The sequence below is a fragment of the Paracoccus homiensis genome (assembly GCF_900111675.1).
In the GTDB taxonomy this organism is placed as follows: domain Bacteria; phylum Pseudomonadota; class Alphaproteobacteria; order Rhodobacterales; family Rhodobacteraceae; genus Paracoccus; species Paracoccus homiensis.
In genome coordinates, this window is the sequence record NZ_FOHO01000003.1 from 224,343 (window position 1) to 279,865 (window position 55,523).

Genomic DNA, 55,523 nt, shown 5'->3' on the forward strand with positions numbered 1-55,523 from the left:
GAGGACCGTCAGGCCTCGGTCACGGTTCGGGGCGTTGACGGGGCGCAGTTCACGCTGAATTTCATGCGCGATGCCACGGATGACAGCTTCTATGTCAACGCGACATCTGGCCTGGCCGAGGGACGGTTGACCGACGATATCTGGCATGTGGTGATCGATGGTCGCGCGGCCTACGAGGTTCCCTTGGCACTGATCGAGGGCGGCTGAGCCTGTGGACGGGTTGCGCTGCGCTGCGGCAATGCCCATACCTGTCTTGTGCAGCCAGTCATGTGACAGGACCCGACCATGCAGGATAAAAGCATCAACCTTGCACTTCAGGGGGGCGGCGCGCATGGCGCCTTTGCATGGGGCGTGCTGCATCGGCTGCTGGATGAGAAATGGCTGCATATCGCGGCGATCAGCGGCACCTCGGCCGGGGCGCTGAATGGCGCGGCAGTCAAGGCCGGGCTGGCCCGCCATGCCGGGATGCGCGGACGCCGCGCGGCGCAGACCAATCTGGATTGCCTGTGGCGCGAGGTCGGGCAGGCATCCGACAACAGCGTGGTGCGCTGGATGCATTCGATGTTGCCCATGCCCCGCAGCCTGCACCGCGTCGCCGAGATGTTTTCGCCCGCTGCATGGCTGGACGGGCTGACGCGGGTCTTCAGCCCCTATGATTACGGGCCGTTCTACACCAACACGTTGGGGCCGGTTCTGCGCGGGCTGCCTTACCCGGATTTCAGCAACACGCAGGGGCCGCGTCTGTTCGTGTCGGCGACGAATGTGCGCACGGGCCGCATTCGCGTGTTCACCAATCATCAGGCAAGTGTCGAAGCGGTTCTGGCCTCGGCCTGCCTGCCCAACCTGTTCCGCTCGGTCGAGATACATGATCCGGATACCGGCCGCCGCGAGGCGTATTGGGATGGCGGATTTACCGGAAACCCGGCGCTGTTTCCCTTGTATGACAAGGCGTTGCCCCGCGACATCGTGATCGTGAACATCAACCCGCTGATGCGCGACGGCATCCCCAAGACGCCGGTCGAGATTTCGGACCGGGTGAACGAGATCAGCTTCAACAGCACCCTGATGTCGGAATTGCGGGCGATCAATTTCGTCAAGCGCCTGTTCGCCGAGGGTCGGATGCAGAACCGCCCGATGAAGAACCCGCTGATCCACATGATCCTGGATGATACGCTGATGAACGACCTTAGCGCGCGGTCGAAGGTCATGCCCGGTCCCGGTCTGCTGGAGCGCATGAAAGAGGCGGGGCAGGTGGCCGCCGACAGTTTCATCGAACAGCATGCCGATGCGTTGAACCGTCAGGATACGGTCGATCTGGCCGAATTGTTCGTGGGTTCGGGGATCGTCGGATAGACCAGCCCGGCCGAGATCACCAGCTTGGCCGCATCCTCGACGCTCATGTCCAGAAAAGTGACCTCGTCGCGCGGGGCGTAGATCAGAAAGCCCGAGGTCGGGTTGGGCGTCGTCGGCACGAAGACCGCGATCAGATCCTGCGCGCTGCGGGCCAGCACCTCGCCCTTGGCGGGGCCGGCGACGAACCCCACCGCCCACAGGCCGGGGCGCGGATACTGGATCATGCAGGCGCGGTCGAAACGGGCCTCGTCCTGCGACAGGATGGTTTCGGCGATCTGTTTCAACGCGCCATAGACCGACCGCACGATCGGCATCCGCGCCACGATGCGTTCGCCCGCCCGCAGCATGGCCCGCCCGAACCAGCCCTTGGCAAGCCAGCCGATCAGAACCGTGAACATCAGGAAAAAGACGACCCCGATGCCGCGAAAGTCGATGCCGATATATTGCTCGGGTCGCCAGCGGGCGGGAACGATGGGCAAGACCCAGCTGTCCATCCAGCCGGTCAGCGTCCAGATCAGCCAGACGGTGATGCCGATCGGCGCGATGACCACCAGCCCGGCCAGAAAGTTCGAGCGCAGCAGCCCCAATGCGCCGGGACGGCGGGGCGGCAGGATCGGGCTGGGGTCTGTGTCCGGGGCGCGCATGGTTCGGATTGGAACAGCGCGCGCCCCATGTTCGTCAAGCGGCTTTTGCCATCTTCGCGGCGATTTCCGCCGCCAGTCGCGCATTGTTCAACACCAGCGCGATATTGGATTGCAGCGACCGGCCTTCGGTCAGTTCGAAGATGCGCTGCAGCAGGAAAGGCGTCACCGATTTGGCGGCGATCTTCTGGTCCTCGGCCTCGGCCAGGGCCTGTTCGATCACCGGCATGATCTCGGACCGCGCGATTTCGGCCTCGACCGGGATCGGGTTCGCGATCAGCTGGCCACCTTTCAGGCCAAGTGCGGCACGCATATCGGCGGCGGCGGCGATCTGGTCGGGGCTGTCCATGCGCAGGGGCGCGCTGATGCCGCTGCTGCGCGACCAGAAGGCGGGCAATTCGTCCTGCCCATAGGCGATGACCGGAACCCCCAGCGTTTCCAGAACCTCCCAGGTTTTCGGCAGGTCCAGGATCGCCTTTGCGCCCGCCGCGACGACCGTCACCGGCGTCTGTGCCAGTTCCTGAAGATCGGCCGAGATGTCAAAGCTGTTTTCGGCACCGCGATGAACGCCGCCGATGCCGCCGGTCGCAAAGACGCGGATACCGGCCAGATGGGCGCAGATCATGGTCGCCGCCACGGTGGTCGCGCCGGTGCGGCCATTGGCGATACAGACGGCCAGATCGGCGCGGCTCAGCTTCATCGCCTGTTCGGGCGGCGTCTGCGCCAGCGCCTGCAGCGTGTCGGGCGTCAGGCCGACATGGATCTGGCCGCCCATGATGGCGATGGTCGCGGGCACTGCGCCGCCACGGCGGATCACGTCCTCGACCTCGCGGGCCATTTCAAGGTTCTGGGGATAGGGCATCCCGTGGGTGATGATCGTCGATTCCAGCGCGACGACGGGCTGACCATCCTTCAGTGCCTGTGCGACTTCGGGCGAATAGGTCAGGGGGGCGGTCATGGAACATCCTTTCCGGAAACATGCGCGGCCGAGGATTCCACGGCCTGACGCAACGCCGCATCGCGCGGCTGGTTCTGCAATTCAGCCGCCAGATGGGCGGCAAGGAAACAATCGCCCGCACCGGTCACCCGCGCGATGGTCACGGGGGGCGGGGCGAAGGTGATGGTGGGCTGGCCGACGCTGGCATCGGCGGCGGGGTGGGGCCCGTCCGTGACCAGAACGCGGGCAGCGCCGCGCGCCACAACGGCCTCGGCCGCGCTGGCGGCATCGGGGCAGGCGCGCCCGGCAAGGATCTCGGCCTCAAGGCGGTTCAGGTAGAAACAGCCGCGCCGCGCGGCGATCAGCGGCTCCAGCCGTTCGGCCTTGCCGGGGCTGGCGGGCACGACGCGCAGATCGGCGCGGGCAAGGCGGGGATCGCGGGCGATCACGCCCAGAAGTCCCTCGGTCAGGTTGCCGTCCAGAACGACCGGCGCCGTCCAGCCCGACAGATCGGCGGACAGGGGCGCAAGGATACGGTCGCCCGCGTCCTCCAGGCTGTGTGCATCGGCGATGGCCGCGATCAGCCCTTCGCTGTCCTCGATGCCCATGTAGCAATCGGTGGGCAGGCCGGTGTCGCGGGTCAGATGTTCGCAATCGACGCCCAGACGCTGAGCCTCGGCCACCAGCGCCTCGCCCTCTGAATCCTGACCGACGGCTGACAGCACCGCGGGCCGCAGGCCCCAGCGGGCCGCCGCGATCGCCACGTTCAGCGCCACGCCGCCCGGAATATGGCGGATGCGCCCCGGTACATCGGCACCCGGCGCCATCCGGCGCGGGGCGCGGCCGATCACGTCCCAAAGCATGGCGCCGATGCACAGAATGTCGGGGCGTTGGGTCATTCGTCAGTCCATTCTTTCATCTGCGCGTTCAGGAAACGCTCGAAATCGTCCAGGTCGACCGGGTCGAACTGTCCGAACCCCTGCATCCAGACCGAGGCCGCGCGCATCCCCTCGGGGTCCAGCATGCACCAGGTGATCCGGCCGCGCCGTTCCTGACGGATCAGGCCCGCCGCCGCAAGCACCGAAAGATGTTTCGAAATCGCGGCCAGGCTCATCTGGAAGGGCGCGGCGACATCGCTGACGGCCATGTCGTCTTCCAGCAGCATGGACAGCACCCGCCGCCGCGTCGGATCGGCAAGCGCGGCAAAGATCAGGTCAAGCCGGTCGGGCGGCAGCGCAGGCATCGGTCCTCTTTCACGCCGGAAGGTCGGGCAATGGTCAACTGGAAGGTTGAATAATGCCGATGGCGTCGGGGCAATGCAACCTGATAGCACGCGATGGGTGGATTTGAAAATTAAGCCTTTACAATGACTTGTGTTCGGTGTGGCAAAGCTTGACTTGCGGGGCGTTCCACCATAGACACCGCCCCGAGCGATAACGGGGGCGTGACAGATGGCCGAGGGGCCCCGGAACGGCAGTGACAGGCATCAAGACGATGCCCGCTTGCGCGATCTGGAGGACCGGCTGTCGAAAATGACCCCAAAGCCAGAGGTTCGCGGACCGATGGCGGGCTATGACAAGGCGCATGTCGCCTGGCGCATGGTCACCGAGATCGTGGCAGGCATTCTGCTGGGCTGCGGGATCGGATACGGCCTGGATTATCTGTTCGGCACGAAGCCGTTCCTGATGATCCTGTTTATTTTTGTGGGCTTCGCGGCCGGCATCAAGACGATGATGCGCACCGCGGCCGAACTGGGCAGCACCCCCGGCGACAAGCCGGAGACCGACGAGAGGGATTGACCGTGGCGACCGAAGCGGAACAAGCAACCGGCCTGACCTTCCACCCGATGGATCAGTTCATCGTCAAGCCGCTGTTCGGCGCGGGTGAGGTGCATTGGTACACCCCGACCAACGTGACACTTTGGATGGCTGTCGTGGCACTGGCCATCATCGCGCTGCTGGTCATGGGCACCCGTGGCCGCGCCATCGTTCCGAACCGCGCCCAGTCGGTTGCCGAGCTGTCCTATGGCATGGTCCACAAGATGATCGAGGACATCGCCGGCAAGGAAGGTCTGAAATACTTCCCCTATATCATGACGCTGTTCATGTTCATCGTCTTCTCGAACTTTGCGGGTCTGCTGCCCAAGGCGTTCACCGTCACCTCGCATATCGCGGTGACCGGCGTTCTGGCGCTGGCGGTCTTCATCAGCGTGACGGCGATCGGCTTCATCAAGAACGGCGCGCATTTCCTTGACCTGTTCTGGGTCCGCTCGGCCCCTCTGGCGATCCGCCCGGTTCTGGCCGTGATCGAGGTCATCTCGTATTTCGTGCGCCCGGTCAGCCATTCCATTCGTCTTGCAGGCAACATGATCGCCGGCCACGCCGTGATCAAGGTGTTCGCTGGCTTCGCCGCCATCGCCGCCGTTGCTCCTGTTTCGATCCTGGCTGTCGTCGGCATGTATGCCTTCGAGATCCTCGTGGCCTTCATCCAGGCCTATGTGTTTACCATCCTGACCTGCGTCTACCTGAAAGACGCGCTGCATCCCTCGCACTAAGCGGGCGCAGCGTCAGGATCATCTTCACCCGAATTCCAAACTTCCAACCGCAAGGAGTATCATCATGGAAGGCAATATCGGAGAACTGGGCCAGTACATCGGCGTCGGCCTGACCGCCATCGGCATGGGCGGGGCAGCTATCGGTGTGGGCAACGTTGCCGGCAACTTCCTGTCGGGCGCCCTGCGCAACCCGTCGGCCGCCGCTGGTCAGACCGCCACGCTGTTCATCGGCATGGCCTTCGCAGAAGCTCTGGGGATCTTCTCGTTCCTCGTCGCGCTTCTGCTGATGTTCGCAGTCTGATCCCACGCCATCCTTGCGGCGGGGTGGGGCATATCGCTCCGCCCCTTCGTATCCTGAGAGGCCAATGGGGTAGGACATGATCAGCCTGTTGCAAGAGGCCGCCCACAGCGTGGCCGAACATACCGAAGCGGCCGCCGCCCATGGTGCGGACGCGGCCGGTCACGCGGCGGAATCTGCGGGCTTGCCGCAGCTTGACGTCACCACCTTTGCGAACCAGATCTTCTGGCTCGTCGTCACCATGCTGGTGCTGTATTGGGTGTTGTCCAAGGTCGCGCTGCCCCGGATCGCCGCTGTCATCTCGGACCGTCAGGGTGCCATTTCCGGCGATCTGATGGCCGCAGAAGAATTCAAACAAAAAGCCCGCGAGGCCGAGGCCGCCTATGACAAGGCGCTGGCCGATGCCCGCAGCGAGGCGAACAAGATCGTGGCCGCGAACCGCGCCGAGATCCAGAAAGAACTGGATGCCGCCATCGCCAAGGCCGATGCCGAAATCGCTGCCCGCGCAGCGGAATCGGAAAAGCGCATCTCGGAAATCCGGGCATCCGCTGCATCGGACGCCCGCGAGGTCGCCCGCGACGTGACCGCCGAACTGGTCAGCAGCTTTGGCGGCAACGCCGACGCGGCCGCCGTGGATCAGGCTGTCGACAGCCGCATGAAGGGGGCTTTGCAATGAACCGGATCGCTGCCATCGCACTGACCCTGCTGGGCGCGGCCGGTCCTGCCGCCGCGGCCTCGGGTCCGTTCTTCTCGCTCGGCAACACCGATTTCATCGTGTTGATCGCGTTCATCGTCTTTATCGGCGTGCTGGTCTATTTCAAGGTTCCGGCCCTGATCGGCGGCATGCTGGACAAGCGCGCCGAAGGCATCCGCAGCGATCTGGACGAAGCCAAGCGCCTGCGCGAAGAAGCGCAGGAAATCTATGCCAGCTATGAACGTCGTCAGCGCGAGGTGAAAACCCAGGCTGATGAGATCGTGGCCAATGCCAAGCGTGACGCCGAAGCCCAGGCCGCCAAGGCACAGGACGATCTGAAAACCTCGATCGAGCGTCGCCTTCAGGCCGCCGAGGATCAGATCGCCAGCGCCGAAAAGGATGCCGTGCGCGCCGTTCGCGACCGCGCCGTGCAGACCGCGATTGCCGCTGCGACCGAACTTCTGGCCGCTCAGGTCAAGGGCGGTCAACGCTCGGCCGGCATCGACGAAGCCATTTCGGACGTGGAAACGCGGCTGAACTGATCACCGTGATCCGGCAAGGTTCTGAAACCCCCGTCCGCAAGGGCGGGGGTTTTTTCTGTCCGGTCCCAATGCCGCGCGTCAGTGGGTGCCGCGCCTGACCAGATGCGCGTCGATCTGGATCCGGCGCGACGGGGCGGATGGGGTGGCCAGTCGCGCCTCAAGCAACTCGATTACACCCGCCACGGTTTCCTCGACCGGATTGCAGGCCGTCGTCAGGTCGAAACAGGGCCATGACGCCATGTCCACATCGTCGAAACCCGTGATCGACAGATCGGCCGGGACGTTCAGGCCAAGATCGTGCCGCGCCACGCCAAGGGCGCCGATGGCCATTGCGTCATTGGCACAGACCAGCGCGTCCAGATCGTGATCTTGCAGAAGCCTGCGCGCCACCTTGGCGCCGCCTTGGTGACTGAAATCGGCGGATTCCGTCGCGATCAGTTGCAACCCCGCCTGTGCCAGCGCATCGCAAAGCCCTTGCAGCCGCTGCTGTTGCGAGGCCCATTGGGCGGGCCCACCCAGAAAGGCAAAGCGTCGGCGGCCCCGGTTCAGCAACAGATCGGCGATCCTGGCCATGCCTTCGGCGTTGCGACAGACGATGCTGTCGACCGCCGGGGCGTCGACGACGCAGCCCAGAAAAACCAATGGGATATGCAGTTTGGCGCAGGTGTCGACCATGACGGGATCGACACTGCCGCCCCGCACGATCATCGCATCCAGCGGATAGGCGAAGATGTCGGTCGCGACCAGCCGGTCCGCGCCCACCGATCCATCCAGAACCACCGGCCATTTCCCCGCCGCTGTCAGGCCGGACACCAGTCGGGACAGCAGTTGCGCATCGTACAGGTTGCCCACATCACCGGCGACGATCCCGACCAGGTTCGACCGTGTCCGGTTCAGCCCCGCCGCCAGCGCGTTCGGCCGATAGCCCATCTCGGCGGCGATGCGGCGGATATGGTCCCGCTTGTCGGTATCCAGATAGGCGGTCTGGGAAAAGGCGCGCGACACCGCCGATCTGGAAACGCCTGCCGCCCTTGCAACATCCATTGCCGTTGCGCGGCGCGGCGCGGCATCGGCAGGGGCGAATTTCATCGAACCGTCATCTTCCGTCATGGGCGCGTCACATTCCAACCCTATCTGCACACGTGTTCATAGTCACCCGATCCGTTCGGAATGAAAGCGAAATCGACAGCGGAACAGACCCGCGTCGCCAGAGGGAAGCTGAAATGAAACGCATGACGATCCTTGCCGCGGGCACGTTCCTGGGCCTGTCCGCCCCGGCCTTCGCCCAGACTGAAATCACCTGGTGGCACGGCATGGGCGGCCAGCTGGGCGACGTGGTCAACCAGATCGCCGCCGATTTCAACGACAGCCAGGAAGATTACCGCATCGTGCCGGTGTTCAAGGGCACCTACGAGGAAACGCTGACCGCGACCATCGCGGCCTTCCGCGCGGGCGAACAGCCCAATGTCGTGCAGGTCTTCGATGCGGGCGCGGCCACCGTCATCGGCGCGCCGGGTGCCGTCCTGCCGGTCGAGGATCTGATGAAGGACAACGGCATCCCCTTCGATATCGAGGATTACATCGCGGGCGTCCGCTATTTCTTTGCCGACAGCGATGGCAAGATGATCGGCATGCCGTTCAACTCGTCCACGCCGGTGCTGTATTTCAACACCGAGGCGATGGAAAAGGCCGGAGTCACCGCACCCAAGACCTGGGAAGAGTTCCAGGACGTCACCGCCCCCGCGCTGAAAGAGGCGGGCTACATTCCGCTGACCCAGTCGCATATGCCGTGGATCTTTACCGAGAACTTCTTCTCGCGTCACAATCTGCCCTTCGCGTCGGCCAATAACGGGTTCGACTCGAACGAGGTCACGATCAACATGGACAGCCCCGAGATCAAGTCGCATTTCGAGGCGTTCAAGGGGTGGATCGACGGCGGCCTTGCCGGATTCTACGGCGCGGCATGGGATGACAACGCCAAGCCCTTCGAGGCGGGCGAGGTCGCGATGTGGCTGGGTTCCTCGGGGTCGTTCGGCGGGCTGTCGGAAAAGGCCGGGTTCGATTTCTCGGCCACCTATCTGCCCTATTGGGAAGGGATCACGACGGATCCGAAGCAGACCTTCATCGGCGGGGCCGCGAACTTTGCCATGACCGGGCATTCGGATGAGGAAAACAAGGCCACGGCCGAGTTCTTCCGGTATCTCACCTCGCCCGAGGTGCAGTATATGTGGCACCGTGAGACTGGCTATGTGCCGATCACCACCGCCGCCTATGAGCTGGCCAAAGAGGACGGGCATTACGATCGCTTTCCGGCGGCTGAGATCGGTATCCAGCAGCTGACCCTGCCTGCGGGCGAGTTCACCAAGGGCTACCGGATGGGGTTCTACGTCCAGATCCGCGATGTGATGAACCGCGAATACACGCGCTATCTGACCGGCGAGACGTCGCTGGACGATGCTTTCGCGGCCATCAAATCCGAGGCTGACGAATTGTTGGCCCGCTTTGCCCAGACGCAGCAGTAATCCTGCCCGACCCGTGGCGGCCGCGATCCTTCGTGGCCGCCCGTTCCCGTCCCGAACCGGAGTCCGCCCGTGAAACGCGCCCGTTTCCATCACCGCCTGCTGCCCGTTCTGCTGCTGGTGCCACAGCTGACGATCATCGTCATCTTCTTCTACTGGCCCGCGTGGAATGCCGTGCAGTCGTCCTTCTTCTTGCAGGATCCCTTCGGGTTCGGTTCGCAATTCGTGGGGCTGGACAATTATTCCCGGCTGTTCAGATCCGCCGAATACATGAAGGTGGCGCGGTTCACGTTGATCTTCACCCTGCTTGTGACCGGGTTTTCCCTGGGGCTGGCGTTGCTTCTGGCGGTCAAGGCCGACAAGGTGATCCGCGGGGCGCGGACCTATCGCACGCTGCTGATGTGGGTCTATGCCGTCGCGCCGCCGGTGGCGGGGCTGATCGGTGTGGCGCTGTTCGATCAGAATATCGGCGCGATGACCCGGCTGTTTTCCGGGCTGGGCCATGATTTCCGGCTTGGCGTCAATTATCTGGACACGGCTGCGGCGATGGTGATCGTATCGGTCTGGATCCAGACGCCGGTGAATTTCATCTTCTTCCTGTCGGGCCTGCAATCCATTCCGCAGGGCGTCAAGGAGGCCGCGCTGATCGACAACCCGTCGGGCCTTCGCCGGTTCTGGGAGGTAACCTTTCCGCTGCTGGCGCCGACCGCGTTCTTCCTGCTGATCATCAACATCACCTACGCGCTGTTCGACACGTTCGGCATCATCGACACCCTGGTCAAGAACAACCCCGCATCGAACCCGATGACGCTGGTCTACAAGGTGTTCATCGACGGGTTTCGCGGCAATGACATCGGCGGTTCATCGGCCCAAAGCGTGGTGCTGATGGTTCTGGTCCTGATCCTGACGGTGGTGCAGTTCCGGCTGCTGGAACGCCGCATCCACTATACCTGAGGGGGCCAAGACGATGGCAGATCCCGTTTCCACGCCCCGTCGCCCGTTCCGCTGGTCCGCGATCCTGGATCATGGGGTGCTGATCGCCGGCGCGCTGTTCATGCTGATCCCGGTCTATCTGGCGCTGACCACCGCATCCCATGACAAGCTGCTGATTCAGCGCGAAGGGCTGCAATGGGGCTTTGGCGATCAGGCGGGCGCGAATTTCAGCGCCGCGCTGTTCCAGTCCGGCGGTTTCACCGGCGAGATCACCGGCGCCACGATGCTGATGAATTCCTTCATCCTTGGCATCGGCTTTGCCATCGGCAAGATCGTTCTGTCGATGATGGCGGCCTATGCGATCGTCTATTTCCGCCTGCGTTTCGCGACGCTGGCCTTCTGGGTGATCTTTACCACGCTGCTGCTGCCGCTGGAGGTCAGGATCGTGCCTTCATACGAGGTGATCCAGGGGCTGGGCCTGGCCAACAGCTATACCGGGCTGATCGTGCCGCTGCTGGCATCGGCCACGGGGACCTTCTTCTTTCGGCAGTTCTTCCTGTCGATCCCCGAGGAACTGGTGGATGCCGCGCGGATCGACGGGGCAGGGCCGGTCAAGTTCTTCATCGACATCCTCGTGCCGCTGTCACGCACCATGATCGCGGCGATCTTCATCATCATGTATGTCTATGGCTGGAACCAGTATCTGTGGCCGACGCTGATCACGACCGAAGAGGGTCTGTTCACGCTGGTCCGTGGTATCCGTCAGATCGTGCAGGCAATGGCCGAGGGGTCCGAGATCCCCGATTACGGTCGCGCCATGGCCCTTGCCATCGTCGCCATGATCCCCCCCGTCGTCATCGTCATCACCTGCCAGTCCTGGTTCGTGAAGGGGCTGACGGAATCGGACAAGTAGAAAGCTGAACCAATGGCGCAACTGAGTGTCGAACATCTGTCCAAGACTTATCCCAACGGGGTCACCGCGCTGCATCCATGCGATTTCGCGATCGAGCGGGGCGAATTCGTGGTGCTGGTCGGGCCTTCGGGCTGCGGTAAATCCACCTTGCTGCGCATGATCGCGGGGCTCGAGGACATTTCCAGCGGTCAGATGCGGATCGAGGATCGGGTCGTGAACCATGTCGAGCCCGCCGAGCGCGACATCGCGATGGTGTTTCAGAACTATGCGCTTTATCCGCACATGACGGTCTATCGCAACATGGCCTACGGGATCCGCAATCGCCGGGTTCCGGCAGCCGAGATCGACCGCAAGGTGCGTGACGCGGCGCAGATGCTGAACCTGACGGAATATCTGGACCGCCGCCCCGCGCAGTTGTCGGGCGGGCAGCGTCAGCGCGTGGCGATGGGGCGTGCCATCGTCCGTGACCCGGCGCTTTTCCTGTTCGATGAACCGCTGTCCAACCTTGATGCCAAGCTGCGCAACCAGATGCGGATCGAGATCCGCGCCCTGCAACAGCGCCTTGGTGTCACCTCGGTCTATGTCACGCATGACCAGATCGAGGCGATGACCATGGCCGACCGCATCTTCGTGATGAATGCAGGCCGGATCGAGCAGATCGGCACCCCGGCCGAGATCTACCACCGTCCGGCCTCGACCTTCGTGGCGTCCTTCATGGGGGCGCCGCCGATGAACCTGCTGCGGGGGCATGGCACGGGGACGGGGGCGGTCATGCTGTCGGGCGGGCTGCAACTGGATCTGCCGATGCCGACCGACGCGGGGCGCGATCTGGTGCTGGGTCTGCGGCCCGAGGATATGCGCCTGTCGCCCGATGGTCCGATCCGCTTCGACATCCAGATCGTCGAGGAGCTGGGTGCGACCCGTCTGCTGCACGGTCAGCTGTCGGAGCAGCCCTTTACCGTTGCCGTTTCCAAGGAAACCCAGGCCGGTCCCGGCATTGCCCGGCTGGCCTTTGCCCCAGATACCGCAAGCCTGTTCTGCGGCCAGAAAGGACACCGACTTTGACCGCCATTGTTGACCGTCTGCCCATCATCGGCGACGACATTCGCGACCGCATTCTGAACGGCCCCCGGACGCCCGAGGCGCATCGCGCGATGCTGGCCGATACCCCCGCGATGAACGCGCTGGAGATTGGCGGACAGGGCGGGGTCGACCGCCTGCCGGAGGAATTCACCATCGCCGCGTGGAATGTCGAGCGCTGCCTGTTTCCCGAAGGTTGTGCGCGGCATCTGGCCCCGCACGCCCCTGCCATCGTGCTGCTGAGCGAGGTCGATTACGGGATGTCGCGCACCGCGCAGCGCAACACCACCGCCGCGATGGCACAGGCGATGGGGATGCATTACGCTTATGGTGTCGAATTCCATGAACTGGGTCTTGGCGGTCCGACCGAGAGGAAGTTCTGCGCCGACGATTTCAACGCGCAGGGTTTTCACGGCAACGCGATCCTGTCCTCGGCCCCGTTTCTGAAGGCGATATTGATCCGGTTGGACGATCACGGTCACTGGTTCATGCCCGATCGGAACGCGACCGATCCCGAACAGCCAAGGCTTGGGGGGCGGATGGCGATCGCGGCGCAGGTTCAGACCGTCACGGGGCCGATCTGCGTGGTTTCGACCCATCTGGAAAGCAATGCCGACGCGGCGCATCGCGGGGCGCAGTTCGACCTGCTGATGGATGCGGTCGAGGCATTCGCGCCCGACATGCCCGTGGTGATCGGTGGCGATCTGAACACCGGCAACCACCTGCCGCCGGATTTCGACTGGCGACAGGAAACGCTGTTCGATGCCGCGCGCGCACGCGGCTATGACTGGGGATTGACCCCTGATGGCATCACGACCCGTGCCAGCCTGATCACGCCGCATCAAACGCGTCGGATGAAGCTGGACTGGTTCGCGGCGCGCGGGATGTCCGGTCAGGCGGGGCCGTTGCTGCCTGCGGTGGACGCGGAAGGCACGCCATTGTCCGATCATGACTGCGTGCTGTGCAGATTGCGCCGAGGCTGAATGTTCCGGCGACCGTGATTTCGGTGGCTGCGGGTGTCAGGGGGCTTTGCCCCCGGCGCCTTCGGCGCCTCCCCCAGGGTATTTGCCGCAAAGAAGAAGGCGGCGCGTGTCTGCGGTTGATCGGCGCCGTGCGGGTTGTCTTGTGACGGGTGCAAAAAAATGCCGGTCGCAGGGACCGGCATTTTCAGGTTTTGGGCCGAACCGGACTATTGGGTCGGGCGGATCAGGATTTCGACGCGACGGTTCTGGGCGCGGCCCTGATCGGTCGCATTGGACGCGGTGGGCTGATCCTCGCCGCGGCCGACGGCCACGATACGCGCGGAGGACACACCGCCCGCCGTCAGGATGCCAGCGACCGATTGGGCGCGGCGCTGCGACAGGTCCTGATTATAGGCGGCGCTGCCGGTGTTGTCGGTATGGCCGATGACCTCGATCCGGCTGTTCGGATACTGGTTGAGGTTGCGTGCGACGGCGTAGAGGTCGTTCTGCGCAACGCCCGAGACGGCCGCGCTGTCGGTGGCGAAGAGGATGCCTTCGGGCAGGATCACCTGCAGATACGAGCCGTGATTGACGATCTGGACATTCGGGTTCTGCACCGCCTGTTCCAGCGCCGCGGCCTGGCGGTCCAGGATGTTGCCCGCAACAGCGCCTGCGGCCGCGCCGAGGATGGCGCCGCGGGCGGCGTCGCGGCCCTGATTATTCTTGTCGTCATCGCGGGTTGCGCCATAGAGCGCGCCGATCGCGGCACCGGCCAGCGCGCCCTGCTGGGTGCGGCTGATATTGCCGGTCTGTCCGCCATTCAGCGAGGGGTCGGTGCAGGCGCCAAGCGCGATCAGCCCCGAGGCGGCGAAAACTGTGGTCATGCGGAGTTTCATCTGTCTCCCTTTCCTGTCCTTCGGTCCGCGACCTGCGTCGCGTTCCATCATTATCCGGTGTCGGCGTTGCGGGCCGCCAACGTATGCCAAGCTGTCGCAGTTCCCCGCCAAAGGGAAGTGAACTTTTCGCGTGTGGCAGGCGTGCCGTATCCCGGTGACGTCCGTTCCCTGCGCGGCACAAGACGTCTTGCAATGCTGCGCCGTCACGGTCACAACGCAGCCGTCATGGTCAAGTCACCCCGTCTGCCCAGCCCGTTGCCCTATTCCCGGCAGGTCGCGATCTTTTCGCGGTTGCAGGCGTCCGAGCCGCATCCGCAGACCGAGCTAAACTTTACCAATCCCTACACGCTGGTCGTGGCCGTCGCGTTGTCGGCGCAGGCGACCGATGTGGGGGTGAACAAGGCCACGAAGGATCTGTTCGCCAGGGCCGACACGCCGCAAAAGATGCTGGATCTGGGGCTTGAGGCGGTCACCGATCATATCAAGACCATCGGGCTGTTCCGGCAGAAGGCCAGGAACGTGATCGCCCTGTCCAGAATGCTGGTCGAGGAATTCGGCGGCGAGGTGCCCGACAGCCGCGCCGCGCTGATGCGGTTGCCTGGCGTCGGCCGCAAGACGGCGAATGTCGTGCTGAACTCGGCATTCGGTTATCCGGCGCAGGCTGTCGATACCCATATCTTTCGCGTCGGCAACCGCACCCGCGTCGCGCCGGGGCGCGATGTCGACGAGGTCGAGCGCGCGATCGAGGACAATGTGCCCGCGCGTTTTCAGCAGGACGCGCATCATTGGCTGATCCTGCATGGCCGCTATATCTGTCAGGCCCGCCGCCCGCGTTGCGGCGTGTGCCCGATCAATGAACTTTGCCCCTTCGAGGAGAAGACCGCATGACCACCCCCTATGTGATCGGTATCGGCAATGCCGTGATGGACGTGATCTCGCCCACGGATGACGCGCGGCTGGATGCGCTTGGGGTGCAGAAGGGCATCATGCAGCTGATCGAGCGTGAGCGGTCCGAATACCTGATGGCCGCGCAGGCCGACGATCACGGGCCGGGCCGGGCGCAGGCGCGCCTGGTGCCGGGTGGGTCGGTTGCCAATACGCTGGCGGGGATCGGGGCGATGGGGCTGAAGACCGCGTTCATCGGTCGGGTGGCCGATGATGCGCTGGGGCTGTCCTATGCCGAACAGACCGAGGCCGGCGGCACCGTCTTCGTGAACCCGCCGGTCGGGGGCGATCAACTGCCGACCTCGCGCAGCATCATCTTTGTCACGCCGGATGGCGAGCGGTCGATGAACACCTATCTGGGCATCTCGGCCGAACTGGGCCCCGAAGATGTGAGCCCTTCGGTGTTCCAGGGGGCCGGCTGGCTGTTTCTGGAAGGCTATCTGTTCGACAAGCCGAAGGGAAAGGACGCCTTTCTGAAAGCCGCGAAATGCTGTCACGAGGCGGGCGGTCAGGCCGGCATCGCGCTGAGCGATCCGTTCTGTGTCGACCGTCACCGCGCCGATTTCCGCAAGCTGGTGGCCGGGCCGATGGATTACGTCATCGGCAATGTCCATGAATGGACCTCGCTTTACCAGACCGAGGATCTGGAAGCCGCGCTTGCGCAGGCCAGCGCGGATTGCGGCACCGTGATCTGCACCCGTTCGGGCGATGATGCGATCCTGATCCGCGACGGCGCCCGGGTGACCGTGCCGGTAAACAAGGTCGTGCCGGTCGATGCGACGGGTGCGGGCGACCAGTTCGCCGCGGGCCTGATCTTCGGGCTGGCGCGGGGGGCATCGCTTGAGGCGGCGGGGCGCATGGGCTGCATCGCGGCGGCCGAGGTGATCGGGCATGTCGGCCCTCGCCCCCAGCGGGAAATCCGTCGCGAGTTTGAAGCGCAGGGGTTGATCTGACCGTTCCCGCGGCCTGTATAAAAGGTCAGGTTTTGCGAAAACTATCCTTTTATACAGGCACTTGCGCCTAGTCTGCATTGGAAAATCCTCTACTAACATCCCATTTTTCACACTGCCGTCGAGGCTGTTGTTATTGGTGGAGATGTTTTGATGCCGACGACTTGGGACGCAATCTATCTGGGTACGGTCGGATTTGACATCGACCCTACCGAAGGCAACCAGACCAGCGAGAACGCCGCGCTACTGGTGGGGCAGACCTTCGGATCGGTCAGTGACCCGTTGCTGCGCAATATCGTGTCGGTCGGCACCGAGGACAATCGCGGCTTTGCCGGGGTTCTGGATACGAACCGGGGCACGGGCAATTCTGACAAGCTGCTTTACGATATCGGAAACGGCCCCCAGGCGGTCACTTTCGAAGGCGGCGCAGTCTATCAGGCCACCATCAATTTCACTGACGGCACGTCGACATCCTCGATCGTGGTGCTGGTGCAGGACGAGAGCGGCAATCTGTTCTTTACCCCGGCCCGCACCGAAGGTCCGCTGTCGCAGGCCTATTCGCAAAAGCCGATCCAATCCCTGACGGTCGATTCGCTTGTGCAGGATTTTGGAAACCTGTCGACGGACCGTAGCGCAGGAAATTTTGTCACCTGCTTTCTGGCCGGCACCATGATCGCGACCCCGGACGGTCCGCGCCCGGTCGAAGAGATCGTCGCAGGGGATCTGGTGAATACCCAAGACAATGGCCCGCAGGTGGTGCGCTGGTCCGGGTCGCGCCGCATCGAGCGGATGGCCGACAACCTGAAACCCGTGCGCATCCATGCCGGGGCGTTGGGTGTCGGATTGCCTGCGCGGGATCTGCTGGTGTCGCAGCAGCATCGTGTTCTGGTCCGCTCGAAGATCGCGCGGCGCATGTTCGGGGCCGATGAGGTTCTGGTGGCCGCCAAGCATCTGCTGGCCTTGCCGGGGGTCGAAATCGCCGAGGATGTGGCCCACCCGGTCTATTGCCACCTGCTGTTCGACGATCATCAGCTGGTCCTGTCGAATGGCGCGGTGACCGAGTCGCTGTTTACCGGGCCCGAGGCACTGAAAGGCGTGTCCGAGGCTGCGCGGCGGGAAATCCTAACGATCTTTCCGCAGCTGGCCAAAACGGGCGCCGCGGTCGAGGCGCAGCGTCCGGCGCGTCCGCTGATTACCGGACGTCTGGGCCGCAAGCTGGCCGAGCGGCATCTGTCGAACGACCGTCCGCTGGTCTCGATCAACTGAACTTGCACCCGGCGGCCCTGCAACAGGCCGCCCAGTCACCCGCCTTTGCGTTGCGTGGCACTGGTCCCGCGTGTATCACGGCCTGAAACAATGCAGGCAAGGACGTGAAAATGCGTAGGGTTGTTGTTACCGGGCTTGGAATGGTCACCCCTTTGGCTTCGGGTGTCGAGGCGACGTGGGAACGGCTGTTGGCCGGGGAATCCGGGGCAGGGCCGATCACCCGCTTTGATCCCAAGGACGTCACCACCAAATATGCCTGCGAAATTCCGATGGGCGACGGCAGCGACGGCACCTTCAATCCCGATGACTGGATGGCCCCCAAGGATCGTCGCAAGGTCGATGATTTCATCCTGTATGGCATGGCCGCGGCCGAGCAGGCCGTCACGGATGCCGGCTGGAAACCCGAGGACGAGGAAGAGCGTCTGCGCACCGGCGTCATGATCGGGTCGGGCATCGGCGGTCTGACCAGCATTGCCGAGACCGCCGTTCTGATCAAGGAACGCGGCCCCAAGCGGGTGTCGCCCTTCTTCATTCCGGGGGCGCTGATCAACCTGATCTCGGGCCAGGTGTCGATCCGCTATGGGTTCAAGGGGCCGAACCACGCGCCTGTGACCGCCTGTTCGACCGGGGCGCATGCGATTGGTGATGCGGCGCGCCTGATCATGCTGGGCGATGCCGATGTGATGGTCGCGGGCGGGGCCGAAAGCCCGATCAGCGAAATCGGGATTGCCGGGTTCAACGCCTGCAAGGCGCTGTCGACCAAGCGCGAGGATGATCCCAAGGCTGCCAGCCGCCCCTATGACAACGACCGTGACGGCTTTGTCATGGGCGAGGGGGCCGGTGTCGTCGTGCTGGAGGAATACGAACACGCCAAGGCGCGCGGTGCCAAGATCTATGCCGAGGTGCTGGGCTATGGCCTGTCGGGCGACGCCTATCACATCACCGCGCCGTCCGAGGATGGCGATGGTGGCTTTCGCGCCATGCAGGCCGCGCTGCGTTCGGCCAAGCTTGACCCGTCGGCGATCGACTATATCAACGCGCATGGCACCTCGACCATGGCGGACACGATCGAACTGGGTGCCGTGGAGCGCCTGCTGGGCGATGCGGCGAAGGATGCGGTGATGTCCTCGACCAAATCCAGCATCGGGCATCTTCTTGGTGCGGCCGGTGCGGTCGAGGCGATCTTCTGCACGCTGGCGATCCGCGATCAGATCTGCCCGCCGACGATCAATCTGGATGACCCGGCGGTTCAGCCCAAGCTGGATCTGGCAGCCAAGGCCGCCGTGCGGCGCAAGGTGGATGTGGCCCTGTCCAACAGCTTTGGCTTTGGCGGAACGAATGCCTGTCTGATCCTTGGGAAGGTCGCGGGATGATCTGGCGCAATATCGCCTCGAACTTCCTGACGCTGCTGATCGTGATCCTGATCGCGGCCGCTGCGGCCGTGGCCTGGGCCAAGCATCAGTTTTCCGGGCCGGGGCCCAGTTCGGTTGCGCAATGCGTTCAGGTGGCCCCCGGCGCCAGTCTGAACGCCGTCAGCAAGCAGCTGGCGGAACAGGGCGCGATTTCCAGTTCCTACATCTTCCGCGCCGGGACCGATTATCTGGACAAGTCGCGCGATCTGAAATTCGGCAGCTATATGGTGTCGCCGAATGCCAGCATGGAAGATATCGTCGGCGTGATCACGGCGGGCGGACCTTCGACCTGCGGGACCGAGGTCACGCTGCGCATCGGTGTGCGTGAAAACACCATGCTGCTGCGCGATGTCGATCCGGGCACCGGCACCTACGAGGAACAGGCCCGCTATGTCCCCGGCGTCGAGGACAAGCCCCAGGAGATCGCGGCCGCCGAGGACCAAAGCGATGTGCGTCTGCGCATCACGATGGCGGAAGGCGTCACCAGCTGGCAGGTGGTCGAGGCGCTGAAGGCAGCCGATTTCCTTGCGGGCGAGATTTCGGACGTGCCGCCCGAGGGCAGCCTTGCCCCCGACACCTACGAGGTGGACAAGGGCGCGGATCGGTCCGCGATCCTGGCCGAGATGGCGCGTCGGCAAGAGGCGATCCTGACTGCGGCATGGGAGAGCCGTCCTTTCGGTCTGCCCTATGAGACGCCGCAAGAGGCGCTGATCATGGCCTCGATCGTGGAAAAGGAAACCGGCGTGGCCGAGGAACGTCCGCAGGTCGCCAGCGTCTTCGTGAACCGGCTGGAGCGTGGCATGCGTCTGCAGACCGACCCGACGGTGATCTATGGCATCACCAATGGCGAAGGGGTTCTGGATCGTGGCATCCGCCGGTCGGAACTGAACGCCCGCACCGCCTATAACACCTATCAGATCGACGGGTTGCCGCCGACGCCCATCGCCAATCCGGGCCGCGCGGCGATTCAGGCGGCGCTGAACCCCGATACCACGGAATATGTATTCTTCGTGGCTGACGGGACCGGCGGCCATGCCTTTGCCCGTACGCTGGAGGAACACAACGCCAATGTCGCCCGCTGGCGCGAGATCGAAGCGCAGCGTGGGCAGGAAACGGACAGCCCGGTGCAGACCGGCGAATAGTCCGGGCCAAAGCTGTCGATGGTTTGACAAATCCCGCCCCAGGTCACAGGCTGACCGCGAAGGGGCGGGATTTTTCATTGGCGCCTGTCGCGCCGGGCCTGCCTTTCAGATGCAGGAGATCGCATGATGAAACTGTCTGACATGTTTGCCCAGCTTGCCGAGAATGCCCGCAGCTTTGAAAAGCGCGCATCCGAATGGCAGGATGAAATGAATTCCCGCAATGACGAGATGATGGCCAGCGCGCGCAAGTGGCAGGAAACCGCGATGCAGCGGCAGGATGAGATGAACCAGCAGATGCGCAGCTATTTCGAGGGCGCGGGCGAGCAGGTTCGCACCCAGTGGCAGACGATGCAAAGCGCCTGGGAGGATCAGTTCGCGCAGATGCAGAAAAAGGGCGAGGACATGCGACAGTCGGCCATGAAAGGCGGGTACTTCCCCGATTGGGCCGAAGCCTATGCCGCGCAGATGGTCGCCTTTGCACAAAAGATGCAGGATGAGGCATCGAACGCGATGGCCGCGGCCACCGAAGCCCGTGCCAAGGATGCGAAGAGCAAGAAATCCTGATCCTCGTTGCAACGGGATTCGCCCGCGATGCATCGCGGGCGGATGCGTTTCTGTTGCGCCATTGATGAAAGTGTTGCGTGCGCGCGCATCTGGTGTTGCGTATTTAACTAATTGAAAATGAAGTAACTTCCTGAGATTTAATGCACGCTTAGGTTTAGCAATTGACTTGGCGAACGGCCTTTAGTAGAAAGTTTACATGCTGGGAGAAATGGGCAAGCGGCCGGGGTGACCCGAAGCCGCTTTTTTCATTTCTCGGCTCGTGCGGACAGGACACGAGGCGGGACAGTTTGCATGAACGATATGGAAATGAGCGGTTTCGGTAACCCCGAAGGCCCGTTCGCCACCGGACCCAAGGGCGGCGATGCCCGGACGGATTCGGTCAACGCTGCTGCCAGTGGCGTGAACCCCGAAGAGGCGCTTGCCGTCGCAGAGGGGCATTTCTGGTCCTGTATCAGGGATCTGAAACGGCATGAGGCCGCGTTGCAGGCCCGCGAAAGCGGGGGCGTCGACGCGGGCGAAATCAAGGAAGCTTTGCACAGCGCCAAGGCCGTTCGCGATGCGATCGGGCTGATGATGGCGGAAAGGAACAGGGTTGACAAACTTCGCAAGGATATCGCCGGCGGGGTCGGAGGAGGCTGTCTCGACCTTGACGAGGCAAGAGATGAGATCGGGCGCCGCCTGGCTTGCCTCCGCCGAGCCGCAGGAAGTTGACGCCTTTCTTGAAGGCCTGAGTGAAAACGCATTGATGGCATTGCCCTGGCTGTTCGAGTTCTGGGCCCTGCCGCACCAGTTGCCGCCCGAAGGGGATTGGAAAAGCTGGGTGATCATGGGCGGGCGCGGCGCGGGAAAGACCCGTGCCGGGTCCGAATGGGTGCGGCGGATGGTCGAGGGATCGACCGCCGCCGCGCCCGGGCGCTGTCATCGGATGGCGCTGATCGGAGAGACCTTCGATCAGGTCCGCGAGGTGATGGTGTTCGGCGAAAGCGGCATTCTGGCCTGTTCGCCCCCCGACCGCAGGCCGGTCTGGGAAGCCGGGCGCAAGCGTTTGGTCTGGGCCAATGGCGCGACGGCTCAGGTGTTTTCGGCGCATGAGCCCGAGGCGTTGCGCGGTCCGCAATTCGATGCGGCCTGGGTCGACGAGCTGGCCAAGTGGAAGAAGGCCGAGGACACCTGGGACATGCTGCAATTCGCGCTGCGACTGGGCGAGCATCCGCAGCAGGTGATCACGACGACGCCGCGCAATGTGGGTGTTCTGAAGCGGATCTTGGGCAATGCCTCGACCGTGGTGACCCATGCGCCCACCGATGCGAACCGGGCCTATCTGGCGGAAAGCTTTCTGGCCGAGGTTCAGGCGCGCTATGCGGGGACGCGGCTGGGACGGCAGGAACTGGACGGTGTTCTGCTGGATGATATCGAAGGCGCGCTATGGACGACGGCGATGCTGGAGGAGGCCCGTACAGACAAGGTACCGCGCATGAGCCGCGTGGTTGTGGCCGTCGATCCGGCGGTGACCGCGGGCAAGGCCAGTGACGAATGCGGGATCATCGTTGCGGGTGTCGTCACCGAGGGTGATCCGCGCGACTGGCGGGCCTATGTGCTGGAAGATGCGACCGTCCGAGGCGGGCCGACGGATTGGGCCCGCGCCGCGATTGCCGCGATGGATCGCCACGGTGCCGAAAAGCTGGTGGCCGAGGTGAACCAGGGCGGCGATCTGGTCGAAAGCGTCTTGCGCCAGGTCGATCCGCTGGTGCCGTTCAAGGCGTTGCGGGCCGGGCGTGGCAAGGGTCTGCGCGCCGAGCCGGTGGCCGCGCTGTATGAGCAGGGACGCATCAAGCATCTGCGCAGCGGCGAGTTGGGCGCGTTGGAGGACCAGATGTGCCAGATGACGGTTCACGGCTTCGAGGGGCGCGGCAGCCCCGACCGGGTGGATGCGATGGTCTGGGCGATTCATGAGTTGATGATCGAGCCCGCAGCGGGCTGGCGCCGACCGCAGATGCGGCGGTTGTGAACGGAAAGCCGGGGGCATTCTGCCCCCGGACCCCCTGAGGATATTTGAACCAAGGCAAAGAAGCCGCCCCGTCGAGGGCGGCTTTTTCATTGGGCGGACGATGGAGGCACGCATGGCATTTCGATTGTTTTCGCGGGAGGAGAAATCCGCCCCCGCGCCGGAGAGGAAGGCCAGCGCGACCGGTCGGGTCGTGGCCCTGGCCGCGGGAACGGGGCGACCGGTCTGGTCGGCGCGCGATACCGGATCGCTGACCCGCGGCGGTTTTCTGGGTAATCCGATCGGATTCCGGTCGGTCAAGCTGATTGCCGAGGCTGCGGCCGCGGTTCCGCTGGTCTGCGAGGATCGCGAGCGGCGCTATGACATGCATCCGGTGATCGATCTTTTGCGCCGGCCGAATCCGGGGCAGGGCCGGGCCGAGTTGTTCGAGGCATTGTTCGGGCAGCTGCTGTTGTCGGGCAACGGGTATGTCGAAGCGGTCGGCCTATCGGAAGGGGGCTTGCCGGAAGAGCTGCATGTTCTGCGTTCGGACCGGATGAGCATCGTGCCGGGGGCTGACGGCTGGCCCGTCGCCTTCGAATATGCGGTGGGGGGACGCAAGCACCGGTTCGGAATGACCGGCAGCCCCGATCCCATCTGCCACATCAAGAGCTTTCACCCGCAGGACGATCACTATGGTTTGTCGCCGATGCAGGCGGCGGCGGTGGCGATGGATGTCCATAACAGCGCCTCGGCCTGGTCGAAGGCATTGTTGGACAATGCCGCCCGCCCCAGCGGGGCGATCATCTACAAGGGGACCGACGGGCAGGGTGTTCTGAGCCCGGATCAATATGACCGCCTGGTCGGTGAGATCGAGATGAATCATCAGGGTGCGCGCAATGCCGGACGCCCGATGCTTCTGGAAGGTGGGCTTGACTGGAAGCCGATGGGGTTCAGCCCCAGCGACATGGAGTTTCACGAGACCAAGCTGTCGGCGGCCCGCGAAATCGCGCTGGCCTTTGGTGTGCCGCCGATGCTGTTGGGCATTCCGGGGGATGCAACCTATGCCAATTACGCCGAGGCGCATCGTGCCTTCTATCGGCTGACGGTGCTGCCCTTGGCGACGCGGGTGGCTGCCTCGATCGCGTGGTGGCTGTCGGAACATCTGGGCGCCGAGGTGGATCTGCGGCCCGACCCCGATCGTATTCCGGCCCTGGCCGAAGAGCGCGATCAGCAATGGGCCCGGATCGGGGCTGCCAGTTTCCTGAGTGATGCGGAAAAGCGTGCCCTGTTGGGGTTGCCGCCGCAGGCCGAGGCATAGCGCGATGGAAGGGTCACGTTTCGTGAAGGACGGCATCGGTTGGCACGATCAGCGCTTTGAGGCGCAGGAGCGGATCATGGCGCTGCAATTCGGCACCGTGGAACGCCGGTTGGAAAGCATCGAGCGCCTGATCGAGGGGTTGGAACGGCGCTTGTGGATGACGGTCTACGGCGTTGTCGCCGTGATCCTGACGCAGGCTGTTCAGGGCATTTTGGAATATGCGCCGAAAGGAGGCTGATGGATGGTTCCGGGACTTGAGGTGAAATTCGCGGGTGGGGCTCCGATCCTGTCCGACGGGCATGTGATCGAGGGATATGCAAGCCTGTTCGGACTGACGGATCAGGGGGGCGATGCGGTGATGCGCGGTGCCTTTGCCGCCAGCCTGGCCAAGCTGAGCGCCAAGGGCGACAAGGTTCGGATGCTGTGGCAGCACGATCCGGCCAAGCCCATCGGCGTCTGGGATGAGATCCGCGAGGATGAGAAGGGCCTTTGGGTCAAGGGGCGACTGTTGCCGGATGTGATCCAGGCCCGCGAAGCGGCGGCGCTGATCCAGGCTGGTGCGATCGACGGCCTGTCGATCGGCTATCGCACGATCCGCGCGGAGCGCGATCAGAAGGGGCGCCGCGCCCTGGCCGAGGTCGAGCTGTGGGAGGTGTCCTTGGTAACCTTTCCGATGCTGCCCGAGGCCAAGGTCGGCCGCAAGGAGGCAGAGGATCTGCGCGAGATGGCCGATCTGTTCGCCATTGCCGCGGATGCGTTGCGCAACGACTGAACCGTTTCAACAAGATTGCCGGAAGGCGCCGCAACGGCGCGTTCCGCAGGGTTCGGGTCACGTGTGGCGTGGCCTGAAAGCAGGGGCGTGCCGGCCCCGATTGTCGCGATGAGGAGAAGACCATGACCGAGGTGAAAGCCGCGGGCGCGAAAGATGTGCCTGCCGATTTCAGAGGCGTCGATCTGAAAGGGGCCATGATGGGGTTCGTCACCGAACTCAAGGGCTTCCGCGAAGACATCCAGAACAAACTTACTGCACAGGAAGAGCGTATGAACATGCTTGATCGCAAAACTGCACTGCGGGGCCGCGCGCCTCTGTCGACCGTGGCCGAGACCGAGGTTCCGCATCAGAAGGCGTTCAACGCCTATCTGCGCAGCGGCGACGATGACGGCCTGCGCGGTCTGGCCATCGAAGAAAAGGGCCTGAGCGTCGCAAGCGATGGTGGCTTCCTGGCCGCGCCGCAGGTCGCCGACACCGTGCAGAATGTGCTGCGCGCCGGGGCCTCGCTGCGCAAGCTGGCCAATGTCGTGGCGGTCGAATCCTCGTCCTACGAGGTGCTGGTCGACAAGGCCGATATGGGCGCGGGCTGGGCCGATGAAAGCGATGCGACTGAAACCGGTGCGGGCGGCGTCGAGCGTATCTCGATCCCGGTGCATGAGTTGTCGGCGATGCCGAAGGCCAGCCAGCGCCTTCTGGACGATGCGGCCTTCGATGTCGAAGGCTGGCTTGCCGAACGCATCGCCGACAAGTTCGCCCGCTCGGAAGCGGCGGCGTTCATCAACGGTGATGGTATCTCGAAGCCGCGCGGCATCATGTCCTATCCGACCGCCGCGGCAGGTGCCGAAGGCGATGGCCAGATCGGCGTTGTCGGTACCGGGGCGCTGGGCGATTTCAACACCGCCTCGCCGGCGGATTCGCTGATCGACCTGATCTACGCGCTGGGCGCCGAATACCGCGCCAATGCCTGTTTCGTGATGAACTCGAAGACGGCGGCGCGGGTGCGCAAGATGAAGGATGCCGATGGTCGCTTCCTGTGGAGCGATGCGCTGTCGGCTGGTCAGGCGGCGCAGCTGTTGGGCTATCCGGTCATGATCAGCGAGGATATGCCCGATATCGACATGGAAAGCTGTGCCATCGCCTTTGGTGATTTCCACGCCGCCTATACCATCGTCGAACGCCCCGACCTGCGCGTTCTGCGCGATCCGTTCAGCGCCAAGCCGCATGTCCTGTTCTATGCGACCAAGCGCGTCGGTGGCGGCGTCACCGACTTTAATGCGCTGAAGTTGCTGCAGTTCGTCTGATCCACCCGGATCGGACGAGAAGAGGGGCCGGGCGTGCGGCTGGCCAACCCGGCTTTGCAACTGTCCGCGCGCGCTGACGGCTGGCGCGCGGGCCCGGCCCCTTTTCGCAGCGGATACCGGCGAGGCCCTGGCGGGCCTTGCCCTTTTTGAACGGGTCGGCGGACGGCAGGACGGGAGGTTCGCAACGATGATGCTAAGAGATGAAACGGTGCCGGCAGCAGAGGCGTTGCCCGTTGCCGTATTGCGCGGACATTTGCGCCTGAGTTCGGGCTTTGACATTGCGGCCGACGCGGATGAGACGGCGGCTTTGGTCGGGTTCCTTCGGGCTGCGATTTCGGCGATCGAGGCGCGAACGGGCAAGGTTCTTCTGACGCGCCGCTTCCGGATGCAGCTGGAAGACTGGCGCGACAGGCTGGGTCAGCCATTGCCGTTGGCGCCGGTGATTTCGGTTGACGATATCCGGATCGACGACGGGGCGGGCACCGAGACGGTGCTGTCGCCCGACAATTGGCGGCTGGTGCCCGATGATCAGCGGCCGATGATCCTTCCGACCGGGGTGATCCTGCCCAATGTGCCGCGCCGCGGTCATGTGACGGTGACCTTCACTGCCGGGTTCGGGGAAACATGGGACCGGGTTCCTGCCGATCTTGCCCATGCGGCGATCATGCTGGCCAGCCAGTATTACGAGGACCGCAGCTTCGACGGCGGTCGGGGCGCGATGCCCTTCGGTGTCAGCGCATTGATCGAGCGATGGCGCGCGGTGCGGACGCTTGCCGGTCGTGGCAACCGGGAGATGCGCTGATGGGCGTGCCTCGGTTGTCGGTTCGCATGACGCTGGAAGCGCCCGAGCGTCAGGGTGACGGAATGGGTGGCTATGCGTTGATCTGGGTACCTCTGGGGACGCTGTGGGCCGAGATGAAGGCCGGTTCGGGCCGCGAGCGTCAGGCCGAAGTTGGCCCGGAAAGTGTCGTTTCCTGGCGCATTACGGTGCGCGGTGCGCGGTCCGGCGATCCGCGCCGACCCGGTGCGGGCCAGCGGCTGCGTCTGGGCGATCGGATTTTCGCGATTGAGGCCGTGGCCGAGCAGGACAGTGGCGGGCGCTGGCTGACCTGTTTTGCCCGCGAGGAGGATCAGGGATGAGCTATGCGGCAAGCACGGCGTTGCAGGGTGCCGTCTATCAATGCCTGCGCGGCGACGGGGCGCTGACCCAGTTGGTTGGCGATGCGATCTTCGACGCGATGCCGACCGAGGCGCCAAGCGGTGTCTATGTCTCGCTTGGCCCGGAAGAGACGCGGGATGCGGGCGACATGACGGCCGCCGGATCGCAGCACGATTTCGTGGTGTCGGTTCTGTCGGGCAGCGATGGTCCCGCGGGCTTTTCGGCCGTGAAGGCCGCGGCCGTTGCGGTGTCGGATGCGCTGGATGCCGCGGATTTCCAGATGGATCGCGGAGAGTTGGTCGGTTTGTGGTTCCTGCGCGCCAAGGCGCGGCGGGTTGAAAATGGTGCGGCGCGGCGGGTCGATCTGACATTCCGCGCGCGCGTTGATCTTGGCTGAGGAGACTGACCCATGGCGGTACAGAATGGACGTGATCTGCTGATCAAGATGGATATGAGCGGCAATGGCGCGTTTGAGACGGTGGCCGGGCTTCGTGCCACGCGCCTGTCGTTCAATGCGGAAACGGTCGATGTGACCAGCATGGAAAGCCAGGGTGGTTGGCGAGAATTGCTTGGCGGCGCGGGTATACGCAGCGCCTCGATCAGTGGGTCTGGCGTGTTTCGTGATGCCTCGACCGACGGGCGGGCGCGACAAATCTTTTTCGACGGAGAGGTGCCGCGCTTTCAGGTCGTAATCCCCGATTTCGGCACGGTCGAAGGGCCGTTCCAGATCACCGCGCTGGAATATTCGGGCAGCTACAATGGCGAGGCCACTTACGAACTGACGCTGGCCTCGGCAGGGGCGCTGACCTTTACGGCCCAATGATGGCGAACCAGTTCACGGGCGAGGTCCAGATCACGCTGGACGGTCAGCCGCATGTTGCCAAGCTGACCCTTGGTGCATTGGCTGAACTGGAAACCGAACTGGGCGCGGAAAGCCTGGTCGAGTTGATCGAACGGTTCGAGGCGGGCCGCTTTGGCAGCCGCGATGTCATTGCAATCCTGGTCGCGGGATTGCGGGGCGGGGGCTGGGCTGGCGGGCGCGATGATCTGCTGACCGTCGATATCGACGGTGGTCCTGCGGCGGGTGCCCGCAGTGCTGCGCAATTGTTGAGCCGGGCCTTTCAGGTGGTCGCATGACCGAGCTGACACCGCGTGGGCTGGACTGGCCCGGGCTGATGCGTGCGGGGATGCGTGGTTTACACCTGCATCCCCAGCAGTTCTGGGCGCTGACCCCGGCCGAGCTTGCCCTGATGCTGGGTGTCGAGGCCGGGCCTTCTGCCATGACCAGAAACCGTCTGGCCGAGTTGTCGGCCAGATTTCCCGATACACCGCCGGCAACGGATGGTGCGCACACATCATGAGGAGCCTTGGCCATGGCAAACAAGGACGGGTTCAGCGGCGGCCTTGATCAGCTGGACGAAAATATGGGGCAGGCTGGTCGCATGACCGCCGAGTTCGAGAAAGAGTTGGCGCGGCTGCGTCAGTCAATGGCGTTTACCAGCCGCGAAGTCAGTACGCTGAGCAGCGGTCTGGAAAGCGGCTTGCGGCGTGCAATCGACGGGCTGGCCTTTGACGGGGTGAAGCTGTCGGATGCGCTGAAGGGAATTGGCCAGTCAATTGCCGATACGGTGTTTTCGATTGCCATGAAGCCGGTCGAGCAGGCGTTGTCCTCGACCCTGGCGCAGGGTGTCAGCGGCATCATGGGTTCCGTCATGCCCTTCGCGGATGGTGGGGCATTCGTCCAGGGACGGGTGATGCCGTTCGCCAAGGGCGGTATCGTTTCAAGTCCGACCCATTTCCCCATGCGCGGTGCGACCGGCCTTATGGGTGAGGCCGGCCCCGAAGCGATCATGCCTTTGCAGCGCGGAGCCGATGGGCGCCTGGGCGTTGCAAGCGCAGGCGGGTCCCGACGCCCGGTCAATGTCACCTTCAATGTCACAACCCCGGATGTGGCGGGCTTCAAGCGCAGCAGATCGCAGATCGCGGCGCAGATGGCCCGTGCCCTGTCCCAGGGTGATCGAAACAGCTGAGAGGTTTGATCATGGCGTTTCATGAAATCCGGTTCCCGACAAACCTGTCCTTCGGGTCGGTGGGTGGCCCGGAACGCAAGACCGAGATCGTAACCCTTTCCAGCGGCTTTGAAGAGCGAAACACCCCATGGGCGCATGGGCGTCGTCGCTATGACGCGGGGATGGGGCTGCGGTCTTTGGATGATCTGGAGGATCTGGTCGCCTTTTTCGAGGCGCGTGCCGGGCAGTTGCATGGGTTCCGGTGGAAGGACTGGGCCGATTGCAAAAGCTGCGCGGCATCGAAGCAGCCGGCGTTTGCGGATCAGCGTATTGCCACCGGGGATGGGAATACCCGCAAGTTCCAGTTGATAAAGGCCTATACCTCTGGCCCCGCGCGTTATGAGCGCCCGCTGACCAAGATTGTCAACGGGACGGTTCGCGCGGGCGTCGGTGGCGATGAGCGGTTTTTCGGAAGCGATTACACGGTGGACAACAGGACCGGGGTAATAACGTTCACCGATCCGCCCGAACCGGGCGCCGATGTGACCGCAGGATTTGAGTTCGATGTTCCGGTCCGCTTTGACACGGATCGAATTGCCGTTTCGGTCGCGTCCTTTCAAGCAGGCGAGATGCCTGAGATTCCGGTCATTGAGGTGCGTGTATGACGACGACCACAACAGCGCGCGCCTGGGCGATTACCAGGGGCGATGGGCTGACGCTGGGCTTTACCGACCATGACGGAGAGTTGCAGTTTCAGGGGATCAGCTTTCGTCCCGATAGCGGAATGACCGCCAGCGCACTTGTGCAGGGGACGGGGCTGTCCGTCGATAACTCGGAAGCGGAAGGTGCGTTGACGGATGACGCCATCACCGAGCGCGACTTGCTGGCGGGTCGTTGGGACGGCGCCATGCTGGAGATGTGGGAAGTGGACTGGCGGAATGTCGCGAAACGCACGCTGAGATTCCGTGGCACACTGGGCGAGGTGTCGCGCGGCTCTGGTGCGTTCCGGGCCGAATTGCGCGGTCTGTCAGAGCCACTGAACGCCAGCATGGGCCGGGTCTATCATCCGCTATGCGCGGCGCGTCTTGGCGACGATAAATGCGGTGTTGGTCTGGGCGGCCCTGAATGGACCCATGAAACCCAGATCGAGGCGTTGGAACATGGGCGGATCTTTCGGTTCGCCAGCTTTCCTGCCTATGACACGACATGGTTCGAACGAGGGACGCTGCATGTTCTGAGCGGTGATGCCAAGGGACTGAGCGCCACGATCAAGAACGACATCGCCAGCCCCAATGGCGGCAGAGAGATCGAGCTTTGGCAAGAGCTTGGAATGACGCCTGCCATCGGTGATCGCCTTCGTCTGGTTGCGGGCTGTGACAAGCGCAGTCTTACCTGCAAGGCCAAGTTCCGAAACTATCAGAACTTCCGTGGCTTTCCGCATCTGCCAAGCGAAGACTGGTTGCTTGCCCCGCATGTCGGATCGGGCAATGACTGACAGGGTTGTCGCGATTGCGCGCATGTGGATCGGGACACCATATATGCACCAGGCCAGCGTGCAGGGGGTTGGCGCAGACTGTTTGGGCCTGATCCGGGGGATATGGCGTCAACTCTACGGCGCTGAACCCGAAACCGCGCCGGCCTATACCGCCGATTGGGGCGAGTGTTCGTCACATGAGCTGCTGTTGCAGGGCGCGTGTCGCAATCTGGTTCGATGCAAGCCCGACTGCGCTTTCGCGCCGGGCGATGTCTTGCTGTTCCGGATGCGGCCGATGGCCGTTGCCAAGCATCTTGGCGTGCTGTCCGAGATTGGTGCCACCAGAAGATTTGTTCATGCCTATTCGGGGCATGGCGTGGTTGAAAGCCCGCTAAGTGCGCCCTGGCAGGGACGCATCGCCGGGCGTTTCAGATTTCCATAAAAGTCTGACGGAAGGAGGCCAGGATGGCCACGATTGTGCTGTCTGCGGCAGGTGCTTCGATCGGGGGAAGTTTCGGCGGTGCCTTCTTGGGGCTGTCGGGCGCTGTCATCGGTCGTGCGGTCGGTGCGACGATCGGCCGTGCCATCGACCAGCGGTTGCTGGGATCGGGCGCAAGGGCGGTGGAAACAGGGCGGATAGACCGCCTGCGACTGCAGACGGCAGGGGAAGGCATGTCGATCCCGCGCATCTGGGGGCAGATGCGGGTGCCGGGGCATGTCATCTGGGCGTCCCCCCTTGAAGAGGTGAGCAGCACCGAAACGGTCGGTGGTGGCAAGGGTGCGCCAAAGCAAAGCGTCACCAATATCAGCTATCGTCTGTCTGTGGCGCTGGGCCTGTGCGAAGGTGAAATTCTGGGCGTTGGCCGCGTCTGGGCAGATGGTGAGGAGGTGGCGGCCGAGGATCTGAACCTGCGTGTCTACAAGGGCGATGAGGATCAGGGTCCCGATCCGGCGATTGCGGCCCATGAGGGCGATGACGCGCCCGCCTATCGCGGTCTGGCCTATGTCGTGCTGGAGGATCTGCTTCTGGAACGTTGGGGCAACCGCATGCCGCAACTGACATTCGAGGTCACCTGCGCGGCGCAGGACGGGACCGGACTTTGCCGCGACGTGCACGCTGTGGCGATGATTCCGGGCACGGGGGAATATTCGCTGGCGACCACGCCGGTCACGCAGGATCTGGGCCTGGGAGAGGTGCGCGCGGTCAACCAGAATACGCCGATGGGCGGAACGGATTTCAGCGCCTCGATGGATGTGATGGGGCGCGAATTGCCGAATGTTTCCTCGGTATCGCTGGTGGTTTCGTGGTTCGGCGACGATCTGCGGGTCGATCGCTGCACGCTGCGACCCAAGGTCGAGGACAAGTCGCTGGACGGCAGCGAGATGGCGTGGCGCGCCGGCGGGATCGGTCGTGGCGACGCGCAAGAGGTTTCGCGCCTTGATAACCGCCCCATCTATGGCGGGACGCCAGCGGATGCCTCGGTGATCGAGGCATTGCGTGCGATTGCGCAGACTGGTCGCAAGGCGGTCTTCTATCCCTTCATTCTGATGGAGCAGCTTGCGGGCAACGGCCTGACGAACCCCTATGGCGGTGGCGAACAGCCGGTCATGCCCTGGCGTGGGCGTATTACGACATCGGTCGCACCGGGGCGTGCGAATACGACCGATGGCACCGCCGCCGCGGAAAGCGAAGTGGCCGCTTTTTTCGGAACCGCGCACGCTTCGGATTTCAGCGTCAGCGATGGTGTCATTTCCTATCATGGCCCGGATGAATGGTCGTATCGCCGGTTTATCCTGCACTACGCCATGCTGTGCGCCGCTGCAGGCGGGGTGGATTCCTTTCTGATCGGTTCTGAAATGGTCGCGATGACCCAGATCCGCGGGCGCGAGAACAGCTATCCCGCAGTTGCTGGCCTGCGTCAGCTGGCGGCAGATTGCCGGGCAATTCTGGGGCCTTCGGTCAAGATCGGCTATGCGGCAGATTGGTCGGAATATTTCGGACACCACCCCGGCGACGGCGAGCTGTTCTTTCATCTGGATCCGCTATGGGCGGATGAGAACATCGATTTCATCGGCATCGACAATTACATGCCGTTGTCGGATTGGCGTGAAGGCGAAGATCATCTGGATGTCGGATGGGGCCGGATCGACAATATCGACTATCTCAAATCCAACGTGCAAGGCGGCGAGGGATACGACTGGTACTATGCCTCGGACGCGGACCGCGATGCACAGATCCGCACGCCGATCACCGACGGCCAATATGACGAGGCCTGGGTCTGGCGCTACAAAGACCTGACCAGTTGGTGGCAGAACCTGCATTTCAACCGGCCCGGAGGTGTCAGATCCCGCGAAGCGACGGCATGGGTGCCGGGGTCAAAGCCGATCTGGTTCACTGAACTTGGTTGCGCCGCGCTGGACAAGGCAACCAACCAGCCGAACAAGTTTCTGGATGCCTACAGCTCGGAAAGTGTGCTTCCGCATTTCTCGAACGCGCAGCGCGACGATGCCATCCAGGCCGCTTATGTCGAGGCGGTCATGGGCTATTGGTCGAAAGGTGCGAACAACCCCACCAATCAGGACGGGATGCGGATGCTGGATGTGGGGCGGTCCCATGTCTGGTGCTGGGATGCCCGCCCGTTCCCGGCGTTCCCTGCGCGCGAAGATCTGTGGAGCGATGGTCCCGCATGGGAGCGCGGCCATTGGTTGAACGGCCGCGCCGGCGCGGTTAAGTTGTCGGCTGTCGTCGGTGACATCTGCCGCATGTCGGGCGTCACGCATTTCGATGCGTCACAATTGTCCGGGGTCGTCCGGGGCTTTCAGATCGGAGGTGGCGAAAGTGGTCGGGCGGCGATGCAGCCCCTGATGCTGGCGCATGGGTTCGATGCGGTCGAGCGGGCCGGCAAGCTGTGTTTCATCACGCGCAATGGCCTTCCGGTGGCCGAAATCGGTCCGGACGACCTGGCATTGACCGACGAGGTTGCAGGGATGGAAACCGTCCGGTCCTCGGACGCCGCCATGACGGGGCGCGTGCGTCTGAACTTTGCAGAGGCAGGTGGCGATTACGCGATAGCGACAGCCGAAAGCATTCTGCCCGGAGACGATCAGGAGGCGGTGTCAGAGAGCGAGTTTCCGATGCTGCTGACCCGTTCCGAGGGGCGAGCGATCGTCGAGCGCTGGCTGACCGAGGCGCGGGTGGCTCGCGATACTGCACGATTTGCATTGCCGCCTTCCAAGGCGGATATCAGCGTCGGGGACGTGATCAGGGTCAATCGGCCCGATGCCCCGTCGCGGTGCTGGCGTGTCGATCGGGTCGAACGTGGCGGCGCGGTGACAGTCGATGCCGTGCGCGTCGAGGATGGCGTCTATACGCCCGCGCTGGCGGTCGATGAACGCAACCCGATCCGCAAATACGCGCCGCCGATGCCTGTCTGGCCCCTCTTCATGGACTTGCCATTGCTGCGCGGGGATGAGGCACCGCATCAGCCCTATCTTGCGGCGACGGCGCATCCCTGGCCAGGGACGGTCGCCGCCTATATGTCGATCGAGGAAGAAGGTGGGTTTGATCTGAACCTGACCCTGGATCGCAAGGCGGTAATGGGCCGCACGCTCGACGCACTGCCTGTCGCGCGCGCCGGCGTTCTGGATCGCGGACCCGCGTTACGGGTTCAGTTCAAGAATGCGCGGCTGCAATCGGTGACGCAAAAGGCTTTGCTGTCGGGCGCGAACTGCCTTGCGATCGGTGATGGATCGCTTGAGAACTGGGAGATCGTGCAGTTCGGCAAGGCCGAGCCTGTATCCAAGGATGTCTGGGCGCTTGGCGACCGATTGCGGGGCCAGGCCGGCACGGACGCGGTGTCTGCCGGCTGGCCCGCAGGCAGTGTCGTGGTGTTGCTGAACGGTGCGCCCAAGCAGGTCAAACTGTCCCCCAGCGCCCGCGGGCAAGAGCGGTTCTGGCGCGTCGGCCCGGCGTCTCGTACCGTCGATGATCGCAGTTTCAGGGCGCGCGTCACGAACGCTCGCGGGATTGGCCTGCGTCCCTATGCGCCATGTCATCTGCGGATTGACGGCACCCAGATCAGCTGGATCCGCAGGACTCGGCTGGATGGCGATTCCTGGGATGGCGCTGATGTGCCGCTGGGAGAAACCCGCGAGCGGTATTTGCTGCGACTGACCCGCGGCGGCAAGACGCTGCATGAAGTTCAACTTTCCGCGTCGGACTATACGGCTCCGGCAGATGTCTGGGCTTCGGCACGGGCGGGCGGAAGTTTCCAAGTCGAGGTCGCACAACTGTCCGATCAGTTTGGCGCGGGCCCCTTTGTCAGGAGGACGATCAATGTCTAACACGCAGCGTTTCGGAATGCCGCTGGTACAGTCGGCACAGGCGCAAAAGCATGTCACCGTGAACGAGTCGCTGATGCGGCTGGACGGGCTGGTCAACCTGGTCCTGCAAAGCGTCACCACCGCCCAGCCGCCCGCCGCCGTGATCGACGGTCAGTGTTGGGGGGTCCCCGGCAGTGCAAGCGGCACGTGGTCAGGCGAGGCAGGCCGGATCGCGATTGGTTCGAACGGCGGTTGGGTGTTCGTCACGCCAACTGCGGGCATGTCGGCTTTTGTCGCGGATCAGGGTACGCAGGCATTTCACAGCGGCACGCAATGGATTGTGGGTGCCGCCAGCATGGGCCGACAAGGATCGGGCATGATCATCGGCATGGCCGAAAAAGAGGTGCAGCTGAGCAGTGGCGCCAGCTTTGACACCGGCGTCACCATTCCGGCAAACGCAATGGTGATCGGTGCAGTCGCCAAGGTCTCGGTCGCGCTGACGGGCACGGTGACGACCTGGAAGCTGGGAACTGCGGGCGCCGAGAACCGTTTTGGCCAGGGGATCGGCAAAGCCAAGAATTCCTGGGCGCGCGGAATGCTTGGGTCGCCGATGACCTATTATCAGAACGCCAATCTGATGATGACTGCGGAAAGCGGGCAGTTCACGGGCGGAAAGGTGAAACTGGCCGTGCATTGGTGGGAACTGCGTTTGCCCGACTGATCTTGTTCCGCCTGCGCTTTCACATATCTCTGATTTGCGATAGTGATAAAGATCCCAACAAGGCGCAGGCGGGCTTCGATGAACATGCAGCATGGAATGAACAGGACCATGGAACTGGACCGCGACGCGGTTTGGGCGCAGGTTCGTGATGAGGCGCGCAAGGCGATCCAGGACGAGCCGCTGCTTGGCTCGGTGATCCATGCGGGGCTGCTGCATCACGAAAGCCTTGAGGCGGCCTTGGCCTATCGCTTTTCGCAGAAGCTGGCATCGGGCGAGATGAACGAGCAGATCCTGCGCGAGATCGTGGACGATGCCTATACCAGCAGCCCCGAACTTGCGGACGCCTCGCGCGCCGATCTTCTTGCGGTTTATGACCGTGATCCGGCGACACATCGTCTGATCCAGCCGATCCTGTTCTTCAAGGGGTTTCAAGCGCTGCAAGCCTATCGCATCGCGCATTGGCTGTGGCAGCGGGGGCGCGCCGACATGGCCTATTTCGTGCAGATGCGATGCTCGGAATGCTTTGGGGTCGATATCCATCCGGCGGCCAGGATTGGCGTCGGCGTCATGATCGACCATGCCCATTCCATCGTGATCGGTGAGACCGCGACCGTCGGCAATGATGTGTCGATGCTGCATTCGGTGACCTTGGGTGGCACCGGCAAGGAAGACGGCGACCGGCACCCGAAGATTGGCGATGGGGTCCTGATCGGGGCAGGGGCCAAGGTTCTGGGCAATATCCGCGTCGGGCATCATTCACGGATCGCGGCTGGTTCTGTCGTGCTGCACGAAGTGCCGGCCTGCAAGACCGTTGCCGGGGTTCCGGCAAGGGTCATCGGCGATGCAGGCTGTTCGGAACCCTCGCACAGCATGAACCAGCTGCTTGGCAACGACGGACTGTATTAAAGCCAGTCCTTGACTCCGCTGCCCGTTACTTCGGGCAGTTGGCGCCCTTCGACGGCCAAACGGTCGTCCAGCCCTTGTGCGATCCGCGTCGCCAGGCTGAAACCCTGATAGATCAGCGCCGAATATAGCTGTATTGCCGAGGCACCGGCACGCAGCTTTTCCCATGCCTGATCGACAGATCCGACGCCGCCCACGCCGATCAACGGGATTTTCCCGTTTGTGGCCTGGTAAAGTTTCGCAAGAACATGGGTCGATTTGTTGAAAAGCGGCTGCCCGGACAGGCCACCGGCCTCCTTCGCATTGGCCCCTTGCAGACCGTCGCGCGACAGGGTGGTGTTGGTCGCGATGATGCCGTCGATCCCGGCATTCAAGGCGACCGATGCGATTTGATCCAGCTCGGTATTGTCCAGGTCGGGCGCGATCTTGACAAAGACGGGAATAGCCGTGGGCAGCGATGCGCGGGCGTTCATGACCTGATCCAGAAGCGCCGCCAAGGCTGTCGGCCCTTGCAGGTCGCGCAGCTTTTCGGTGTTGGGTGAAGACACGTTAACTGTCACGAAATCAGCATGGGCACCGGCCATTTCGACCACCGCCGCGAAATCGGCGGCGCGATCGACGCTGTCCTTGTTCGCGCCCAGGTTCAGTCCGACCGGGATGCCCTTCGGGCGCGCGGCCAGGCGTTCCGCGATGGCGGTCGCGCCCTCGTTGTTGAAGCCAAAGCGGTTGATGACCGCCTGGTCCTTGGTCAGCCGGAACAGCCGTGGCTTGGGGTTTCCGGGTTGTGGCCGGGGTGTTGCGGCGCCCAGTTCCAGAAAGCCGAAACCGGCGCGCATCAGCGCGGTGACGGCCTTGGCGTTCTTGTCATATCCGGCAGCTAGCCCGACAGGGTTCGGCAGGTTCAGCCCCGCCACCGTCGTTGCCAGCCGCTCGGATGTCACGGGCCCGCCGGGCAGGGGGACAAGTCCCGCGCCCAAGGCCCTGATCGACAGGTCATGGGCGCGTTCCGGGTCCAGACGATGCAGGCCCGACAGACCCAGCCGTTCGATCATGTTCATTCCAGCGGTCCTGTCTGATGCCCGTCTTCGGTCAGCTCGACCACGCGGGACCATTGTATGTCGGCAAGCGTGAACCTGCGATAAAGATGCGGGAACAGATCGCCGCCGCGTGCGGGTTCCCAGATCAGCTTGTCTCCCAGAGTGTCCGGATCACAGGCCAGCATGTGCAGCGGCGTTTCGCCTGCGTAATGCTTGGCCAGCGTGCCGGGCAGCTGCGTCGCGGTCGAGAAATGGATGTAGCCGTCCGCGACATCTGCGGGCGAGCCGTCCGTTTCACCTTGGGCCTTCAGCGTGGCCCACTCATCTTCCCGAAGAATCTTGTATATCAGCATGGGGGCATTTGCCGCCGAAGGCTGCATCTGGTCAAGTATCGCGCCATACCGTCGCGTAGTATTTGACCGAGGCTGACCAGTTGATCAAACATGTCTGCATGATTGATCCCGGTCGAAAGGAATTTACATGTCCCGACGTTTTCTGATGGGGGCCTCGGTGCTTGGTCTATGTGCCAGCGGGGCTTATGCCGACACGGTGCTGCATGTCTTGCACACCAATGACCTGCACAGCAGGATCGAGGCCGTCAACAAGTATGACAGCACCTGCGATGCCGAGACCCTAGAGGCTGGCGAATGCTTTGGCGGGGTCGCGCGCGTCGCGGCAAAGATTGCCGAGTTGCGCGACCAGATCACGGCTGACGGTGGTGATGTCGTCGTGCTTGACGCTGGGGATCAGTATCAGGGCAGCCTGTTCTATACGACCTACAAGGGCAAGGACGTCGTCGAGTTCATGAACGCGATCGGCTATGACGCCATGGCTGTCGGCAACCATGAATTCGATGATGGCCCCGAAGGGCTGACGGTTCTGACCGATGGCGTTTCTTTTCCGGTCGTGTCGGGAAATCTGGACCTGTCCCAGTCCAATCTGTTGAAGGACAAGGTTCAGGATGTGGTCGTATTGGAGGTCGGGGACCAGAAGATCGGGATCGTCTCGGCGCTGGCCACGGATACGCCGGAAACCTCGTCCCCGGGTCCGAACGTCATTTTCCAGGACGATATCGACAGCCTGACCGCCGATGTGCAGGAACTGAGCGATCAGGGCATCGACAAGATCATCGCCCTGACCCATGTGGGCTATCGCCGCGATCAGCAGATCGCCGCCGAGGTTCCGGGGCTGGATGCGGTGATCGGCGGTCATTCGCATAGCTTGCTGGGCGACATGGATGGGGCCGAGGGGCCGTATCCGACGATGGTCGCGGGTCCCGATGGCGCCGAGGTGCCCGTCGTCACCGCCTATGCCTATTCCAAATATCTGGGCCATCTGGTGCTGACCTTCGATGACGCGGGCAATCTGACCAAGGCCGAGGGGCAGCCGATCCTGCTGGACAACAGCGTTCCCGAGGACGAAGCGATCGCCGCACGGGTCGCAGAGATGGCCGCCCCCATCGAAGAACTGCGCCAGAAGGTCGTTGCCTCAGCGGGCGCCGCGATCGATGGTGACAGAACCAGCTGTCGTCAGCGCGAATGCGAAATGGGCGTGTTGGTGACTGACGCGATGCTGGATCGGGTCAAGGATCAGGGCGTAAGCATCGCCATCACCAATGGCGGCGGGCTGCGGGCCTCGATCGACGCGGGCGAGGTCACCATGGGTGAGATCTACACCGTCCTGCCATTCCAGAATACATTGGCGACCTTTCAGCTGTCGGGGGCCGATATCGTCACCGCGCTGGAAAACGGCGCCAGCCAGTATGAGGATGCGGCAGGGCGCTTTGCCCAGGTTGCGGGCCTGACCTACACTGTCGATCCGGCGGCCGAAGTCGGCGCGCGCATCAGCGATGTGATGGTCCGGGATGGCGATGACTGGGCGCCCATCGACATGTCAGCGACCTATGGCGTCGTGTCGAACAATTACATGCGCGGCGGTGGCGACGGCTATGACATCTTCGAAACGAACGCCTTGAATGCCTATGATTTCGGTCCGGATCTGGCCGAGGTTCTGGCCGGGTACATGGCGGCGCAGGACGGTCCCTATCAGCCGGAACTGCAAAACCGGATCACCGTGAAATGATCGCGGTCGGGGGTGCGCAAGGCGCCCCCGTCAGCACTGTCCGATCAGGCGCTTGCCATTCTTGTGATGCCGTCTGGCAAGCTGTCGGCCTTCGCGCCCGGACAGCAACCGCCGCGCCGCGACCGGCTGAAATCCGGGATCGGCAAGCTGTGGAAACAGTTCGGTCACTTCGCGCCGCGCCTGTGCCCCCATCGTGCTGATCGCATAGGGGCCGACATACAGGCTTTCGGTCCATGCACCGTTCGAGCGCAGGATCTCGTGGTCGTCAAACAGCATGTGGTAATAGGTCACGCCCGTCTGCCCGTCGACGACCCCGACGCCCGGCATGTCCAGCAGGTGCTTGGCCGCGACAAGGATTTCATCTTCGCCGAACATGCGCTGCGCGATCACGGATTTTACCAGAATGCGATGCTGGGGCGAGACGGTCAGATCGGACGCAGGCATCCCCGGCCCCAATGCCCCGGCGCGAATGCGGATCGGGCGCAGATGCGGAGCCGCCGCCAGCCGTCGCGGTGACAGCACGGTCCGCCCGATCCAGCGCAGCCAGCGCATGCCGTTATCGCGGGTGCGGATCAGATCGCCCGGACGCAGGTTCTGGATCGCGCGGGCCCCCAGCAGGGTGTCGATGATCGTATCTTCCGCAAAGCACTGTACATCCTGCGGCGTCATCATCTGCCCGTCGTCATCCGCCCGCAGTTGGGCCTGGCTCAGAAAGCGGAAGGATAGGGTCGGGTCGAATTCCTGATGGGGGATCGGGTCATTGGCGGCATTCGTCGCGCTGTAGGGAAAAACCATGACGGTATAGCGCCCGCCAAGTTCAGTCCCCAATTCGCCGGGTTGATAGCTGCGCGGATAGACGACGGCATAGTCGAACCGGTTTCCATCCGCATCCACATGTCGGATGATCGAGCCGATGAAATTCGACAGCCGGGTGCCCGCCGTGAAGGTGACCTCGCCCGGGGTGCCCGCCGACAGCACGGTGTCGGAAACAAGGCTTTGATCGGTTTCGCTGGTGCCGCTGTAAAATCCGCTGTTCAGTTCGGGATCATCGTCGCTGACGGTCACCGTGCCAAGCTGCGCGCCCGTCAGGTTCAGCGTGCCGGAGGTGCGCACCCATGGCATATAGCGTTCGGTGCCGGATGTGCCCGCCGGGATCGGCTGGGACAAGGTCAGCATCGTGATCAGGTAGTTCATCCCGTGTCCCGCCCCGCAACCCCGTCGGCGACCGCGCGTGATCGGTCGCTCCGATCTCTTGAACGGATCGGTGCGGAAAGATTTAACGAATGCGAGTTAATGAATGGTTAATCCGCGTCGGGATCCGGGATCCGTTCGGATTTGGCGGCCGAGGGGGCACCCGTCCCGCGTTCGCGATAGGGGGTGCTGCCATATTGCGCACGGTAGCATTTCGAAAAATGCGACGGGCTGGAAAAGCCTGCCGCCAGCGCGATCTCGATGATTGACAGCTCCGTCTGCATCAACAGGTTGCGCGCGCGTGCCAGCCGCGTTTCCATGTAGTAACGCTTTGGGCTGCGGTTCAGATAGCGGCGGAACAACCGCTCCAGCTGCCGTGTGGACATGCCGGCATCGGCGGCCAGCTGTGCCGGGCTGATCGGCTCTTCCAGGTTGGCTTCCATCCGCGTGATGACAGCCGCAAGGCGCGGGTGACGCACGCCGATGCGGGTGGGAATCGACAGGCGCTGACGGTCCTGATCGGTGCGGATCACGGTATGCAGCATCTGGTCCGCGACCTCGGCGGCAAGCGCATCGCCATGGGCCGACGCCACAAGATGCAGGACCAGATCGATCGAGGATGTCCCCCCGGCCGCCGTCAGCCGATTGCCATCCTGCACAAATACCGTGCGGAACAGGTCGATATCGGGAAATGCCTCGGCAAAGCCGTCGTGGTTTTCCCAGTGGATCGTGGCCTTGCGGTTATCCAGCAATCCGGCTTCGGCCAGCACCCAGGCACCGGTGCAGACCGCGCCCATCGCCGCGCCGCTGCGGGCCTGCCGCCGCAGCCAGTTCAGCACCGGGCGGCGCGCCTCGCGGGCGACATCGGTGCCGCCGCAGATGATGATCACATCGTCGCGCCCGGCCTGAAAATCCGCTTCCAGACCATGATCGACAAGGATGCGCGACCCGTTGGAACAGGTCGCGGCCTCGCCCGCCGTGCCGACCAGGCGCCAGGAGTACAACTGTTCCCCTGACGCGCGATTCGCCAGCCGCAAGGGCTCGATCGCTGCGGTGAAGGGCAGCATGGTGAACCGCTCCAGCAGCAGGAAAATGAATTGGCGCGGCTTGTCTGATGGCATCGTGCTGTCTGTTCGCGGCAAGGTTTCATCCACACAACAGGGAATTCCGGCCGCCGCAAGGAAAAAACATGCCCCTCTGCGACGATTGGCGGGTCGAAACCGGACCTTGCCCTTTCCCTGAACACGGCTTCGCATTATATGGTCCGGACATTCTTTCAAGGAGCCGTCCCATGACGCAGGATACCCGCACCCCCGCCGCCACCCAAACCTGGGACAAGGCCGGCTGGCGCGCCTATCCGCGCGTCCAGATGCCGGACTATACAGACAAGGCGGCGCTTGGCGCCGTCGAGGCGCAACTGTCCAAGTTCCCGCCGCTTGTCTTTGCGGGCGAGGCCCGCCGCCTGAAGGCGCAGCTGGCCGATGTGGCCAGCGGTCAGGCCTTCCTGTTGCAGGGTGGCGACTGTGCCGAAAGCTTTGCCGAATTCAGCGCCGACAATATCCGCGACACCTTCAAGGTGATCCTGCAGATGGCGGTCGTGCTGACTTGGGGCGCGCAGCTGCCCGTGGTCAAGGTCGGGCGCATGGCCGGCCAGTTCGCCAAACCGCGCAGCGCGGCGACCGAAACCGTCGGGGGCGTCGAACTGCCCAGCTATCGCGGCGACATCATCAATGGCTTCGACTTCACCGCCGATGCCCGTATCCCCGATCCGCAGCGGATGCTGGCGGCCTATACGCAGGCGGCGGCCTCGCTGAACCTGCTGCGCGCCTTCTCGACCGGCGGTTTCGCGGACATGCACCGCGTCCAGAACTGGATCGCGGATTTCGTGGGCGGTCCCGAGGCGGCGAAATATCGCGACATCGCGGATCGGATCCGCGACGCGATGGCCTTCATGCAGGCGGCCGGTGTGAATTCGGACACGGCGCATCAGCTGTCCAAGGTCGATTTCTACACCAGCCACGAAGCGCTTCTTCTGGAATACGAAGAGGCGCTGGCCCGGATCGACACGACCACCGGCAAGCCGGTCGCGGGCTCGGGGCACATGATCTGGATCGGCGACCGCACCCGTCAGCCGGATGGCGCGCATGTCGAATTCGCCCGTGGCGTCCAGAACCCGATCGGCCTGAAAACCGGCCCGTCGACCACGGCCGATGATCTGAAGGTCCTGATGGCCAAGCTGAATCCGGAAAACGAGGCAGGCCGCCTGACCCTGATTGCGCGTTTCGGTGCCGGTTCGGTCGGCGATCACCTGCCGCGTCTGATCAAGGCCGTCCAGGAAGAGGGCGCGAATGTCGTCTGGTCCTGCGACCCGATGCACGGGAACACGATCAAGTCGGCGTCTGGCTACAAGACCCGTCCCTTCGATTCGGTGCTGCGTGAAGTGCGCGAATTCTTCCAGATCCACAAGGCCGAGGGCACCATTCCCGGCGGCGTCCATTTCGAGATGACCGGCAAGGACGTGACCGAATGCACCGGCGGCGTCCGCGCCGTCACCGACGAGGATCTGTCGGACCGCTATCACACCGCCTGCGATCCGCGCCTGAATGCCAGCCAATCGCTGGAACTGGCCTTCCTGGTCGCCGAGGAACTGCGCGATCGGCGCGAAGCTGCCGCGCCTGCGCGCGATGTCAAGGCCGGCTGAACCCGCGGGCCTTTTCCCAACGAAACAGCCGCCCGGATCGGGCGGCTGTTGTCGTTTCAGCCTCCTGTCGGCCTATTTCCAGCGGCGATGAACCCAGAACCACTGGTCCATATGCCGCCGGACCAGCATTTCCAGATCGTCGTTCAGCGCCTGCATCATCTCTTTCGGTTCGCCATGTGGAACAGGGTCGCCAACATGGACCTGAAAGCTGATTCCATCGCTTCTGCGGATGCCGTGAATCGGCAGCAGCAGCGCATCATAGCGGATGGCAAGCTCGGCCGGGGTCAGGACGGTTTTCGAGGGCAGGTCGAAAAAGCGCAGCTCGGGTGAATGGCGATCATGCTGATCGAACCCCAGCGCCAGCCATCCGCCGCCCCGCAGAAAGCGCAGCATCGCCGCCAGGCCCGCACGCCCGCGCGGGAACAGAGGTTCCGCAATCGCGGTGATCGCGGGGATGTAGTGGCGGTTGAACGCTTCGTTGTTCATCGGGCGATACAGGCCACCAACCGGATAGCCCCGGCCCGCAAGCGCCGCACGCATCGCGTCGTAATTGCCGAAATGCGCACAGGCGACAATGACCGGACGGCCGGATTCGAAGGCCTGTTCCAACGCGGGCAGACCCGGCCCCTCAAGCGGATCGGCCGCATGGATGCGCGACGAAAATTCCTGCCCGGAATAGATCTCGGCTACGGAACGTCCGGCGTTGTTGGGCACCGCGCGGGTCAGTCGTCGCACCTCGTCGGCGGGCAGGTCGGGCCGGGCCAGCGCAAGGTTGTCGCGAATCCGCCGCCGCCACCCGGCCAGCGGCGCCAGTACAGTCCCGAAAAGCCAGCCCACCATCGGGATCCGCCGGTCATAGGGTAGCATCCGCGCCAGACCCATAACCATCAGGAACGCGCCATTGGCCAGCCTGTCGGTCAGCGAGGGTTTGTCATCATTGCTCATGCGGTATCCTGTGCGGTTCTCGTCTCGCGCCACCAGACGTAAAGTCCTGCGCCGACGATAATTGCCGCGCCAAGAATGGTCCAGCGATCGGGCAATTGCCCGAAGAACAGCCAGCCCCACAGACCTGCCCAGATCAGGCCGCTATAGCCGAAGGGCGCCAGCACCCCGGCCTCGGCGCAGGCAAAGGCGCGGATCAGGAACCACTGGCTGATGGTGCCGAAGAAGGCCAGCGACAGGAACGCCCACAGATGTTGCGCCTGAATGGGCTGCCAGACGAAGGGCACGACCAGGCTGGTCAGGATGCCGCCGATGATGGCCGACCAAAGCACTGATGTCGCGGCGGAATCGCTGCGCACCATGCGTGTCAGCAATGCGCCGCTGGCATAAGTGAAGGCCCCGACAAGCGGCAGCAATGCGCCGGGTTCGAACACGCCCGCGCCGGGCCGGATAATGATCATCGCGCCGATCATCGCCGCCAGAATGCCAAGGATGCGGCGGATGCCGATCCGCTCGCCCAGAAACAGGGCCGCACCCAGCGTGATCAGGACCGGGTTCAGATCCATGATGGCCGTTGCCTCGGCCAGCCCGATGAATTGCAGCGACGTGAAGAACAACAGCACCGAAGCCAGCTGCGTCAGCGCGCGAAAGAACTGCAGCCGCGGCTGTCGGCTGCGCGCCATGCGGGGCAGGCCGCCGCGCAGGATCAGGGCCACGATGGCGATATTGCCGATGAACCGCGCCCAGACGACCTGCAAGGGCGAATAGGTCTGTGTCAGCTGCTTGGCCGAAGCGTCCATCAGCGTGAAGCACAGCACCGCCGCGCAAAGCAGCAGGATGCCGGTCGTCTGTTCGCTGCGCACGCGGCCGGCATCCGACCCGCGGCGTTTCATCAGCGCAAAGGCGCGGGGCAGGGCACGCATCGGACCTCTTTCATGACAAACGGCCGGGCTGATGCCCGGCCGGATGCGGTATGCGACAGGGCCCGGAAAGCTGGGCCCCGAAGATGATCACAGCATGTTCCGCACGCGTTCGACCACGGCATCGGCGGTGATGCCGAATGCCTTGTAAAGCGCCGGTGCCGGGGCCGAGGCACCAAAGCCTTCCATGCCGACGAAGGCCGATTTTTCCTCGCGGCCGCGTTCGCCCAGCAGCAGCCAGTCCCAGGGCTGGCGCACGGCGGCCTCGATCGCGATGCGGACGGTTCCGGCGGGAAGAACCTCTTCGCGATAGGCGGCGGGCTGGTCGCGGAACAGTTCCATCGACGGGACCGAGACCACGCGCGTCGGCGTGCCATCGGCTTCCAGCGCATCGCGGGCGGCCATGGCGATCTCGACCTCGGAACCGGTCGCCATCAGCACGGCGGCGGGCTTGCCGCCCGAGGCGTCGCGCAGGACATAGGCGCCCTTGGCCGACAGGTTTTCGTCCTTGTGGGTGGTGCGCAGCGTCGGCAGGTTCTGACGCGACAGCGCCATGATCGACGGCTTGGTCGTCTGCGACAGCGCGATTTCCCAGGCTTCGGCGGTTTCCACCTGATCGCAGGGACGCAGGGTCAGCGTGTTCGGCGTCGCCCGGCTGATTGCCAGATGTTCGACCGGCTGGTGGGTGGGGCCGTCTTCGCCCAGACCGATGCTGTCATGGGTCATGACATAAACGACCGGCAGACCCATCAGCGCCGACAGGCGGATCGCGCCACGGGCATAATCGGTGAAGGTCAGGAATGTTCCGCCATAGGGGTTGAAGCCGCCATGCAGCCAGATCCCGTTCATCGCCGCAGCCATGCCATGTTCGCGGATCCCGTAATGGACATAGCGGCCCAGACGGTTCTCGGCGTTGAACACCTGCATCTGGCCGGTCTTGGTGTTGTTCGACCCGGTCAGGTCAGCCGAGCCGCCGAAATTCTCGGGCATCACGGCGTTCAGGGCTTCCAGCACGTTTTCGCTGGCCTTGCGGGTGGCGACTTTGGGCTTGCCCTCGGCGGTTTCAGCCTTCAGCGCCACGATCTGCGAGACCATCTGCGGGTTCGGCTTGTTCTCGATCCGGCGGGTGAACTCGTCGCGGCTGTCGGTCGACAGCGCGTCGCGGCGGCCGGCCCAGGCCTTATGGTCCTCGGCGCCGCGCGACCCGATCTGGCGCCAGCTTGCCGCGATGTCGTCGGGGATCGCAAAGGCCTCGCCGTCCCAGCCATAGGCGGCGCGGGTGGCGGCGATTTCATCGGCACCCAAGGGCGAGCCATGTGCCTTGGCGCTGTCCGATTTGTTGGGCGAACCGAAGCCGATGATGGTCTTGCACGACACCAGAACCGGGCGGTCATCCTCGGCCTTGGCTTCGGTCAGGGCGCGGTCGATATCGGCGGCGTCGTGGCCGTCGCATTCCAGCACGCGCCAGCCCGAGGCCTTGAAACGCGCCAACTGGTCGGTGCGGTCCGACATGCTGACACGGCCATCGATGGTGATGTCGTTATTGTCCCACAGCACGATCAGGCGGCCCAGCTTCTGGGCGCCCGCCAGGCCGATGGCCTCTTGGCTGATGCCTTCCATCAGGCAGCCGTCACCGGCGATGACCCAGGTGCGGTGGTCGCACAGCTCGGCCCCGAATTCGGCGCGCAGGGCCTCTTCGGCCATGGCCATGCCAACGGCGGTGGCGATACCCTGACCCAGCGGACCGGTCGTCGTTTCGACACCTTCCACATGGCCGTATTCCGGGTGGCCTGCGGTGATCGCGCCAAGCTGACGGAAATTCTTCACCTGTTCCAGCGTCATCTGCTCATAGCCGGTCAGGTGCAGCAGCGCGTAGATCAGCATCGAACCGTGACCCGCCGACAGAACGAACCGGTCGCGGTCGAACCAATGCGGCGCCGAGGCGTCGAATTTCAGGTGGTTGCGGAACAGGACGGTCGCCACATCGGCCATGCCCATCGGCATGCCGGGGTGGCCGGAATTGGCGGATTCGACCGCGTCCATCGCCAGAACGCGGATCGCGCTGGCCAGCTTCCAATGTTCGGGGTCGGCCTTGCGGCGGGCATCGATGTCCATGGCGGTCCTTCGAGGCTGGTTTGTGTCAATGACCTGTTAGGGGCGATGCAACGCGGTTGCAAGCATCCTTGGCCGCCTTTAGCGTTCGCGGAATGCAGCTTTGGATATGCGTGTGACACAGCAGGCCCCTATTGTCGGCTTCCGCCGGGACCGGATCGGTGCAAGGTTGATCGGCTTGCTGAATGTGTTGCGTCTGGGCCAGATCTACGAGGCCGAGGCGGTCTATCTGTGGCTGGCCGATCCCACGGGGCATTACCCCGAACTGGCCGACCCGCATGATTTCCTGTGCGGCGATTTCATCGACCGCCACATCCGCATTGTCGGCGGGATGCCGGATCTGACGGGGCGCAGCAATCTGTCCGCGCTGGCGATGACGGTGGATGCTGCGAGTTTCCGGCAACGGCTGGCGCGGGGCGAGCTGTTTCACAGCGATGCCGCGTTCGAGATGACCTGCCTGTTGGGTGAATCCCGCGATGAGGCGCACAGGCAGGCTGTTCGCATCGCCGCCGATCTGCCGCTTGCGCCCCGTCTGGCCGAACGGCTGGCCGAGGGGCGTCGACGGCTGGCGGAATGGGCGGGCGATCGGGGTGCGATCCGCGCCCTGCATCTGCGGCGGGGCGACCTGCTGGACGGCGACCCTTGGTCGCTAAGTTCGTGGCCCGCGAAATATGTTCCTGATGAGTTCTGCCGCGTCTGGATCGATCAACAGCCGGGTCCGGTCGTCGTCTTTACCGACACGCCCGCCGCGACGGCGCATCTGGCGCAGGGGGATCCGCGGGTCGTTCCGGTCGATCAGGTGCTGGATCTTGACGGGCTGAACGCGGCCGAGCGTGACATGCTGGAGGTTCTGGTGATGGCGGGTGCCACCCGCATCGGGGCACCGGGCGGCAGCGCATTTTCGCGCGCGGCGCTGACCATCGGGCATGCGCAGCTGGATTCGCTGCCACGGTCCCTGCCACCGCAGGAAAATCAGGACGCGCATCAGGCGTTGCTGGATCGCGTTATCTCGCGGCCCGACAGCTTTCTATGCAGCGGCGATCTGGCGCAATCGGCGCAACATGCGCTGCATCACGCCATCACGACCGGGCAGGGCGCGGCGCTGGCCGATGCCTTGGCCGCCATGTCGGATGCGGCTGCGCGCCATCCGTTCCTGTATCGGATCGCCGCCGTCTCGGCGCTGCATGCGGGGCGGCATGACACGGCGCGGGACGTGGCCGCTCGGGCCTTGGCGGCACCGAATCTGGTGCCACGCGACACCCGCGAATGTCAGCAGGTGCAGGACACGGTCGGTGTGATCGGTGATCCGCAGTCGCCTGCCTCGCTGGACGCGTTTCTTCTGGCGTGCTTCGGCGAGAAGGCCCATCATCGGCCCGTGCGCGACATGATGGCCGCGGCGCTGTTCGGCCAGCCCGGTTCCACCGCGTTGCGTCTGCTGATGCTGCCTGGCTGGCAGGCGCAGGACCTGGCCGAGCGTGCCGAGGCGGCCGTGCCGCCGCTGTGGTCCTATCTGGGCGACTGGGAAGAGCTGCTGGACGATGTGACCGCCCGCCAACCCCTGCGCGAGATGCCCGATCTGCACCGCAAGATGCTGCAATCCGGGCGCGACGGCCTGATCGCGGACGAGGCGTTCGCGTCCGGGGCTGCGCCGGACACGCCCCGTGATGCCTATGGCACCGCCCGCATCGGGCTTGCGGCATCGGCCCTGTCGCTGCATGGGCGCTATGCCCGTGCGCTGCGGTTGCTGCATTGGCTGGATGAGGTGCAGCCCGGCGATGCGATGATCAACAAGCGGCTTGCCGATACCTGTTTCCGTCTGGGCAATGCCGATCTGGGGTTCGAGTTTCTGGGCGCGGCGCTGGACGCGATGCCCGACAACGTGCTGCTGCATCTGTCGATGGCACGCCGCGCGGCGGTCGCAGGCCGCGCGGCGCAGGCACTGGACCGGTTGGAACAGGCGGCAGGCCTGTTGCAGGCGCCCCGGCTGTTGCAGCGGCAGGGGCGCCGTGTCCGGCAGGCACTGGCGGCCTAGGCTTCGGGATCGGGGCTGGCGGCCAGGGGACGGATGCGCAGCTTGGTGATCCGGTTTTCGCGCCGGGCGACGACCTCGAAGCGGTAGCCGTGGAAGGAAAACACCTGCTTGGGTTCGGGGATCGACTGGGCCATGTGGATCACCAGACCGGCGACCGTGTTGGCCTCGTCATCGGGCAGGTTCCAGTCCAGTTGCCGGTTCAGGTCGCGGATGGTCATGCCGCCATCGACATTGTAATCGCCCTGCGCGTTCGGGGTCAGGGTCTGATCGGCCTCGGTGTCATGTTCATCGGCGATTTCGCCCACGATCTCTTCCAGAATGTCTTCCAGCGTGATCAGGCCGCGCAGGCTGCCATATTCATCGACGACCAGCGCGAAATGCGTCCGCCGCTTCAGGAATTCGCGCATCTGTTCGTCCAGCGCGGTGGTGTCGGGAACGAAATAGGGCTTCATCGCCACGGCCATCACGTCGAAATTGCGCAGCGCCTCGGCGCCCCCGCCATCGCGCACGGCCTTGTTCACGGCGCGCAGCAGATCCTTGGCATGGATCACGCCCACGACATTCTCGCGTTCTTCCTTGTAGACCGGCAGGCGGGTATGCGGGCTGGACAGCACCACATCCAGGATCTGATCGGGCGGCAGATCGGCGTCCAGCATCTCGATGCCGCTGCGATGGCGCATGATTTCTTCAACGGTGCGGTTGCCCAGATCCAGCGCACCCAGCAGACGGTCGCGATCCTCTTTCTGGACCGTTCCCGTGGCATGGCCGATCGACAGCGCCCCGGCGATTTCCTCGTGGACCGAGAACATATGCGAATCCGGGTCGGTCTGAAGGCCGAAGACCCGCAGGATCAGTCGCACGATCACCTGCACCACCGCCACGATGGGCGACAGCAACAGCGTCAGCGCCCGGATCGGGCGCGCGACCCGGCTGGCCACCGTTTCCGGGGCCGAGATGGCGTAGGTCTTGGGCATCACCTCGGCGAAGATCAGCACCAGCAGCGTCATCACCAGTGTCGCCATCGCGACACCGCTGGATCCCAGGATGCGCGTGAACAGCGCCGTCGCCAGACTGGCCGACAGGATGTTCACGACGTTGTTGCCCAGAAGGATCGCGCCGATCAGACGCTCGCTGTCCTCGGTGACCTTCAATGCGGCCTCGGCCCCCGCATCCCCCTTGTCCGAGCGAGAGCGCAGCTTGGCCCGGCTTGAGGCCGTCAGCGCCGTCTCGGAGCCAGAGAAGAAGCCTGACATCATCAGAAGAACAATAATGGCCGCGCTGGTCATCCAGAAGGCGGCGTCGAACATACTCGAAGGATCGTCCATGGGTCCTTATCGGTTGGTTTCGGGTGGCTGCACATCCTCGGGACGCGCAAGGGGGTGGTGGTTCAACACAAGCTCGCGCATGCGATGATCCAACACATGGGTATAGATCTCGGTGGTTCCCAGATCCGCATGGCCCAGAAGTGTCTGAATGGCACGCAGATCGGCGCCCCCCTCCAGCAGATGGGTGGCGAAGGCATGGCGCAGCACATGCGGCGTCACACGCGACGGATCGACGCCCGCCGCGATGGCGATGTCGTTCAGCAACCTGCCAAAGCTTTGGCGCGGCATATGTCCCGCCCGTCCCGGCGCCGGAAACAGCCAACGCCCGGCGCTGCCCGCGATCAGACGGCCAAGCGGGCTTTTGTCATGGGCATTGTCGCGGCAGATCAGCCAGTCCGACAGTGCCCGCCGCGCGGGATCGGTCAGCGGAACCATCCGTTCCTTGCCGCCCTTGCCGCGGATCAACAGCATCTGCGGATCGCCCCGGCAGCTTGCGACCGGCAGCGACACCAGCTCGCTGACCCGCATGCCGGTAGCGTAAAGCAGTTCGATCAGGCAGGCATTGCGCTTGCGGTCGGATTCGGTGCGCCCCAGATCGGGGGCGGCGGTCAGCATCGCCTCGACCTCGTCGCGCGACAGGGTCTTGGGCAGGCGCTTGGCGCGACCCGGACCGGCGATGCGGATGGCGGGATCATCCTCGCGCCAGCCCTCTTCCAGCGCAAAGCGGGTGAATTGCCGGACCGACGACAGGCGCCGGGCACGTGTCGCCCGCGACAATCCCAGCGCGTCGCAATGGGCCAGATAATCCTCGATGATCTCGCGGGTCAGATCGGGCAGTGTAAGCCCATGATCGGCCAGCCATTCCGATAGGTCGCGCAGGTCGCGGCCATACGCCAGCACGGTGTTCTGCGCCGCTCCGGATTCGGCGGCCTGGGCATCCAGAAAGGCCAGAATGGCGCGGTGATCGGCGTGGCTCATCCCGGAAACTCGGCCATGTCGGGCAGCAGTGTCAGCTGCGCGGCAGCCAGATCGGCGTCGTCGGTCAGACCCAGCGCCCGCAGGGTGGCCAAGCCGCGCCCGGCCCGCGCAAGGTCGCCATCGATCCCGGCATCCACATCGGCCATGGCGGCCAACAGCGCCTCGCCCTTCAGCGTGATGTCATCCGCGGCCCCGGCGATCAGCGCCGGATCGGTCTGGCCGATGGGTTCCAGGCCGCGCCATTGCCGCAGCCAGGACCGGATCTGCGCGGCATCCTGATCGGTGGTTTCGGGCAGATCGCCCGCCACCATCGCGGCCAGCAGATCGGCCATGTTCGCGCGTTTGAATTCGGCAAAGGCGCGGGGCAGGGCCTGCGCGATATCGCCCGCTTCGATGGCCGATTCCAGCATCCGCATCGCGCCCGCGCGTTCCCAGACCCCGCCCGAGGCCGCGGGTTTCTGTTCGCCATACACCTCGCGCAGGCGGGCCGGGTCAATCGCGCCCGCGCGGGCCAGCCGTTCGGCAGCCTCCAGCCGGGCCTTCCAGCCATTGTTGCTGCGCAGGTCGGAATTGGCAAAGGCGACGGGCAGGGGCTGCGTCGGCAAGGGCTGTCCGATCGCCTCGTGGATACGAAATTCCAGCGGGGTCAGGCGGTCGGCGGGTTCCAGAATGTCGCTGTGATCGACAAAGGCGTCGTCCAGAAAATGCGTCAGCAACAGCGCCTGATCCTGATCGATCAGCGCAAGCTGTTCGGCCCCGCGCAGGCTGATCGCGGCGGCGACCCAATCGCCCGATTTCGCAAGGCAGAAGATCCGCGCCGAAAAGCTGGGCGCGATACCGGGCGTGTTGTCCATGAATCCGCAGGCGCGGGATTCGTCGCCCTGCAACAGCGCGATGTCGAACAGTCGCCGAAAGACGGCCGGATTGCCTGGGCCCGCCGTGATCAGCAGCGCCTGCGCCTGTTCCAGTGCGCCCATGTCCAGCAGCCGGTCGGCACGGGCCAGAAACAGCTTGCCCTGATGGCTGCCTGCATCGGCGGGGGGCGACAATTGCGCCACCGCGACCCGGCGCAGCAGGGCGTTCATCGACGGCAGGCGCGCGGGCGTATCGGTCAGCAGCGCCGCCAGCGTCAGGGCATCGCTGCCGGCCCACAGATCGCGGGGCAGGCCTGCGCTGCGGGCGCTGATGGTGCCGGTTGCGTCCGGGTTGCCGCCGTCCAGACGGCTGACCTCGACCTCGCCGACATCGCCGCTTTTGGCGACGGGCAGGGAATTTCCGCCGCCCGGAAAGCGTGGCGGCGGACGATCCCCGGGCCGCCATGCCGAGCTTTCGCGCGCGGGCCCGACGCTGCCTGACAGCCAGTCGCTGGCCGACAGGGGCGGTTCGGCGCGGACCGGGATCGCGGCGCCGACGGCCAGTGCCGCGGCGAACAGAACCCCGGTTGCGCCTGTTCGGTGATCAGCCACCCGTGCCCTCCGCAGCGATGGGCTGGCGGACTTCCTGCCGTTTGGGGTCCATGTCCCCGAAATATGCATATCCGACCAGACCGATCACGGCTGCCAGAATCAGCACTACCAAAACCTTCAAAAGCCGCATCGATCTCTGCCCTTGCCTTGCCTTGTCTGCGTGTTTTCCCGGTCTTTTGCCGGTTCGGCCCGAATATATATGGCAATTCCGGAAAGATCACGCCATTCAGTGATCCCGCAACGCGTTTGTTGAAGCTGACAGAGGGGCCATGAGGCGGCATATCGTATTGATCGGCATGATGGGCGCGGGCAAGACCGCGCTGGGAACCGAACTGGCCCGTCGCCTGCGGGTTCCCTTTACCGATTCCGATGCCGAGATCGAGACCGCGGCCGCCATGTCGATCACCGAAATCTTCGCCCGCGATGGCGAAGGGTTTTTCCGGGACCGCGAAACCCAGATCCTGTCGCGGATCCTGTCGGGGCCGCCGGGCGTGCTGTCCACGGGGGGCGGGGCCTGGATCCAGCCCGCGAATCGCTCGTTGATTTCCACGCATGGCGTGTCGGTCTGGCTGAATTGCGATCTGGATACGCTGTGGCACCGTGTCCGTCAGCGCAATACCCGGCCCCTGCTGAAGACGCCCGATCCCAAAGGGACGCTGGCCCGGCTGATCGAGGAACGCTATCCGATCTATGGCATGGCCGATCTGGTGCTGGAGTCGCGCCCGGAAGATTCGGTCGATGCCGCGACAAGCCGCTTGCTTGATCTGATCCACACCCAAAGACCCGACCTTCTGGAGGCCTGATGACCGACGCCGTGACCGTTCATGTCCCGCTTGGGGCGCGCGCCTATGATGTCCGGATCGGGCCGGGTCTGATCGACGCCGCAAGCGGTGAGATCGCGCCGCTGCTGGCGCGCGGGCGGGTGACGATCGTCACCGACGACACCGTTGCCGGGTTGCATCTGCAACGGCTACAGGACGGGTTGCGGGCCGCCGGAATCGACAGCGCGGCGCTGCAACTGCCGGCGGGTGAGGCCACGAAAAGCTGGCCGCAGCTGACGCGGGTGGTCGAATGGCTTCTGGAACAGAAGGTCGAACGTCGCGACGTCGTTCTGGCCTTCGGGGGCGGGGTGATCGGCGATCTGGTCGGCTTTGCCGCCGCGATCCTGCGCCGGGGCGTGCGGTTCGTGCAGATCCCGACGACGCTGCTGGCGCAGGTCGACAGTAGCGTGGGCGGCAAGACGGGGATCAACTCGGTCCATGGCAAGAACCTGATCGGCGCGTTTCATCAGCCGTCGCTGGTCTTGGCCGATATCGGCGTGTTGGACAGCCTTGGCCCGCGCGATTTCCTTGCCGGATATGGCGAGGTGGCGAAATACGGGCTTCTGGGTGATGGCGCGTTCTTTGCCTGGCTTGAAGACAATGCCCCGAAACTGCGCGACGATCTGGCGCTGCGTCAGCAGGCAATCGCACATTCGGTTGCGATGAAGGCCGGGATCGTCACCCGAGATGAGACGGAACAGGGCGAGCGGGCGTTGCTGAATCTGGGCCATACCTTCGGCCACGCGCTGGAGGCGGCGACGGGCTATTCCGACCGGCTTCTGCATGGCGAGGGCGTGGCGATCGGCTGTGCGCTGGCCTTCGATCTGTCGGCGCGGATGGGGCTGTGTCCGCAAGAGACGCCCAGCCGTGTTCTGGCGCATCTGCGGGCGATGGGCATGCCCGCGCGGCTTGGCGACATACCGGGCGATCTGCCTGACGATCAGGCGCTGATCGCGCTGATGGGGCAGGACAAGAAGGTGGTGGACGGCCGCCTGCGCTTTGTTCTGGCGCGCGATATTGGCGAGGCCTTTGTCTGTGACGATGTGCCCGCGGATCTTCTGGCGGCCGTGTTGCGCGACGCCCGCGACTGACGGCCTGGATCTTCGGGGCGGGGTTTTCCGTCCCGGCGCGGGGAAGCCGCCCGTCCCCCATCGAGGGGGCCGGGCGGCTGGCTGGCGGTGCCAGCCGGTCCCGGCCCGTGCCGTCGGATTGCCGATCAGGCGGCGGCCTGTGCCAGCATCTGTTCGACCATCTCATCGGCGATCCGGGTCGTGTCGCGCAGCCTGGCCTGGGTCAGCATCTGCGCCACGCGTTCGGCGATCTGATCCAGCCGGGTGCGCCGCCATGC

Annotated in this window: 59 protein-coding genes (2 of these 59 cut by a window edge); 42 read left to right on the plus strand and 17 right to left on the minus strand. The window is 64.2% G+C overall.

Annotated features, from left to right (window positions below; all coding sequences use genetic code 11):
• Together BMX67_RS05725 and BMX67_RS05730 are read left to right on the plus strand one after the other, a co-directional pair.
• Nucleotides 1-207, plus strand: the end of a protein-coding gene (locus BMX67_RS05725) for a hypothetical protein (protein WP_090733201.1). The gene continues 450 nt to the left of window position 1, outside the view; the window shows 207 of its 657 coding nt (coding positions 451-657); its start codon lies beyond the left edge, outside the window; it ends in the stop codon at nt 205-207.
• Nucleotides 208-285: 78 nt separating this feature from the next.
• On the plus strand, nt 286-1,353 hold the full coding sequence (locus BMX67_RS05730; protein ID WP_090733203.1) for a patatin-like phospholipase family protein: 1,068 nt from the start codon (nt 286-288) through the stop codon (nt 1,351-1,353).
• Here the strand turns inward: BMX67_RS05730 and BMX67_RS05735 are convergent.
• From BMX67_RS05735 to BMX67_RS05750, 4 genes are read right to left on the minus strand one after another with little or no spacing between them, the layout of a single operon-like run.
• Nucleotides 1,299-1,997, minus strand: a complete 699-nt coding sequence (locus BMX67_RS05735; protein WP_090733204.1) for a DUF502 domain-containing protein — start codon at nt 1,995-1,997, stop codon at nt 1,299-1,301. The genes BMX67_RS05730 and BMX67_RS05735 overlap by 55 nt on opposite strands.
• Nucleotides 1,998-2,031: 34 nt before the next feature.
• Nucleotides 2,032-2,952: a pseudouridine-5'-phosphate glycosidase gene (locus BMX67_RS05740; protein ID WP_090733206.1), complete on the minus strand. Its 921-nt coding sequence runs from the start codon at nt 2,950-2,952 to the stop codon at nt 2,032-2,034.
• Nucleotides 2,949-3,830: a PfkB family carbohydrate kinase gene (locus tag BMX67_RS05745; RefSeq protein WP_090733207.1), complete on the minus strand. Its 882-nt coding sequence runs from the start codon at nt 3,828-3,830 to the stop codon at nt 2,949-2,951. Before BMX67_RS05745 ends, BMX67_RS05740 begins: the two co-directional genes overlap by 4 nt.
• A complete protein-coding gene (locus tag BMX67_RS05750) occupies nt 3,827-4,174 on the minus strand; it encodes an ArsR/SmtB family transcription factor (protein ID WP_090733208.1) in 348 nt (115 codons plus the stop codon). The genes BMX67_RS05745 and BMX67_RS05750 overlap by 4 nt, the downstream gene beginning before the upstream one ends.
• A 319-nt stretch (nt 4,175-4,493) precedes the next feature.
• Here BMX67_RS05750 and BMX67_RS05755 point away from each other — a divergent pair, with 319 nt between their 5' ends.
• The 5 genes from BMX67_RS05755 (at nt 4,494) to BMX67_RS05775 (ending at nt 7,019) form a co-directional block, all read left to right on the plus strand.
• Nucleotides 4,494-4,730 carry an AtpZ/AtpI family protein gene (locus BMX67_RS05755; RefSeq protein WP_342707903.1) on the plus strand — a complete coding sequence of 79 codons (237 nt, stop codon included), beginning with the start codon at nt 4,494-4,496 and terminating at the stop codon, nt 4,728-4,730.
• A gap of 2 nt (nt 4,731-4,732) precedes the next feature.
• Nucleotides 4,733-5,485, plus strand: coding sequence for a F0F1 ATP synthase subunit A (locus tag BMX67_RS05760; protein WP_281249143.1), 753 nt, complete (start codon nt 4,733-4,735; stop codon nt 5,483-5,485).
• Between the two features lie 64 nt (nt 5,486-5,549).
• A complete protein-coding gene (locus BMX67_RS05765) occupies nt 5,550-5,786 on the plus strand; it encodes a F0F1 ATP synthase subunit C (RefSeq protein ID WP_089343169.1) in 237 nt (78 codons plus the stop codon).
• A 76-nt stretch (nt 5,787-5,862) separates the two neighbouring features.
• A complete protein-coding gene (locus tag BMX67_RS05770; RefSeq protein WP_090733211.1) occupies nt 5,863-6,459 on the plus strand; it encodes a F0F1 ATP synthase subunit B' in 597 nt (198 codons plus the stop codon).
• On the plus strand, nt 6,456-7,019 hold the full coding sequence (locus tag BMX67_RS05775) for a F0F1 ATP synthase subunit B (protein ID WP_090733213.1): 564 nt from the start codon (nt 6,456-6,458) through the stop codon (nt 7,017-7,019). Before BMX67_RS05770 ends, BMX67_RS05775 begins: the two co-directional genes overlap by 4 nt.
• Nucleotides 7,020-7,097: 78 nt before the next feature.
• Here the strand turns inward: BMX67_RS05775 and BMX67_RS05780 are convergent, their stop codons facing one another.
• Nucleotides 7,098-8,129: a LacI family DNA-binding transcriptional regulator gene (locus BMX67_RS05780; protein ID WP_245739223.1), complete on the minus strand. Its 1,032-nt coding sequence runs from the start codon at nt 8,127-8,129 to the stop codon at nt 7,098-7,100.
• Nucleotides 8,130-8,242: 113 nt separating this feature from the next.
• Here BMX67_RS05780 and BMX67_RS05785 point away from each other — a divergent pair, with 113 nt between their 5' ends.
• The 5 genes from BMX67_RS05785 (at nt 8,243) to BMX67_RS05805 (ending at nt 13,447) form a co-directional block, all read left to right on the plus strand.
• Nucleotides 8,243-9,541: an extracellular solute-binding protein gene (locus tag BMX67_RS05785; protein ID WP_090733215.1), complete on the plus strand. Its 1,299-nt coding sequence runs from the start codon at nt 8,243-8,245 to the stop codon at nt 9,539-9,541.
• Between the two features lie 69 nt (nt 9,542-9,610).
• Nucleotides 9,611-10,492 (plus strand): ABC transporter permease subunit, encoded by an 882-nt coding sequence (locus tag BMX67_RS05790; RefSeq protein WP_090733217.1) that lies wholly within the window; start codon nt 9,611-9,613, stop codon nt 10,490-10,492.
• 13 nt (nt 10,493-10,505) lie between these two features.
• Entirely contained in the window at nt 10,506-11,384 is an 879-nt protein-coding gene (gene ugpE / locus BMX67_RS05795) for a sn-glycerol-3-phosphate ABC transporter permease UgpE (protein ID WP_090733219.1), read from the plus strand.
• A 12-nt stretch (nt 11,385-11,396) separates the two neighbouring features.
• Entirely contained in the window at nt 11,397-12,449 is a 1,053-nt protein-coding gene (ugpC, locus tag BMX67_RS05800) for a sn-glycerol-3-phosphate ABC transporter ATP-binding protein UgpC (RefSeq protein ID WP_090733220.1), read from the plus strand.
• Nucleotides 12,446-13,447, plus strand: coding sequence for an endonuclease/exonuclease/phosphatase family protein (locus BMX67_RS05805; RefSeq protein WP_090733222.1), 1,002 nt, complete (start codon nt 12,446-12,448; stop codon nt 13,445-13,447). The genes ugpC and BMX67_RS05805 overlap by 4 nt, the downstream gene beginning before the upstream one ends.
• Nucleotides 13,448-13,653: 206 nt before the next feature.
• Here the strand turns inward: BMX67_RS05805 and BMX67_RS05810 are convergent, their stop codons facing one another.
• Complete coding sequence (locus tag BMX67_RS05810; protein WP_090733223.1) at nt 13,654-14,322, minus strand: YiaD family glycine zipper/OmpA-like lipoprotein; 669 nt, start codon at nt 14,320-14,322, stop codon at nt 13,654-13,656.
• Nucleotides 14,323-14,547: 225 nt separating this feature from the next.
• On the opposite strand from BMX67_RS05810, the gene nth reads away from it, so the two are divergent.
• The 25 genes from nth (at nt 14,548) to cysE (ending at nt 36,571) form a co-directional block, all read left to right on the plus strand.
• Nucleotides 14,548-15,210: an endonuclease III gene (gene nth / locus BMX67_RS05815; RefSeq protein ID WP_090733533.1), complete on the plus strand. Its 663-nt coding sequence runs from the start codon at nt 14,548-14,550 to the stop codon at nt 15,208-15,210.
• Nucleotides 15,207-16,220 (plus strand): adenosine kinase, encoded by a 1,014-nt coding sequence (locus BMX67_RS05820; protein ID WP_090733224.1) that lies wholly within the window; start codon nt 15,207-15,209, stop codon nt 16,218-16,220. Before nth ends, BMX67_RS05820 begins: the two co-directional genes overlap by 4 nt.
• Before the next feature lie 150 nt (nt 16,221-16,370).
• Nucleotides 16,371-17,483 carry a Hint domain-containing protein gene (locus BMX67_RS05825; protein WP_090733225.1) on the plus strand — a complete coding sequence of 371 codons (1,113 nt, stop codon included), beginning with the start codon at nt 16,371-16,373 and terminating at the stop codon, nt 17,481-17,483.
• Nucleotides 17,484-17,593: 110 nt separating this feature from the next.
• Entirely contained in the window at nt 17,594-18,856 is a 1,263-nt protein-coding gene (gene fabF, locus BMX67_RS05830; RefSeq protein ID WP_090733226.1) for a beta-ketoacyl-ACP synthase II, read from the plus strand.
• The gene (gene mltG, locus BMX67_RS05835) at nt 18,853-20,037 is read left to right on the plus strand and encodes an endolytic transglycosylase MltG (RefSeq protein ID WP_090733228.1); all 1,185 of its coding nucleotides are present in this window, start codon (nt 18,853-18,855) and stop codon (nt 20,035-20,037) included. The genes fabF and mltG overlap by 4 nt, the downstream gene beginning before the upstream one ends.
• A gap of 123 nt (nt 20,038-20,160) precedes the next feature.
• Entirely contained in the window at nt 20,161-20,601 is a 441-nt protein-coding gene (locus BMX67_RS05840; RefSeq protein ID WP_090733229.1) for a hypothetical protein, read from the plus strand.
• Nucleotides 20,602-20,901: 300 nt separating this feature from the next.
• Entirely contained in the window at nt 20,902-21,312 is a 411-nt protein-coding gene (locus tag BMX67_RS05845; RefSeq protein ID WP_139206457.1) for a permease, read from the plus strand.
• Complete coding sequence (locus tag BMX67_RS05850; protein WP_090733233.1) at nt 21,263-22,609, plus strand: DNA-packaging protein; 1,347 nt, start codon at nt 21,263-21,265, stop codon at nt 22,607-22,609. The genes BMX67_RS05845 and BMX67_RS05850 overlap by 50 nt, the downstream gene beginning before the upstream one ends.
• A gap of 112 nt (nt 22,610-22,721) precedes the next feature.
• Nucleotides 22,722-23,906, plus strand: a complete 1,185-nt coding sequence (locus BMX67_RS05855) for a phage portal protein (protein ID WP_090733534.1) — start codon at nt 22,722-22,724, stop codon at nt 23,904-23,906.
• A gap of 4 nt (nt 23,907-23,910) precedes the next feature.
• A complete protein-coding gene (locus BMX67_RS05860) occupies nt 23,911-24,144 on the plus strand; it encodes a GTA head formation protein, RCAP_rcc01685 family (RefSeq protein WP_090733235.1) in 234 nt (77 codons plus the stop codon).
• A 3-nt stretch (nt 24,145-24,147) separates the two neighbouring features.
• Nucleotides 24,148-24,678, plus strand: coding sequence for an HK97 family phage prohead protease (locus tag BMX67_RS05865; RefSeq protein ID WP_090733236.1), 531 nt, complete (start codon nt 24,148-24,150; stop codon nt 24,676-24,678).
• 122 nt (nt 24,679-24,800) lie between these two features.
• Nucleotides 24,801-25,979: a phage major capsid protein gene (locus BMX67_RS05870; RefSeq protein WP_090733237.1), complete on the plus strand. Its 1,179-nt coding sequence runs from the start codon at nt 24,801-24,803 to the stop codon at nt 25,977-25,979.
• Between the two features lie 187 nt (nt 25,980-26,166).
• Nucleotides 26,167-26,781: a head-tail connector protein gene (locus BMX67_RS05875; protein ID WP_090733239.1), complete on the plus strand. Its 615-nt coding sequence runs from the start codon at nt 26,167-26,169 to the stop codon at nt 26,779-26,781.
• A complete protein-coding gene (locus BMX67_RS05880; protein ID WP_090733241.1) occupies nt 26,781-27,119 on the plus strand; it encodes a head-tail adaptor protein in 339 nt (112 codons plus the stop codon). Before BMX67_RS05875 ends, BMX67_RS05880 begins: the two co-directional genes overlap by 1 nt.
• Nucleotides 27,116-27,535 carry a DUF3168 domain-containing protein gene (locus tag BMX67_RS05885; protein WP_090733242.1) on the plus strand — a complete coding sequence of 140 codons (420 nt, stop codon included), beginning with the start codon at nt 27,116-27,118 and terminating at the stop codon, nt 27,533-27,535. Before BMX67_RS05880 ends, BMX67_RS05885 begins: the two co-directional genes overlap by 4 nt.
• Before the next feature lie 12 nt (nt 27,536-27,547).
• The gene (locus BMX67_RS05890; protein ID WP_090733244.1) at nt 27,548-27,961 is read left to right on the plus strand and encodes a phage major tail protein, TP901-1 family; all 414 of its coding nucleotides are present in this window, start codon (nt 27,548-27,550) and stop codon (nt 27,959-27,961) included.
• Complete coding sequence (locus tag BMX67_RS05895; RefSeq protein WP_090733536.1) at nt 27,961-28,275, plus strand: gene transfer agent family protein; 315 nt, start codon at nt 27,961-27,963, stop codon at nt 28,273-28,275. Before BMX67_RS05890 ends, BMX67_RS05895 begins: the two co-directional genes overlap by 1 nt.
• On the plus strand, nt 28,272-28,499 hold the full coding sequence (locus BMX67_RS05900) for a rcc01693 family protein (RefSeq protein ID WP_090733246.1): 228 nt from the start codon (nt 28,272-28,274) through the stop codon (nt 28,497-28,499). Before BMX67_RS05895 ends, BMX67_RS05900 begins: the two co-directional genes overlap by 4 nt.
• Before the next feature lie 12 nt (nt 28,500-28,511).
• Nucleotides 28,512-29,168, plus strand: a complete 657-nt coding sequence (locus tag BMX67_RS05905) for a phage tail tape measure protein (RefSeq protein ID WP_090733247.1) — start codon at nt 28,512-28,514, stop codon at nt 29,166-29,168.
• 11 nt (nt 29,169-29,179) lie between these two features.
• The gene (locus BMX67_RS05910) at nt 29,180-29,812 is read left to right on the plus strand and encodes a DUF2460 domain-containing protein (protein ID WP_090733249.1); all 633 of its coding nucleotides are present in this window, start codon (nt 29,180-29,182) and stop codon (nt 29,810-29,812) included.
• Complete coding sequence (locus BMX67_RS05915) at nt 29,809-30,642, plus strand: DUF2163 domain-containing protein (protein ID WP_090733250.1); 834 nt, start codon at nt 29,809-29,811, stop codon at nt 30,640-30,642. Before BMX67_RS05910 ends, BMX67_RS05915 begins: the two co-directional genes overlap by 4 nt.
• Nucleotides 30,635-31,063, plus strand: a complete 429-nt coding sequence (locus BMX67_RS05920; RefSeq protein ID WP_090733252.1) for a C40 family peptidase — start codon at nt 30,635-30,637, stop codon at nt 31,061-31,063. Before BMX67_RS05915 ends, BMX67_RS05920 begins: the two co-directional genes overlap by 8 nt.
• A gap of 23 nt (nt 31,064-31,086) precedes the next feature.
• Complete coding sequence (locus BMX67_RS05925; RefSeq protein ID WP_090733254.1) at nt 31,087-34,965, plus strand: baseplate multidomain protein megatron; 3,879 nt, start codon at nt 31,087-31,089, stop codon at nt 34,963-34,965.
• Nucleotides 34,958-35,665, plus strand: a complete 708-nt coding sequence (locus BMX67_RS05930) for a DUF2793 domain-containing protein (protein WP_090733255.1) — start codon at nt 34,958-34,960, stop codon at nt 35,663-35,665. The genes BMX67_RS05925 and BMX67_RS05930 overlap by 8 nt, the downstream gene beginning before the upstream one ends.
• A 78-nt stretch (nt 35,666-35,743) precedes the next feature.
• Nucleotides 35,744-36,571 carry a serine O-acetyltransferase gene (cysE, locus tag BMX67_RS05935; protein ID WP_090733256.1) on the plus strand — a complete coding sequence of 276 codons (828 nt, stop codon included), beginning with the start codon at nt 35,744-35,746 and terminating at the stop codon, nt 36,569-36,571.
• Here cysE and BMX67_RS05940 read toward each other — a convergent pair.
• Both BMX67_RS05940 and BMX67_RS05945 read right to left on the minus strand, forming a co-directional pair.
• Nucleotides 36,568-37,626, minus strand: a complete 1,059-nt coding sequence (locus BMX67_RS05940) for a quinone-dependent dihydroorotate dehydrogenase (protein WP_090733258.1) — start codon at nt 37,624-37,626, stop codon at nt 36,568-36,570. The genes cysE and BMX67_RS05940 overlap by 4 nt on opposite strands.
• Complete coding sequence (locus BMX67_RS05945) at nt 37,623-37,958, minus strand: DUF952 domain-containing protein (RefSeq protein ID WP_090733259.1); 336 nt, start codon at nt 37,956-37,958, stop codon at nt 37,623-37,625. Before BMX67_RS05945 ends, BMX67_RS05940 begins: the two co-directional genes overlap by 4 nt.
• 127 nt (nt 37,959-38,085) lie before the next feature.
• Between BMX67_RS05945 and BMX67_RS05950 the strand changes: the two genes are divergently transcribed.
• Complete coding sequence (locus BMX67_RS05950; protein WP_090733261.1) at nt 38,086-39,687, plus strand: bifunctional metallophosphatase/5'-nucleotidase; 1,602 nt, start codon at nt 38,086-38,088, stop codon at nt 39,685-39,687.
• A 30-nt stretch (nt 39,688-39,717) separates the two neighbouring features.
• Here the strand turns inward: BMX67_RS05950 and BMX67_RS05955 are convergent, their stop codons facing one another.
• Together BMX67_RS05955 and BMX67_RS05960 are read right to left on the minus strand one after the other, a co-directional pair.
• A complete protein-coding gene (locus BMX67_RS05955; RefSeq protein WP_090733262.1) occupies nt 39,718-40,881 on the minus strand; it encodes a Hint domain-containing protein in 1,164 nt (387 codons plus the stop codon).
• A 107-nt stretch (nt 40,882-40,988) separates the two neighbouring features.
• On the minus strand, nt 40,989-41,999 hold the full coding sequence (locus BMX67_RS05960) for a GlxA family transcriptional regulator (protein ID WP_090733263.1): 1,011 nt from the start codon (nt 41,997-41,999) through the stop codon (nt 40,989-40,991).
• 170 nt (nt 42,000-42,169) lie between these two features.
• On the opposite strand from BMX67_RS05960, the gene BMX67_RS05965 reads away from it, so the two are divergent.
• Nucleotides 42,170-43,579, plus strand: a complete 1,410-nt coding sequence (locus BMX67_RS05965; protein ID WP_090733265.1) for a class II 3-deoxy-7-phosphoheptulonate synthase — start codon at nt 42,170-42,172, stop codon at nt 43,577-43,579.
• A gap of 72 nt (nt 43,580-43,651) precedes the next feature.
• Here the strand turns inward: BMX67_RS05965 and BMX67_RS05970 are convergent, their stop codons facing one another.
• The 3 genes from BMX67_RS05970 to tkt all read right to left on the minus strand — a co-directional run bounded on the left by BMX67_RS05970 (nt 43,652) and on the right by tkt (nt 47,556).
• Nucleotides 43,652-44,524 carry a lysophospholipid acyltransferase family protein gene (locus tag BMX67_RS05970; protein WP_090733267.1) on the minus strand — a complete coding sequence of 291 codons (873 nt, stop codon included), beginning with the start codon at nt 44,522-44,524 and terminating at the stop codon, nt 43,652-43,654.
• Nucleotides 44,521-45,444: a DMT family transporter gene (locus BMX67_RS05975; RefSeq protein WP_090733268.1), complete on the minus strand. Its 924-nt coding sequence runs from the start codon at nt 45,442-45,444 to the stop codon at nt 44,521-44,523. The genes BMX67_RS05970 and BMX67_RS05975 overlap by 4 nt, the downstream gene beginning before the upstream one ends.
• Nucleotides 45,445-45,531: 87 nt before the next feature.
• Nucleotides 45,532-47,556, minus strand: coding sequence for a transketolase (tkt, locus tag BMX67_RS05980; protein ID WP_090733270.1), 2,025 nt, complete (start codon nt 47,554-47,556; stop codon nt 45,532-45,534).
• Nucleotides 47,557-47,662: 106 nt separating this feature from the next.
• Between tkt and BMX67_RS05985 the strand changes: the two genes are divergently transcribed.
• Entirely contained in the window at nt 47,663-49,585 is a 1,923-nt protein-coding gene (locus tag BMX67_RS05985; protein ID WP_090733271.1) for a hypothetical protein, read from the plus strand.
• Here the strand turns inward: BMX67_RS05985 and BMX67_RS05990 are convergent.
• Genes BMX67_RS05990 through BMX67_RS06000 form a run of 3 tightly spaced genes read right to left on the minus strand, consistent with a single transcriptional unit; the run spans nt 49,582 to nt 53,354 of the window.
• Complete coding sequence (locus tag BMX67_RS05990; RefSeq protein WP_090733273.1) at nt 49,582-50,910, minus strand: HlyC/CorC family transporter; 1,329 nt, start codon at nt 50,908-50,910, stop codon at nt 49,582-49,584. The two genes, BMX67_RS05985 and BMX67_RS05990, sit on opposite strands and share 4 nt — an antisense overlap.
• 6 nt (nt 50,911-50,916) lie before the next feature.
• Nucleotides 50,917-51,888: a site-specific tyrosine recombinase XerD gene (locus BMX67_RS05995; RefSeq protein WP_090733274.1), complete on the minus strand. Its 972-nt coding sequence runs from the start codon at nt 51,886-51,888 to the stop codon at nt 50,917-50,919.
• Nucleotides 51,885-53,354: a hypothetical protein gene (locus tag BMX67_RS06000; protein ID WP_090733276.1), complete on the minus strand. Its 1,470-nt coding sequence runs from the start codon at nt 53,352-53,354 to the stop codon at nt 51,885-51,887. Before BMX67_RS06000 ends, BMX67_RS05995 begins: the two co-directional genes overlap by 4 nt.
• A 269-nt stretch (nt 53,355-53,623) precedes the next feature.
• Here BMX67_RS06000 and BMX67_RS06005 point away from each other — a divergent pair, with 269 nt between their 5' ends.
• A complete protein-coding gene (locus tag BMX67_RS06005; RefSeq protein ID WP_090733277.1) occupies nt 53,624-54,157 on the plus strand; it encodes a shikimate kinase in 534 nt (177 codons plus the stop codon).
• Complete coding sequence (gene aroB, locus BMX67_RS06010) at nt 54,154-55,266, plus strand: 3-dehydroquinate synthase (RefSeq protein ID WP_175479833.1); 1,113 nt, start codon at nt 54,154-54,156, stop codon at nt 55,264-55,266. The genes BMX67_RS06005 and aroB overlap by 4 nt, the downstream gene beginning before the upstream one ends.
• A 125-nt stretch (nt 55,267-55,391) precedes the next feature.
• On the opposite strand, the gene BMX67_RS06015 is transcribed toward aroB, so the two are convergent.
• Nucleotides 55,392-55,523 carry the 3' portion of a Leu/Phe/Val dehydrogenase gene (locus BMX67_RS06015; protein WP_090733280.1) on the minus strand. Its footprint extends 906 nt past the window's final position, so 132 of the gene's 1,038 nt are visible here — the last part of the coding sequence; the start codon falls outside the window, past its right edge; its stop codon occupies nt 55,392-55,394.

Coding starts and splice junctions, on each gene's coding strand:
- BMX67_RS05730 (WP_090733203.1), top strand. CDS start 286: ATGCAGGATAAAAGCATCAACCTTGCACTTCAGGGGGGCGGCGCGCAT.
- BMX67_RS05735 (WP_090733204.1), bottom strand. CDS start 1,997: ATGCGCGCCCCGGACACAGACCCCAGCCCGATCCTGCCGCCCCGCCGT.
- BMX67_RS05740 (WP_090733206.1), bottom strand. CDS start 2,952: ATGACCGCCCCCCTGACCTATTCGCCCGAAGTCGCACAGGCACTGAAG.
- BMX67_RS05745 (WP_090733207.1), bottom strand. CDS start 3,830: ATGACCCAACGCCCCGACATTCTGTGCATCGGCGCCATGCTTTGGGAC.
- BMX67_RS05750 (WP_090733208.1), bottom strand. CDS start 4,174: ATGCCTGCGCTGCCGCCCGACCGGCTTGACCTGATCTTTGCCGCGCTT.
- BMX67_RS05755 (WP_342707903.1), top strand. CDS start 4,494: ATGGCGGGCTATGACAAGGCGCATGTCGCCTGGCGCATGGTCACCGAG.
- BMX67_RS05765 (WP_089343169.1), top strand. CDS start 5,550: ATGGAAGGCAATATCGGAGAACTGGGCCAGTACATCGGCGTCGGCCTG.
- BMX67_RS05770 (WP_090733211.1), top strand. CDS start 5,863: ATGATCAGCCTGTTGCAAGAGGCCGCCCACAGCGTGGCCGAACATACC.
- BMX67_RS05775 (WP_090733213.1), top strand. CDS start 6,456: ATGAACCGGATCGCTGCCATCGCACTGACCCTGCTGGGCGCGGCCGGT.
- BMX67_RS05780 (WP_245739223.1), bottom strand. CDS start 8,129: ATGACGGAAGATGACGGTTCGATGAAATTCGCCCCTGCCGATGCCGCG.
- BMX67_RS05785 (WP_090733215.1), top strand. CDS start 8,243: ATGAAACGCATGACGATCCTTGCCGCGGGCACGTTCCTGGGCCTGTCC.
- ugpE (WP_090733219.1), top strand. CDS start 10,506: ATGGCAGATCCCGTTTCCACGCCCCGTCGCCCGTTCCGCTGGTCCGCG.
- ugpC (WP_090733220.1), top strand. CDS start 11,397: ATGGCGCAACTGAGTGTCGAACATCTGTCCAAGACTTATCCCAACGGG.
- BMX67_RS05810 (WP_090733223.1), bottom strand. CDS start 14,322: ATGAAACTCCGCATGACCACAGTTTTCGCCGCCTCGGGGCTGATCGCG.
- nth (WP_090733533.1), top strand. CDS start 14,548: ATGGTCAAGTCACCCCGTCTGCCCAGCCCGTTGCCCTATTCCCGGCAG.
- BMX67_RS05820 (WP_090733224.1), top strand. CDS start 15,207: ATGACCACCCCCTATGTGATCGGTATCGGCAATGCCGTGATGGACGTG.
- BMX67_RS05825 (WP_090733225.1), top strand. CDS start 16,371: ATGCCGACGACTTGGGACGCAATCTATCTGGGTACGGTCGGATTTGAC.
- fabF (WP_090733226.1), top strand. CDS start 17,594: ATGCGTAGGGTTGTTGTTACCGGGCTTGGAATGGTCACCCCTTTGGCT.
- mltG (WP_090733228.1), top strand. CDS start 18,853: ATGATCTGGCGCAATATCGCCTCGAACTTCCTGACGCTGCTGATCGTG.
- BMX67_RS05840 (WP_090733229.1), top strand. CDS start 20,161: ATGATGAAACTGTCTGACATGTTTGCCCAGCTTGCCGAGAATGCCCGC.
- BMX67_RS05845 (WP_139206457.1), top strand. CDS start 20,902: ATGGAAATGAGCGGTTTCGGTAACCCCGAAGGCCCGTTCGCCACCGGA.
- BMX67_RS05850 (WP_090733233.1), top strand. CDS start 21,263: ATGAGATCGGGCGCCGCCTGGCTTGCCTCCGCCGAGCCGCAGGAAGTT.
- BMX67_RS05855 (WP_090733534.1), top strand. CDS start 22,722: ATGGCATTTCGATTGTTTTCGCGGGAGGAGAAATCCGCCCCCGCGCCG.
- BMX67_RS05860 (WP_090733235.1), top strand. CDS start 23,911: ATGGAAGGGTCACGTTTCGTGAAGGACGGCATCGGTTGGCACGATCAG.
- BMX67_RS05865 (WP_090733236.1), top strand. CDS start 24,148: ATGGTTCCGGGACTTGAGGTGAAATTCGCGGGTGGGGCTCCGATCCTG.
- BMX67_RS05870 (WP_090733237.1), top strand. CDS start 24,801: ATGACCGAGGTGAAAGCCGCGGGCGCGAAAGATGTGCCTGCCGATTTC.
- BMX67_RS05875 (WP_090733239.1), top strand. CDS start 26,167: ATGATGCTAAGAGATGAAACGGTGCCGGCAGCAGAGGCGTTGCCCGTT.
- BMX67_RS05880 (WP_090733241.1), top strand. CDS start 26,781: ATGGGCGTGCCTCGGTTGTCGGTTCGCATGACGCTGGAAGCGCCCGAG.
- BMX67_RS05885 (WP_090733242.1), top strand. CDS start 27,116: ATGAGCTATGCGGCAAGCACGGCGTTGCAGGGTGCCGTCTATCAATGC.
- BMX67_RS05890 (WP_090733244.1), top strand. CDS start 27,548: ATGGCGGTACAGAATGGACGTGATCTGCTGATCAAGATGGATATGAGC.
- BMX67_RS05895 (WP_090733536.1), top strand. CDS start 27,961: ATGGCGAACCAGTTCACGGGCGAGGTCCAGATCACGCTGGACGGTCAG.
- BMX67_RS05900 (WP_090733246.1), top strand. CDS start 28,272: ATGACCGAGCTGACACCGCGTGGGCTGGACTGGCCCGGGCTGATGCGT.
- BMX67_RS05905 (WP_090733247.1), top strand. CDS start 28,512: ATGGCAAACAAGGACGGGTTCAGCGGCGGCCTTGATCAGCTGGACGAA.
- BMX67_RS05910 (WP_090733249.1), top strand. CDS start 29,180: ATGGCGTTTCATGAAATCCGGTTCCCGACAAACCTGTCCTTCGGGTCG.
- BMX67_RS05915 (WP_090733250.1), top strand. CDS start 29,809: ATGACGACGACCACAACAGCGCGCGCCTGGGCGATTACCAGGGGCGAT.
- BMX67_RS05920 (WP_090733252.1), top strand. CDS start 30,635: ATGACTGACAGGGTTGTCGCGATTGCGCGCATGTGGATCGGGACACCA.
- BMX67_RS05925 (WP_090733254.1), top strand. CDS start 31,087: ATGGCCACGATTGTGCTGTCTGCGGCAGGTGCTTCGATCGGGGGAAGT.
- BMX67_RS05930 (WP_090733255.1), top strand. CDS start 34,958: ATGTCTAACACGCAGCGTTTCGGAATGCCGCTGGTACAGTCGGCACAG.
- cysE (WP_090733256.1), top strand. CDS start 35,744: ATGAACATGCAGCATGGAATGAACAGGACCATGGAACTGGACCGCGAC.
- BMX67_RS05940 (WP_090733258.1), bottom strand. CDS start 37,626: ATGAACATGATCGAACGGCTGGGTCTGTCGGGCCTGCATCGTCTGGAC.
- BMX67_RS05945 (WP_090733259.1), bottom strand. CDS start 37,958: ATGCTGATATACAAGATTCTTCGGGAAGATGAGTGGGCCACGCTGAAG.
- BMX67_RS05950 (WP_090733261.1), top strand. CDS start 38,086: ATGTCCCGACGTTTTCTGATGGGGGCCTCGGTGCTTGGTCTATGTGCC.
- BMX67_RS05955 (WP_090733262.1), bottom strand. CDS start 40,881: ATGAACTACCTGATCACGATGCTGACCTTGTCCCAGCCGATCCCGGCG.
- BMX67_RS05960 (WP_090733263.1), bottom strand. CDS start 41,999: ATGCCATCAGACAAGCCGCGCCAATTCATTTTCCTGCTGCTGGAGCGG.
- BMX67_RS05965 (WP_090733265.1), top strand. CDS start 42,170: ATGACGCAGGATACCCGCACCCCCGCCGCCACCCAAACCTGGGACAAG.
- BMX67_RS05970 (WP_090733267.1), bottom strand. CDS start 44,524: ATGAGCAATGATGACAAACCCTCGCTGACCGACAGGCTGGCCAATGGC.
- BMX67_RS05975 (WP_090733268.1), bottom strand. CDS start 45,444: ATGCGTGCCCTGCCCCGCGCCTTTGCGCTGATGAAACGCCGCGGGTCG.
- tkt (WP_090733270.1), bottom strand. CDS start 47,556: ATGGACATCGATGCCCGCCGCAAGGCCGACCCCGAACATTGGAAGCTG.
- BMX67_RS05985 (WP_090733271.1), top strand. CDS start 47,663: ATGCGTGTGACACAGCAGGCCCCTATTGTCGGCTTCCGCCGGGACCGG.
- BMX67_RS05990 (WP_090733273.1), bottom strand. CDS start 50,910: ATGGACGATCCTTCGAGTATGTTCGACGCCGCCTTCTGGATGACCAGC.
- BMX67_RS05995 (WP_090733274.1), bottom strand. CDS start 51,888: ATGAGCCACGCCGATCACCGCGCCATTCTGGCCTTTCTGGATGCCCAG.
- BMX67_RS06005 (WP_090733277.1), top strand. CDS start 53,624: ATGAGGCGGCATATCGTATTGATCGGCATGATGGGCGCGGGCAAGACC.